42 protein-coding genes, 1 tRNA gene and 1 pseudogene are annotated in these 50155 nt (G+C 58.5%); 20 read left to right on the top strand and 24 right to left on the bottom strand.

Features of this window, described 5'->3' with window-relative positions; genetic code table 11:
• Positions 1 to 251: 251 nt before the first annotated feature.
• The 8 genes from B1C78_RS09005 to B1C78_RS08970 all read left to right on the top strand — a co-directional run bounded on the left by B1C78_RS09005 (position 252) and on the right by B1C78_RS08970 (position 13746).
• A tRNA-Lys gene (locus B1C78_RS09005) sits at positions 252 to 324 on the top strand.
• Between the two features lie 151 nt (positions 325 to 475).
• Positions 476 to 1861: a tyrosine-type recombinase/integrase gene (locus B1C78_RS09000; protein ID WP_077278827.1), complete on the top strand. Its 1386-nt coding sequence runs from the start codon at positions 476 to 478 to the stop codon at positions 1859 to 1861.
• Positions 1862 to 1886: 25 nt separating this feature from the next.
• Positions 1887 to 5192, top strand: a complete 3306-nt coding sequence (locus tag B1C78_RS08995) for a hypothetical protein (protein WP_139349868.1) — start codon at positions 1887 to 1889, stop codon at positions 5190 to 5192.
• Positions 5193 to 5790: 598 nt separating this feature from the next.
• Positions 5791 to 6039: a hypothetical protein gene (locus tag B1C78_RS17395; RefSeq protein ID WP_139349867.1), complete on the top strand. Its 249-nt coding sequence runs from the start codon at positions 5791 to 5793 to the stop codon at positions 6037 to 6039.
• A gap of 506 nt (positions 6040 to 6545) precedes the next feature.
• Positions 6546 to 7271 (top strand): tyrosine-type recombinase/integrase, encoded by a 726-nt coding sequence (locus tag B1C78_RS08985; protein ID WP_217698022.1) that lies wholly within the window; start codon positions 6546 to 6548, stop codon positions 7269 to 7271.
• A gap of 328 nt (positions 7272 to 7599) precedes the next feature.
• Entirely contained in the window at positions 7600 to 9162 is a 1563-nt protein-coding gene (locus tag B1C78_RS08980) for a class I SAM-dependent DNA methyltransferase (protein WP_077278833.1), read from the top strand.
• Complete coding sequence (locus B1C78_RS08975) at positions 9152 to 10573, top strand: restriction endonuclease subunit S (RefSeq protein ID WP_077278823.1); 1422 nt, start codon at positions 9152 to 9154, stop codon at positions 10571 to 10573. Before B1C78_RS08980 ends, B1C78_RS08975 begins: the two co-directional genes overlap by 11 nt.
• On the top strand, positions 10573 to 13746 hold the full coding sequence (locus tag B1C78_RS08970) for a type I restriction endonuclease subunit R (protein ID WP_077278822.1): 3174 nt from the start codon (positions 10573 to 10575) through the stop codon (positions 13744 to 13746). The genes B1C78_RS08975 and B1C78_RS08970 overlap by 1 nt, the downstream gene beginning before the upstream one ends.
• A gap of 159 nt (positions 13747 to 13905) precedes the next feature.
• Here the strand turns inward: B1C78_RS08970 and B1C78_RS17845 are convergent.
• Positions 13906 to 14199: pseudogene (locus B1C78_RS17845) on the bottom strand (hypothetical protein); the annotation flags it as partial.
• A 539-nt stretch (positions 14200 to 14738) separates the two neighbouring features.
• Positions 14739 to 15026, bottom strand: a complete 288-nt coding sequence (locus tag B1C78_RS08955; protein WP_077278819.1) for a plasmid mobilization protein — start codon at positions 15024 to 15026, stop codon at positions 14739 to 14741.
• A gap of 188 nt (positions 15027 to 15214) precedes the next feature.
• Here B1C78_RS08955 and csrA point away from each other — a divergent pair, with 188 nt between their 5' ends.
• Positions 15215 to 15427, top strand: a complete 213-nt coding sequence (csrA, locus tag B1C78_RS08950; protein ID WP_342745157.1) for a carbon storage regulator CsrA — start codon at positions 15215 to 15217, stop codon at positions 15425 to 15427.
• Positions 15428 to 15442: 15 nt separating this feature from the next.
• On the top strand, positions 15443 to 16225 hold the full coding sequence (locus B1C78_RS08945; RefSeq protein WP_175628269.1) for a DNA/RNA non-specific endonuclease: 783 nt from the start codon (positions 15443 to 15445) through the stop codon (positions 16223 to 16225).
• Positions 16226 to 16445: 220 nt separating this feature from the next.
• Here B1C78_RS08945 and B1C78_RS08940 read toward each other — a convergent pair whose 3' ends face one another.
• The 7 genes from B1C78_RS08940 to B1C78_RS08910 all read right to left on the bottom strand — a co-directional run bounded on the left by B1C78_RS08940 (position 16446) and on the right by B1C78_RS08910 (position 24488).
• Positions 16446 to 16799 carry a hypothetical protein gene (locus B1C78_RS08940; protein WP_077278817.1) on the bottom strand — a complete coding sequence of 118 codons (354 nt, stop codon included), beginning with the start codon at positions 16797 to 16799 and terminating at the stop codon, positions 16446 to 16448.
• 151 nt (positions 16800 to 16950) lie between these two features.
• Positions 16951 to 17367, bottom strand: a complete 417-nt coding sequence (gene parS, locus B1C78_RS08935; RefSeq protein WP_175628268.1) for a type II RES/Xre toxin-antitoxin system antitoxin — start codon at positions 17365 to 17367, stop codon at positions 16951 to 16953.
• A 345-nt stretch (positions 17368 to 17712) separates the two neighbouring features.
• Positions 17713 to 18486, bottom strand: a complete 774-nt coding sequence (qatD, locus tag B1C78_RS08930; protein ID WP_077278815.1) for a Qat anti-phage system TatD family nuclease QatD — start codon at positions 18484 to 18486, stop codon at positions 17713 to 17715.
• On the bottom strand, positions 18483 to 19850 hold the full coding sequence (gene qatC, locus B1C78_RS08925; protein WP_217698021.1) for a Qat anti-phage system QueC-like protein QatC: 1368 nt from the start codon (positions 19848 to 19850) through the stop codon (positions 18483 to 18485). Before qatC ends, qatD begins: the two co-directional genes overlap by 4 nt.
• On the bottom strand, positions 19847 to 20728 hold the full coding sequence (gene qatB, locus B1C78_RS17990) for a Qat anti-phage system associated protein QatB (protein ID WP_342745156.1): 882 nt from the start codon (positions 20726 to 20728) through the stop codon (positions 19847 to 19849). Before qatB ends, qatC begins: the two co-directional genes overlap by 4 nt.
• Positions 20728 to 22668, bottom strand: a complete 1941-nt coding sequence (qatA, locus tag B1C78_RS08915) for a Qat anti-phage system ATPase QatA (RefSeq protein ID WP_175628267.1) — start codon at positions 22666 to 22668, stop codon at positions 20728 to 20730. Before qatA ends, qatB begins: the two co-directional genes overlap by 1 nt.
• A 383-nt stretch (positions 22669 to 23051) precedes the next feature.
• Entirely contained in the window at positions 23052 to 24488 is a 1437-nt protein-coding gene (locus B1C78_RS08910; RefSeq protein WP_077278812.1) for a toll/interleukin-1 receptor domain-containing protein, read from the bottom strand.
• A 128-nt stretch (positions 24489 to 24616) separates the two neighbouring features.
• Here B1C78_RS08910 and B1C78_RS08905 point away from each other — a divergent pair, with 128 nt between their 5' ends.
• A complete protein-coding gene (locus B1C78_RS08905) occupies positions 24617 to 25165 on the top strand; it encodes a transposase (protein WP_077278811.1) in 549 nt (182 codons plus the stop codon).
• A gap of 207 nt (positions 25166 to 25372) precedes the next feature.
• Here the strand turns inward: B1C78_RS08905 and B1C78_RS08900 are convergent, their stop codons facing one another.
• The 4 genes from B1C78_RS08900 to B1C78_RS17385 form a co-directional block, all read right to left on the bottom strand.
• Entirely contained in the window at positions 25373 to 25843 is a 471-nt protein-coding gene (locus B1C78_RS08900) for a hypothetical protein (protein ID WP_139349864.1), read from the bottom strand.
• 565 nt (positions 25844 to 26408) lie between these two features.
• A complete protein-coding gene (locus B1C78_RS08895; RefSeq protein ID WP_139349863.1) occupies positions 26409 to 26930 on the bottom strand; it encodes a hypothetical protein in 522 nt (173 codons plus the stop codon).
• 631 nt (positions 26931 to 27561) lie between these two features.
• Complete coding sequence (locus tag B1C78_RS08890; RefSeq protein ID WP_077278808.1) at positions 27562 to 28431, bottom strand: S1 family peptidase; 870 nt, start codon at positions 28429 to 28431, stop codon at positions 27562 to 27564.
• Between the two features lie 863 nt (positions 28432 to 29294).
• On the bottom strand, positions 29295 to 30011 hold the full coding sequence (locus B1C78_RS17385) for a hypothetical protein (RefSeq protein ID WP_139349862.1): 717 nt from the start codon (positions 30009 to 30011) through the stop codon (positions 29295 to 29297).
• Between the two features lie 275 nt (positions 30012 to 30286).
• Between B1C78_RS17385 and B1C78_RS17840 the strand changes: the two genes are divergently transcribed.
• The 3 genes from B1C78_RS17840 to B1C78_RS18055 all read left to right on the top strand — a co-directional run bounded on the left by B1C78_RS17840 (position 30287) and on the right by B1C78_RS18055 (position 32819).
• Positions 30287 to 30469 (top strand): site-specific integrase, encoded by a 183-nt coding sequence (locus tag B1C78_RS17840; protein ID WP_245795381.1) that lies wholly within the window; start codon positions 30287 to 30289, stop codon positions 30467 to 30469.
• A gap of 3 nt (positions 30470 to 30472) precedes the next feature.
• The gene (locus tag B1C78_RS17940) at positions 30473 to 30937 is read left to right on the top strand and encodes a tyrosine-type recombinase/integrase (protein WP_425443968.1); all 465 of its coding nucleotides are present in this window, start codon (positions 30473 to 30475) and stop codon (positions 30935 to 30937) included.
• Positions 30938 to 32495: 1558 nt separating this feature from the next.
• A complete protein-coding gene (locus B1C78_RS18055; RefSeq protein ID WP_077278807.1) occupies positions 32496 to 32819 on the top strand; it encodes a helix-turn-helix domain-containing protein in 324 nt (107 codons plus the stop codon).
• Positions 32820 to 33406: 587 nt separating this feature from the next.
• On the opposite strand, the gene B1C78_RS08870 is transcribed toward B1C78_RS18055, so the two are convergent.
• The 5 genes from B1C78_RS08870 to B1C78_RS08850 all read right to left on the bottom strand — a co-directional run bounded on the left by B1C78_RS08870 (position 33407) and on the right by B1C78_RS08850 (position 38399).
• The gene (locus tag B1C78_RS08870; RefSeq protein WP_077278806.1) at positions 33407 to 35005 is read right to left on the bottom strand and encodes a hypothetical protein; all 1599 of its coding nucleotides are present in this window, start codon (positions 35003 to 35005) and stop codon (positions 33407 to 33409) included.
• 69 nt (positions 35006 to 35074) lie between these two features.
• The gene (locus B1C78_RS08865) at positions 35075 to 35749 is read right to left on the bottom strand and encodes a hypothetical protein (RefSeq protein ID WP_077278805.1); all 675 of its coding nucleotides are present in this window, start codon (positions 35747 to 35749) and stop codon (positions 35075 to 35077) included.
• Between the two features lie 2 nt (positions 35750 to 35751).
• Positions 35752 to 36573: a hypothetical protein gene (locus B1C78_RS08860; protein WP_077278804.1), complete on the bottom strand. Its 822-nt coding sequence runs from the start codon at positions 36571 to 36573 to the stop codon at positions 35752 to 35754.
• A complete protein-coding gene (locus B1C78_RS08855) occupies positions 36570 to 37073 on the bottom strand; it encodes a hypothetical protein (protein WP_077278803.1) in 504 nt (167 codons plus the stop codon). Before B1C78_RS08855 ends, B1C78_RS08860 begins: the two co-directional genes overlap by 4 nt.
• A gap of 276 nt (positions 37074 to 37349) precedes the next feature.
• Positions 37350 to 38399 (bottom strand): Fic family protein, encoded by a 1050-nt coding sequence (locus tag B1C78_RS08850; RefSeq protein WP_077278802.1) that lies wholly within the window; start codon positions 38397 to 38399, stop codon positions 37350 to 37352.
• Between the two features lie 280 nt (positions 38400 to 38679).
• On the opposite strand from B1C78_RS08850, the gene B1C78_RS08845 reads away from it, so the two are divergent.
• The 3 genes from B1C78_RS08845 to B1C78_RS08835 all read left to right on the top strand — a co-directional run bounded on the left by B1C78_RS08845 (position 38680) and on the right by B1C78_RS08835 (position 42367).
• On the top strand, positions 38680 to 39012 hold the full coding sequence (locus B1C78_RS08845) for a helix-turn-helix transcriptional regulator (RefSeq protein ID WP_077278829.1): 333 nt from the start codon (positions 38680 to 38682) through the stop codon (positions 39010 to 39012).
• Entirely contained in the window at positions 39002 to 40306 is a 1305-nt protein-coding gene (locus B1C78_RS08840) for a type II toxin-antitoxin system HipA family toxin (RefSeq protein WP_077278801.1), read from the top strand. Before B1C78_RS08845 ends, B1C78_RS08840 begins: the two co-directional genes overlap by 11 nt.
• Before the next feature lie 192 nt (positions 40307 to 40498).
• The gene (locus B1C78_RS08835) at positions 40499 to 42367 is read left to right on the top strand and encodes a DEAD/DEAH box helicase (RefSeq protein ID WP_077278800.1); all 1869 of its coding nucleotides are present in this window, start codon (positions 40499 to 40501) and stop codon (positions 42365 to 42367) included.
• A gap of 261 nt (positions 42368 to 42628) precedes the next feature.
• Here B1C78_RS08835 and B1C78_RS17615 read toward each other — a convergent pair whose 3' ends face one another.
• The 3 genes from B1C78_RS17615 to B1C78_RS08825 all read right to left on the bottom strand — a co-directional run bounded on the left by B1C78_RS17615 (position 42629) and on the right by B1C78_RS08825 (position 44494).
• On the bottom strand, positions 42629 to 42769 hold the full coding sequence (locus B1C78_RS17615; protein ID WP_175628266.1) for a hypothetical protein: 141 nt from the start codon (positions 42767 to 42769) through the stop codon (positions 42629 to 42631).
• An 18-nt stretch (positions 42770 to 42787) separates the two neighbouring features.
• Positions 42788 to 43129 (bottom strand): MarR family winged helix-turn-helix transcriptional regulator, encoded by a 342-nt coding sequence (locus B1C78_RS08830; protein ID WP_077278799.1) that lies wholly within the window; start codon positions 43127 to 43129, stop codon positions 42788 to 42790.
• A 405-nt stretch (positions 43130 to 43534) separates the two neighbouring features.
• Positions 43535 to 44494 (bottom strand): helix-turn-helix domain-containing protein, encoded by a 960-nt coding sequence (locus tag B1C78_RS08825; RefSeq protein WP_175628265.1) that lies wholly within the window; start codon positions 44492 to 44494, stop codon positions 43535 to 43537.
• Positions 44495 to 44855: 361 nt separating this feature from the next.
• Between B1C78_RS08825 and B1C78_RS17985 the strand changes: the two genes are divergently transcribed.
• Positions 44856 to 45389 carry a nucleotidyltransferase family protein gene (locus B1C78_RS17985; RefSeq protein WP_217698019.1) on the top strand — a complete coding sequence of 178 codons (534 nt, stop codon included), beginning with the start codon at positions 44856 to 44858 and terminating at the stop codon, positions 45387 to 45389.
• Positions 45382 to 45735, top strand: coding sequence for a HepT-like ribonuclease domain-containing protein (locus B1C78_RS08815; RefSeq protein WP_077278797.1), 354 nt, complete (start codon positions 45382 to 45384; stop codon positions 45733 to 45735). The genes B1C78_RS17985 and B1C78_RS08815 overlap by 8 nt, the downstream gene beginning before the upstream one ends.
• Before the next feature lie 320 nt (positions 45736 to 46055).
• Here B1C78_RS08815 and B1C78_RS08810 read toward each other — a convergent pair whose 3' ends face one another.
• Complete coding sequence (locus B1C78_RS08810; RefSeq protein ID WP_077278796.1) at positions 46056 to 46682, bottom strand: Rieske 2Fe-2S domain-containing protein; 627 nt, start codon at positions 46680 to 46682, stop codon at positions 46056 to 46058.
• Positions 46683 to 47063: 381 nt separating this feature from the next.
• On the opposite strand from B1C78_RS08810, the gene B1C78_RS08805 reads away from it, so the two are divergent.
• The gene (locus B1C78_RS08805; RefSeq protein ID WP_077278795.1) at positions 47064 to 47696 is read left to right on the top strand and encodes a tetratricopeptide repeat protein; all 633 of its coding nucleotides are present in this window, start codon (positions 47064 to 47066) and stop codon (positions 47694 to 47696) included.
• Positions 47697 to 48029: 333 nt separating this feature from the next.
• Here B1C78_RS08805 and soxB read toward each other — a convergent pair whose 3' ends face one another.
• A complete protein-coding gene (soxB, locus tag B1C78_RS08800; RefSeq protein WP_077278794.1) occupies positions 48030 to 49823 on the bottom strand; it encodes a thiosulfohydrolase SoxB in 1794 nt (597 codons plus the stop codon).
• Between the two features lie 236 nt (positions 49824 to 50059).
• Positions 50060 to 50155 (bottom strand): thiosulfate oxidation carrier complex protein SoxZ (locus B1C78_RS08795; protein ID WP_175628263.1); only part of this gene is annotated, 96 nt, incomplete at its 5' end.

Below are 50155 nucleotides of genomic sequence, written 5' to 3'. Positions count from 1 at the left end.
GCCTGCCAGCAGCTCAGCCCGGATGAACAACGTATTGAGAGATCACATCTAGCCCGTGCCCCCGCGGGCTTGTCATTTGAGGGCAGGATAGTAAGATAACCGCCTTTCGGCGCAGCCCCGCCCCTGCCGGACGTTCTCCCGGGTCGTTAGCTCAGTTGGTAGAGCAGGAGACTTTTAATCTCTTGGTCGTAGGTTCTTATCTGTAGTCGTATGTGTGTGCGCATGAAGTGGCGGTAAAATAGGTTTGCTATGGGCCGTTAGCTCAGTTGGTAGAGCAGGAGACTTTTAATCTCTTGGTCGTAGGTTCGAGTCCTACACGGCCCACATTTCTAAATAAAACAAGTAGTTGCCTGATAATTGCCCCGGATGGATGCGCTTTTTCTTCGGTGCACACGCTACTCCCGTGGGTTGCGTGTCCTGATTCCCGTTCTATACTCCTGCCCTTGTGCGCGTGGTGCGTGTGAGGAAAGGGGTAATGGCGCTGAAGCATTGCGTACTTGCCCAAGAGTCTGGGGCAAATGGCAAGATCCAATGGGTCCTAACGGGGCCTCAAGGTCAGGTTTCGGCGTTTGGTTATTGGCAGGATGGGCTAAGAGACCGGTTGTGTTACGAGTCCAGACGCGCCTACTCCACCGCAGTTGCACAGTTCATTGACTATTTGTATGAAGCCCGGGCCTTCGAAGAGGTCACCACTACCTCAAAACGGGCTCGTGAGCTACTCGAGGGCTATAAGTCCCTTCTTGAACGAGGGCGACACGTCCGATCCCAATGGCTGCGGGAGATAGGAGAGAGCCTGCCTCACAAACTTCCAGTGCTTCCTAGGTCCGCGAACCTCAAGCTCACCGCAATCACCAACTTTCTCGAGGAATGTGAGGATCTTTACGAGGAGGTACTCGAGGCGCTGACAAATCAAGGTGTTTCGGTACACCGGAATCCTTACGACGCCCTCCTTGGGAGCCTGTCCAGGCTGCCGGTACGACATCCCCGTGAGATTGCGTGTATCCGCCAGAACAGCATGCTCGGCGGAGTCATTCGCAATGCAGCCCAAATGCTAAAGAAACGGCGTCGCTGGTTGGTTAAACAACGCGTGGAGCCTTGGGATGATGGTCACCATGAATTCCCCCTTGATCGGTTGGGCTTGGTTATCGAGGCTGCCCAATCCTACCGTGACAAAGCGCTGTATACACTTCTCGCCTGCGGAGGACTCCGTACGCACGAAGCACTCCAGCTCAGGATTTCAGCGCTTAACTTCGACATTCAACAAGTCGATCTGCACGACTTCATTTACGGGGTGACTCCTACGCGCGGTGAGCTTCGCCGCAAGGGTCGATCCGCACGCTATGTCTACTTCTGGCCAGGTTACGAACGCCTCTTTTTTCACTATGTCGTGCGCTATCTCGAGACAGAGCGACGGCACTTGGTGCAGGACCCACATAGCTACCTCTTCGTTAAGCTAAAAGCAGACGCAGCTCGTGGGCAGCCTCTGTTTACCGCAACGGATAAGGCTCGTGATCACTCGTTTAAGCGGGCGCAACGGCGAGCTGGGATCCCGTTGGTAAACGGTCGCGGCTATGGTCTTCACGCGCTGCGCCATTCCTATGGGGTCTATATGGTGAATCACTGCCCACGCGAAGACGGAGGAGTTGGTTTGGACTTGGCCGTAGTCCAGCGCTTAATGGGACACGCACAATTGTCGACGACGATGCACTATGCACGGCATGAGAAGCATAAGATCGACGCGGTCCTGAATGCGGGGCGCCGCCTCTACGGGCGCGCTGGGCTCGATCCGCGGACGTTTCGAGAGGCCCTCGCCGAAGGCCACATCCGCGAAGCCAAACGTCTGCTGAGTGACGCTTCTTAGATGGCGTAGGCCAGAAAGAATCGAGATGATCAATCTCAGTCGAAACATTCTCATCCTGACAGAAGAGGAGAGCCAACTCCGGGCGGCGATCCGTAATGCCGTCCTCGATGCGAAGAATCTACATGAGCAGCTGCATGGCCGCTATGTGAACTCTCCTCAGCAGAATAGGAGTTCCCAGTGCGGCTTCCTTCGGATGTTCGAACGATGTCTTAAGGACAGTGTTGGTCCCGAACATCCGTCCCGCGCACTACAAGGACTTATGGATGCGCTGCTGATGAATCCGCAGCAGCGGTCAGCAGCATCCATAACAAGTGCCCTAGGAGTCGACCCGCGCCTTGGTGTTCCGCCCACTCAGTACTCAGGTCTCTTTCGGGGATTTGCCGCAGTACTGCTTTATCTGTGGCGGCATGGGCATGTGATATTGAACCCTTATATCGCGCCGAACCTGAAAGTCGAGGAACTACATCGGTACGAACCAGAGACAGTGCGGGATTTTAGGCAGGTGGTGGAAGCGGGCAATTATTTAGACTCTGAACGTGAGAACGTGAATCAACATACCAAGCGACTGTTCTGGGCCACAGACTGGACAAAGTGGGACCGGTTCAACCTTACCGAACTGGCAGCAGTTCATGCCCATTGGCGCAAGTCCAAGCTCCTAGCGAGGAATGGGAAGAACGACTACCCGATTCCGCCGATACCTTTTCGCATCCTGCTGCATGAACTCACCGCCGGTCTCGCGGCGAAGGTCTCAATCGCAAAGGAGGATGTAGAAAACTACCCACAAACGCTGAACATGGTGCTCGCACTATCCAGAGCGCCAACGGATTCTGCTAGCCCCCGCTTTCCGGACGAATTCGCGGAAATGTACATTCCTGCTAGCAAGAGTCGGCGTGAAGACGTCCTGTTCGCTCATTTGGTCCATGCACGGGAAGCGGACCAAACGCAAGCCAGATGGCCTGGTGCCGTGTCAGTCCGCCCCGGCTGGGAAGACCTCCCAGTACGTGAATGCGGTCTGGTATGGACTGGCCTGTTCGACGGCTTTCTTGAAGACTGGCAAACGCACTACGAAAGCGACGGCAAGTATAGGAACCTGCGTGCGTTCAGCGATTATCTTTTTCTTTACCTCAATTGGTGGTGCCATAGGTATGAGGCGAGAGATCATGAGTTTCCCCAACGGCCGGGGCAAGTTCAACGCTACATACACATAAAAAAGGGGGCCATCCCGAAGACGGGTGAGCACCCTCTGACGTTCCAAGAGTTTCTCTTGAAGCGCTTTCCATCCGCGCCGATAGCCAGAGCGGGCGCAATGCACGCGGCGATGGACTTGTTCGACTGGGTAATCGAGGAGCACAAGGGCACCGCGTTGCAGGCAGATTTGTTTGAAGAAGGATTCCAGAATCCCATTCGCGCTAAGGATTTTCATTACAAAGGCGCTAATAGGCGCCGTCATGCGCGGATCAGGCTGGGGAAGCGACACGCGGAGCTGCTCTGTGACTACCTGCTTGGGATTGAGGCTTTCTTCACCAAGCTGGAGTGTGATTTCTTGGGAGGCGACTCGCATTCCTTGCCTCTCCGACCGATTCCAACAACGCTCGAAGCCGAGGCATACGGCTATATACCGGTCGTGTTCCGCCACGGCAGGGTGCTCCCGATCGAAGATGTGCCGGCAGCCTACAACCTTCATACGGCTGACTTCGTCGTTAACTTCCAGATCGATGCCCGGTGGCCAAATCTCAGCAGTCTAAGACTCTTGTGTCTTATGATGGAGACGGGTCTGCGAGGGGCCCACATACGCTGGCTCGGACGAGAGTCGCTCTCATATCAGGATGAGAAGCGCCCAACCCTATGTAAACGCATCTATGTGAACACCGATAAAGCGGGGTCGGGGTTCCCCTTGCCTGTCTCGGATGAGGCTTACTCCATCTTGGGACGCCAGCTCGCGGTCGTCACCCGCATTCTTGCTGGGGGCACCCCTGAACCCGTTCTCTATATGGGGCGGAAGCATAGCCGTTTCGACCCTGTTGATACGCTGTTTTATGCGTCCTCTTCGACCCGGCGAAACTTTGGGGTCTTGCCAGATAGCAGCTACAGGAAACTCTTCCGTGTGATACTTGCCTTGTTCGGCGAATGGCTCAGAGAACAGACGGGGGAGGAGGTAGAGCTCGTTACGCCCAGGGACGGTGAGGATATGAGCGAGATCCTCGCGGGTTCGCGTAGGTACGCGACAGAACAGACCGAATCGATATATACACCGCACTCCATACGCTCGACTGTGATCAGCGAGCGTATGAGTGTATTGCCCATCCGGCTGGTCGGTCTTCTGGCAGGGCACCGCAACGAAGAGACTACTGCCTACTATCACCAAGTCGATGAAGAAGAGCTGCATCGGCTTCTAAACCAATTGCCGATGGAGCCTGTGGCGCGTTTTGGGTTCAGCCGAGATGACCCCGCGTATATTCAGTCGGCGCTCCCGAATTCTGCGCTCCGCCGTGCCCTTGACAAAGACCGCAAAGACGCAGAGATGGTCTTCGGCTTCACGACGGTTACTTTTGGTGACGACGAAAGTAGACCGAAGAACGACGGTCTCACGGCCCTGCGGATAGCGAGCGATGCATCCATTGCGTATTTCGACACGCACTTGTGCCCGCTTGCTGGTCATTGTCCCAAGGACGTGGTAGACGAGTTGAAAGAGCCGCATCGCTGCGGCCTCTGCCGTTACGCAGTGAAATCGGTAGATCAGCTTCCTGCCATCAGGGCGAAGATTCGGTCCCTGGAATCCCGGGCCCGCGCGGCTAGCAAGCGTGCGGAGCAGATCTTCCGTGGCGGTTCGCATGATGAAGCGCAGCGTTTTTTCGATGCGGCCGATATGGACGCGACCGAGGCCCTCGGCTGGCACCTTGCGGAAACGGTACTCGAGCAAAAGCTCCTTAAGCTGCGCAGCGGATCGATTCGGGTCAGCGAGTATCACGTGGATCAGCCCGAAATGCTGAAGCGTCACCTAGTCAGGGCCACGCTTCCAAAGTCGGAGTCTGCTCGGATTCTTCAGCGCATCAGCGAATGCAACGCGTATCCATCGATGCAGGATGAAGAGGTGCGTCAAATTGCCGCGCGGCTGAAGCGGATTATGCTTGGCGCAGAGGAGCCGGTTTTCGAGGGAGAAGCGGATCCGGTCGCCGAGCTGTGCTCCCACCTGGCAACGCGTATGGACGCTCAGGGGATCTCGACTACGGAGCTTATCCGGCAGCTCGATCAGCATAGGGAATCGCTTACGGCGCGATCCTTCGCGGGGCCGGATGCCTTCAAGCAGCTCGTGCGCAAAGACGAGGAATGACAGCAAATGCCCGGTAAGGCGGCCAATCCGAATTACGATAGGGTTCGTAACCAGACAGTACAGGCGGTCGAAGAGACGCTCCGAAAGATTCAGTCGAGTGGCCGTAGCTACAACACGCTCGCGGAGCTTCTGAGGAGTGTGTCGGTATTCTCCGGCGTATCCCGATCGACGTTACGCCCCTATCGTAATGCGGAAGCATATCACCGCGTCGTCAAGTTTTTCGGATCACAGGCAATCGATCCAACACAGGTGCCGGACGACGTCGCGGACGAGTTCATACTCCGTACCAAGCTCGCGTTGCTTAGAGCGGAAAACGCTGAGTTGAAGCGTAATCTCCGAGGGAGGGAGCGCGAGTCGAAGGCGCTGGCACCCATCGGAGCAGGGGAGTCAATGATCATGGAGCTTTACCATGTTCTTGTACAGATCATGCTGCGATCTCACGGTTCCGTTCGAGTAAACGAGAGAAGAGCCTGGATTGAGGATAGATTCCCGGAGCGTGGCCGCGATCCGATCGTCGCTTCTGGGGAGGCCATTGGGCGATTCGCGAGATGGCTGCGTAGCCACCCAACGTGGGGTTCTCGCCAGGACTTATTCAGTAATGACTGAACAGAAGGGCGCGGATGAGATCAAGGCGGTATTCAAGATCGAAGAAAACAAACGTGAACCTGTGCCTGTGAACGCGGACGGCGCGCCAAACATGTCGGCAGTGTTGCGAGCGTGCGGTTTAAGAAAAGAAAGGTTGCGACTAACCCCCAGCTTGTGCAGAGGCACCGAGGCCAGTGAAGGGAAAGGAGGCCTTCGTCACTTGAAAATGATGGAAGCTAGTGTGCCCCACCTTAAATACTGAGTAGGCCGGGGGGGGCAAAGCGCATTTTTCCCACGGGCCATTTTCTCAGAGCCCGCCCCTTGAGTGAGCTTGCCCACCAAAGCTTCGGCGCGTTTGTGCTCGAAGCGGGATCGCTGTGCGCTCAGAACACGCAGCCATCACCCAATACCGGATCCCTAGTGGCGCGCCATGGCCGCTATGGTGGGGGTGGCGCGAGCCCTGAGCGTCTCCTTGCCAAGGCCAAGCGTATCCCGCCGTGCCGATCGCAAGGGCTGGTGAGGGGTTATTGCGCCTTCGGGGTCCACGGGATCTGTCGGTGAGGCCTTTCTCCCGGGAGCCTGCGCTGGCGCACGTGCGCACCATCATCGAGGTCGGGGGTATTTTCTCGAGACTTGCACCCTTTACGGGTATTGTGGTGCAAGCTCTTGGGGACCGTTTTTCGGGCTATAATCCGCCTAAACGGCGCGATCCCGGGGTGGAAAAATCCGTCGCGGGGTGTACCAAGGTGACTTAGGGAAATGGTGCATATGCCGCTGCCCGACGCCCAATTTCCCCGCCCCAGGCCACAACGGCTCTTTCACCCGCGCGAGGAGCCCCTGGCCGCCTTCCCGATCCAGTCGGTGCGCATCGACTGGGCACGGCTGATCGCCAAACGCCCCACCGTGCTCGAGACCATCGATGCCATGCCGGTCTACCTGTTAAAGCCCGAGGTCCTGGGCCTGCTCGATGCCGAGAAACACCCCACCTACCGCCTGATCCTCGATCTGATGTGGACCACCGGGGCACGCATCTCGGAGGTGCTCGCGCTCACGCCCGCAAGCTTTATCCACGACGGCTACGATTTCGGGGTGATCCTAAAGACGTTGAAGCAGCGCCCGGGGCGCCCCAGCAGGGCCGCGCTGCAACGCTCGCCCCGGCGCTACGTGCCGATCGTCGATCGCCTGCTCCAGGACCGCGTCCAGAGTTATCTGTACGCGGGGCGGTTCAGAAAGTGCCAGCGGCTCTTCCCGATGACCCGCCAGACGGTCAATCGGCATATCGGGGCCCTGGTCGAGCGGGTCGGGGGGGCGCCGTTTTCGATCAGCAGCCACACCTTTCGCCACTCCTTTGCCATCCACCTGCTGCTGCACGGGCGGCCGCTCAAGTACGTCAGCCAGCTGCTCGGGCACAAGTCCATCGACAGCACCGAGATCTATACCAATGTGCTCACCATCGACGGCGGGCATTTCCTGGAAGGGGTGGATTTCCACTAGATAAAGTGCGCGACGGGTCGGCGGGGGGCCTTGCGCCTCGGGTCGGGCATGCGGCGATGGCAGAGGGGAGCGACGCGGCGGTTTTGCGGATCGTCGCACCCGCGCCCATGGGGTGAGTACGTGGGGCTGCAATCGGGTGCGACGCTTCGGTATAGTGAGGGCGCGTTGAGGACACATGTGTCCTATCTCAACGGACTGATTATTAGAATAATTTTGCTGAAACGGCAGGTGTGGAGGCTCGGGGGCCTTCCTCGGGCGGGCCTCCAGGCTTGCAAAGGGGGGCGCCCAGGGGGCGGGTTTGCCCTGCCGTGACGCCGGGGACAATCTGATGGCCAGGAAAGAGAAATCCAATAACGGCGCCAATCTCGGCTACGAGGCCGAACTGTTCAAGGCCGCGGACAAGCTTCGCGGCAACATGGAGCCCTCCGACTACAAGCACGTCGCCCTGGGCCTGATCTTCCTCAAATACATCTCCGATTCCTTCGAGGCCAGGCACGCCGCGCTACTGGCCGAAGATGCCGCGGCCGCCGAGGACAAGGACGAGTACCTGGCGGACAACGTTTTCTGGGTGCCCAAAGAGGCCCGCTGGTCGCATCTTAAGGCCAACGCCAAGCGCCCCGAGATCGGCACCCTGATCGACGACGCCATGCGCGCCATCGAGAAGGACAATGAATCCCTCAAGGGCGTGTTGCCCAAGGACTACGCCCGCCCGGCGCTGAACAAGGTGATGTTGGGCGAGCTGATCGACCTGATCTCCGGTATTGCCCTGGGCGAGGAGGGTGACAAATCCAGGGACGTGCTCGGGCGTGTCTACGAATACTTCCTCGGCCAGTTTGCAGGCAGCGAGGGCAAGCGCGGCGGTGAGTTCTACACCCCGCGCTCGGTGGTGCGGGTGCTGGTGGAGATGCTCGAGCCCTACCAGGGCCGTGTCTATGACCCCTGCTGCGGCTCCGGCGGGATGTTCGTGCAGTCGGAAAAATTCGTGCTGGAGCACGGTGGGCGCATCGGCGATATCGCCATCTACGGCCAGGAGAGCAACTACACCACCTGGCGCCTGGCCAAGATGAACCTGGCCGTGCGCGGTATCGACGCCGACATCCGCTGGAACAACGAAGGCAGCTTCCACAAAGACGAACTGCGCGATCTGCGCTTTGACTACATCCTCGCCAACCCCCCCTTCAACATCTCCGACTGGGGCGGCGACCGCCTGCGCGAAGATCCACGCTGGCAGTTCGGCGCACCTCCGGTGGGCAACGCCAACTACGCCTGGCTACAGCACATCTACTGGCACCTCGCCCCCTTCGGAAACGCCGGCGTGGTGCTGGCCAACGGCTCCATGAGCTCCAACCAGAGCGGCGAGGGCGAGATTCGCAAGGCGATGATCGAGGCCGACGCCGTGGACTGCATGGTGGCCCTGCCGGGACAGTTGTTCTATTCCACCCAGATCCCGGCTTGTCTGTGGTTTCTGGCCCGCGACAAGTCCAACGGCAAGCGCGGCAAGGAGACCCTGCGCGACCGGCGAGGGGAGGTGCTATTCATCGATGCCCGCAACCTGGGTACCTTGGTGGACCGTACCCGTCGTGAGTTTAGCAATGAGGATATCCAGAAGATCGCGGATACCTACCACGCCTGGCGGGGTGAGAAGGGGGCAGGGAAGTACACGGATACCCCGGGTTTTTGCAAGGCGGCCACGTTGGATGAGATCCGCAAGCATGGCCATGTGCTCACTCCCGGTCGCTATGTCGGCGCGGCAGTCGCCGATGACGACGGAGAACCCTTCGAGGAGAAGATGCGGCGACTCAGCGCTCAGTGGCGCGGGCATCAGAAGGAGGCGGTACGACTGGATGCGGCGATTGAGGCTAACCTGAGGGAGCTTGGGTATGGGGAGTGAGTTCCGCGAGACGCCTTACGGGGCATTTGCCGCTGATTTTGTAGTGGATCAACTCGCCAACCTTTGTGATTCGGTTGCGGGAATCCAGACCGGCCCATTCGGAAGCCAGTTGCATCAAAAGGACTACGTTCCGAAAGGTACACCGATTATCACTGTCGAACATCTTGGCGAGAATCGGATCCTGCATAGCGAACTGCCTATGGTTTCCGACGCTGACCGAGACCGGCTATCGCGCTACCTACTTCGGGAGGGGGACATTGTCTTCAGTCGTGTGGGCTCTGTTGATCGCCGCGCCTTGGTGCGAGGTGAAGAGAATGGCTGGATGTTCTCTGGCCGATGCTTACGAGTACGCCCAGACCCTGCAAAGATCGATTCTTCCTACCTCTCCTACTTCTTCGGGCTTCCCGCATTCAGAGACCATATCCGCGCGATAGCGGTCGGCGCGACGATGCCTTCGCTTAATACTTCGCTCCTTAGTAGCGTGATTGTCCCGCACCCCCCGGACATAGATGAACAACGCGCCATCGCCCACATCCTCGGCACGCTGGACGACAAGATCGAACTCAACCGCCGCCGCAATCAGACCCTGGAGGCCATGGTCCGCGCCCTGTTTAAGGACTGGTTCGTCGACATCGGCCCCGTCCGCGCCAAGATGGAAGGCCGCAAACCCTACCTGCCCGCCGACCTCTGGCAGCTCTTCCCCGAACGGCTCGACGAGGCGGGGAAGCCGGAAGGATGGGAGTTCCTGTCATTTGGAAGATTGATCGAAGGAACCATCGGCGGTGATTGGGGAAAAGAACAACCCGAAGATGGCCATGACCAGGCAATTTGCATTATCAGAGGAACTGATATTCCGGACTTGGCTTCGGGGTCCACTGGCAAAGTACCTACACGCTTCACAACAAAGAAGAAACTTATATCTCGAATGCTTCAGGATGGGGATATAGTTGTCGAAGTATCTGGTGGAAGCTCAACACAACCGACCGGCAGATCGTTACGAGTATCGAACTCGATGCTCGACCGATTTCCGCACCCGGTCGTATGCGCCAGCTTCTGTCGCAGGTTTCGGCCCAAAAGCGCCAGCCTTGGTATTCTAGCTGCGTGCCATATGACCAACTTGTATCGCGAAGGTGGCACTTGGGAGTACCAGAATCAGAGCACCGGAATCTCCAATTTTCAGACGGCCCATTTTTTGGAAGCTGAGAGCGTGTTGGTTCCCGGCGAAGATGTATTGAATGCCTTCGTAGCATTTGTCGAACCCATAATGGGAAAGGTGGCAAATAATGAGAATATTGACTTAGCCAAAGTCCGAGACACCCTGCTACCCAAATTGATCTCCGGCGAGCTACGCATTAGGGATGCCGAGAAACTCCTTAAGCGCGCAGACATGAACGTCAAGGAAGTTGTCTGATGGCCTTCCTTTCTGAGGCCCAACTTGAAGCTGCGCTGCTGGATCAGCTCGCCGAACTGGGCTACGCCTGCACCTCCGACGAGATCATCGGGCCTGATGGAAAGCAGCCAGAACGCGAGGCCTACGATGAGGTGGTGTTGAAGGCGCGGCTGGAAGCCGCCCTGGCTCGACTGAACCCAACGCTTCCACCCGATGCCCTTGCAGATGTAGCGCGCCGACTGACCCAATCCGAACTGCCCAACCTATTGGAAGAGAACCGCCGAGTTCACGTGCTGCTGACCGATGGGGCGGATGTCGAGTATTACGCCGAGGACGGGGTGCTCACCGCCGGCAAGGTCCAATTGGTCGACTTCGATCAGCCAGAGCGCAATGACTGGCTGGCAGTGCAACAGTTCACTGTGGTGGCCGGACATTACAAGCGCCGCCCGGACGTGGTGGTGTTCGTCAACGGTCTGCCTCTGGCGGTCATCGAGTTGAAAGCGCCTGGTGGAGAGACCGCAACACTGACCGGCGCCTTCAACCAGCTTCAGACTTACAAGCAACAGATTCCGGCTCTGTTTCGCAGCAATGCGCTCTTGTTGACTTCTGATGGGCTGTCTGCACGTGTGGGCTCCCTTTCCGCCGATCTTGAGCGCTTCATGCCTTGGCGAACCACGGACGGCAAGCGTATCGAGCCAAAGGGCACGCCGGAGTTGGGTACGTTGGTCGAGGGGGTATTTGAGAAGGGGCGCTTTCTGGAACTTCTGCGTCACTTCACGGTGTTCAGCGAGCGGCCTGACGGGCTCATCAAGATCATCGCCGGCTATCACCAGTTCCACGCGGTGAGAAAAGCGGTCATCTCCACGCTTCGGGCCAGCGTCCAGGGGGCAGCCGAGCTACCCGCCGAATATGACTTGGGCAGCCAGCCTTTGGGGGACCGCAAGGCGGGCGTGATCTGGCATACCCAGGGTTCAGGCAAGAGCCTGTTGATGGCCTTCTATGCGGGCATGCTGGTCTTCGAGCCCCGCATGGAGAATCCGACCCTTGTGGTGCTCACTGACCGCAATGATTTGGACGATCAGTTGTTTACTACCTTTTCGGCTTGCCGCGACCTGATCCGCCAGACGCCGGTGCAGGCCGAGGGCCGCGAGCACCTGCGGGAGCTGCTCAACCGAGCTTCTGGCGGTGTGATCTTCACGACCTTGCAGAAGTTCGGAGAGGTCGACGAACCACTGACCACCCGCGCCAATGTGGTGGTGATCGCGGATGAGGCCCACCGCAGCCAATACGGCTTTCGTGCCAAGGTGGATGCCAAGACGGGTGAAGTCTCCTACGGTTTCGCCAAGTATCTACGTGACGCACTACCCAACGCCTCCTTTATCGGATTTACTGGCACCCCCATCGAGGCCACGGACGTCAACACCCCGGCGGTTTTCGGTCATTACATCGACATCTACGACATCAGCCGGGCGGTGGAAGACGGCGCCACCGTGCCCATCTACTACGAATCCCGACTGGCTCGGATCGAACTGGATGAGGACGAGAAGCCGAACATCGACGCAGAAATCGAAGCCCTGCTGGAAGATGAGGACGAGCCCAGCGCCGAGCGCGCCAAGCAGAAATGGTCGACGGTCGAGGCCTTGGTAGGCAGCAAGAAGCGCTTGGCCTTGGTTGCCGCCGACCTAGTTCAGCATTTCGAGGATCGTGTGGCAGCGTTGGATGGCAAGGCTATGGTTGTGTGCATGAGCCGACGTATCTGCGTGGCCTTGTACGTTGAGATCATCAGACTGCGCCCAGACTGGCATAGCGACGATGACAATGCGGGTAGCGTCAAGATCGTGATGACAGGGTCAGCCAGCGACCCGGCAGAGTGGCAGCCGCACATCGGCAACAAAGCGCGACGCGATCTCCTGGCGAAGCGTGCCAAAGATCCTGGGGACCCGCTCAGGCTCGTGATCGTGCGGGACATGTGGTTGACCGGCTTCGATGCACCCTCCATGCACACCATGTATATCGATAAGCCAATGCGGGGTCATGGACTCATGCAGGCGATCGCTCGCGTGAACCGTGTATTCCGAGACAAACCGGCCGGTCTGGTAGTCGATTACATCGGTATCGCCCAGAATCTCAAGTCTGCACTGGCACAGTATTCCAAGCCCGACCAGGACAAGACCGGGATCGATGAAGCCGAGGCAGTGGCCGTTCTTCTGGAGAAGTACGATATCGTGCGCGCCATGTTCCACGGGTATGACTATCTGTCAGCACTGGGCGGAACGCCACAACATCGTCTTGCCACGATGGCAGGTGCTATTGAGTGGATTCTGACCAAGCAGCAGGAGTGGGCGGCCGCAGAGGCCACACCAGAGGGCAAGAAACGGGCACACCGTCGCTTTGCAGATGCGGTGCTCGCGTTGTCTCGTGCGTTTGCGCTGGCCTCCAGCTCCGATGAGGCCCGCGCCATTCGTGACGAAGTTGGATTCTTCCAGGCTGTGCGCGCCGCGCTCGTGAAATCGTCTGCCGCCGCTGGGGCATCGCGCCAGGATCGGGAACTGGCCGTGCAACAGATCATCAGCCGGGCCGTGGTTTCCACCGAGATCGTGGACATCCTGGGAGCTGCCGGGATTCAGACGCCGGATATCTCCATCCTGTCCGATGAGTTCCTGGTCGAAGTGCAGGAGATGGAGAAGAAGAATCTGGCCTTGGAGGCCCTGCGCAAGCTGCTCAATGACAGTATCCGCTCACGGAGCCGCAGTAACGTGGTGGAGACCCGCGCTTTCACGGACCGCCTGGAAGATGCTATAGCACGCTACCATGCCAACGCCGTTACTACCGCAGAAGTTATCCAGGAACTGATCCAACTTGCCCAGGACATCAAGGCCGCGCGGCATAGAGGCGAAGAGCAGGGGCTGTCGGAAGAGGAAGTCGCCTTCTACGATGCCCTGGCGGAGAACCAATCCGCAGTCGAAGTCATGGGCGACGAACAACTGCGTGTCATCGCCCACGAGCTTCTGATGAGCTTACGGGAGAATGTATCAGTGGATTGGGCACATCGTGAGTCCGCTCGCGCACGCCTGCGTGTGCTGGTTAAGCGGATCTTGCGCAAATACGGGTATCCACCTGATCTTCAGGAGGCGGCTGTTCAGACGGTTTTGCAGCAGGCGGAGGTCCTGTCGGCAGATTGGGCGGTAGGCTAAGGCCAGGTTCTCAAATGGGCAGGAAGAAGAAGCGTAGCAAGCGTATAAAGGGGCTCTTCCTTACGAGCACCAAGCACTCGGCTCGTTGGTCGGCAGCGCCTTCTAAGGTAAAGAAGAAAGACGATGGGGAAGATTTCCGTGACAACTATCTAGATTCACTCAGTCACAAGCCAGAACGATGATCTCTACCACCGATTCCTCACCTGGGGTTCTCGTGGCACTCTGAACCGCCCCGGGTTTTCCGGAGACCAGTTTGTTTGTGTCATGCCCCATGGCCGACTCTTCCTGTTGGCGATAATACGCCGCTTCCAACCCTGCCGACGGGATGTTGCCGATAGGCTCCAGCAGCCGGCGGTGGTTGAACCATTCCAGCCATTCAAGGGTGGCGTACTCGACCGCATCAATGTTGCGCCAAGGTCCTCGCCGGCTGATCATCTCGGTCTTGCCAACTCCTGCTTTAGCATCTAGCTTCCGGCTATGAGAAAACTGCGTATTCCCGTACCCAGCGGCCTCGCGGCCTTCGTCGACCAACAGGTCCGACGGCGTGGCTATGACACACACAATGAGTATGTTTGTGCGCTCATCGGGCGCGACCAGGACCGGCAGAGGTTGCGCGACCAGCTGCTTGCCGGCGCAGCGTCGGCGCCGGCGAAACCCGCTGGGAGAGCGTATTTCTCTAGCCTACGCGAACACGTTCGCCAAGCCACGAAGGCAAAACGCGAGCCCTGAGGCTTGAGATGAAAGTCCGACCTCTTGCCCCGGGTGCGCTGAAGCTACTCGAGTGTCGAGGGCCGGGAGTCGTGTTACGTGTCCGATGGGCCGGATCGACTGCCTCCGGGTTCATCGGTGAACACGAGAAGACCCAAATGTGACTCGGCTGTCCTCGCGCCACACGCCCGCCAAGCGATACGTCTGACTAGAGTCCGCCTGAGCCTTGCCTGTCCGGAGCATTCATGCCAACAGCACTTAACAGCCAGTGGGCCAAGCGTATATCAGCCTCTGTGATGCCTAGCGCGTGCCTCCATCCGACTTATACGCTGATTCGAAAGAGCAACATGTTCCAGGGTATCGTCTATGGCTCGCTCCGCCCGTTCGGTTCCCTCCATGACGGCATCAATCAGCGCTAGCAGGGCCAATTCATCGTCCTTGATCTGAGCCTCGAAGGCAGCGCGGCGCATGAATGCGCTGATAGACAAGCCGGCCTGCTCCGCGCCCTTGGTGATCCGGGCGTGCTCGGTCTTGGTCACATGAACTACGATCCGCTTGTTCCTAGTGCGCATTTTTCCTCCCGGAATCGACCGGTGGGGAGCCACCCTAACGATTATCCCCCCTTGCGGCCCTCAAGCGAAGCCCGCCCAAGGATGAGGAACGCGAACCTGGGTAATTGGGCCAGCGATATTGACTCCAGCACGCCATACGTTACGATGTCTTGTCCCGCCATGGGACGCAAACCTTTTCTCTTACGGACATGGAGGTTCGGTCTATGCTTATCCTGACACGCAGACCAGGTGAGTCACTCCTGATCGGTGATGATATCGAAATCACGCTGATAAATGTTGAAGGGCGCCAGGTGAAGGTCGGGGTCAAAGCCCCGGATCACATAACGATTCTTCGGGGTGAGTTGCTTGAGCGTCAAGACGACGCCACCGAGAGCGAGAAAGACATATGGCCGCGGGCATGATGTATGTCTAGGATCATGTCGACGATTCTCTTGCTTTTCTGTGGCCTGTCCGGTGCGCTCGCCCTCGAAATTCACAGTCCTGCCCACTGCCTCTATGGGTGCCCCGCGGGGTCTCCCTCAGGGAATGACCTGATAATCCGCCCCACGCATATTCTCAGTTCCAATGATCTGACGAAGTTCTCTGATTGGGTCGCCTATCGGGTTACGCCTGACTCAATCGGGCGGAGCCAGGCCAGAAACTGGCGAAAGGATCCTATCCTCGCGGACCATGAAACACTGGCGCCGGAAGATTACCGCGATGCGAACCGCGTACTAGGGACTGATCGTGGCCACCAAGCCCCACTGGCGAGTTTCTCAGGAACAAGCTATTGGCCCGATACGAACCTGCTATCCAACATAACCCCGCAGTCGGCCGCATTGAACCAGGGCGCATGGGCAAGGTTGGAAGCGGCGGTGCGGGCTCTTTCCCATGAATCAGGGGCTGTCTACGTCATGACCGGGCCGCTTTATGAACGGGCCATGCCTTCGCTGCCGACTACGGACAAGGCTCACATGATCCCAAGCGCTTACTGGAAGATTGTCGCGATTGCTGGTGATGGTCAACTTCTCGCGGCTGGCTTTGTAATGGATCAGGGCACACCCCGAAACGCCACTCATTGCACCAAGTCGGCTCAATTGTCAGACATTGAATCGCGCACGAGCCTTCGATTCTTTCATGGTCTTGATGCCGCCCCTGATGTGATCGTCAGGTTCAATCATGGCGATCTCATGGAACGCTTGGGCTGTCCGCTCGACTAATTGGCAAGAACCGCGTGCTCGCGGGACTGCTCAAGGCTTACGGGATCCGAGGGCATGGAGGCGGGCCGCAGGTCCTCCGCAACTGGCGACCACTGTATAAGACTTAGGGCCGCGAGCCTTCACTACGCGTCATCCGTTGGCATCTCATACGGCTGTCCATCGAGCGGAGATATCGCATCGCAGCATGCGGTACTCCTAGCGAAGCTGGAGATCCTGAACCCTACCAGCCCGGGTAGTACCGCAGTAAATCCCCAATGACCTCTTTGCGCTCGCCGTCCAATGCCGCTGCTATGTCACAGATATTCACCATTTTCCGGTCGAGGCTCTCTAGGAGCATATGCCTCACTTCCGAATTGTAGAAAGAGTACATGCTGTCCAGGAAAACACTCTCCCCACTACCTAGAGCATCGATAACGGCCTCGATAGCCTCTCTGTTGGGACGACGCTGGTTCTTGTCGGTCGCTGCGTCTACGTCAGGGACTAAAACGTTAAAATACTCCGGGCCAGCGAGGCGCACACCGTGCTTCCACGCCTCCAGAAACATCCTTTCGTGTTGTTCGTAAATTGTCTCCACTCTTCTACCATGCGATGCGTCGTTGAGACAGCGGCAAGAACCCATGCGGCACCATGCCTCAGAGCGGTACGTCACCGCTTTGGGCAGGGAGACCCTAGCGCTCTGCCAAAGCCTTCCCATGCCAGTGTCAACGGCAACCAATCCAATCCTTTTAGCTATAAACGCCGAATTCTATCCGACCAAGTACGGTCCTTACTCGCTCGACACCGACTTCTGTGTCGAGCAGTTCATAAGGCTTCGCGCCTAGCGCTCTATTGTACGAGACGAGCCAGTCGTGGGCGATGTCTCCGCTACCAAATACCTCCTCCGCAAGCACGATAACTCTCGCGATACGATAGGCCCGATCAGAGTACAGAAGTCCAAGAGAGGCACCTGAATGCCGCCGTCTGGCATATGCCCTCGGCGACATCCTGATGACCCCGAGGACATCATTCACAGAGAGACCCAGACACCTTCCAAGGTGCTGGACCGCCATGACATTAAGGCCCTTCTTGATATGTTCGGTTATTGACTCGATGGTGGCACCAGTATCAGACCGCCTGTTCGTTAGAATGCCATAGGCCCTCATTGCCGGGCTCTCGCGCAATTCTTTCCGATCCCGACACTTATCCACACGAGAAGCGCGCATACGGTTGCTAGTGGGCCTCGACGACTGAGTGCCGGTCATAGGGTGAATCTCCAGGATCGCCCTTACGCGAGCGAAGCAGCACGTAACCATTGTACGGCCGCACGGGGCGTATCGTCTCACTGGTCAATTGTAGTTCCCCTCTTGGGGCGCGTCCGGTGGCACCGGACCGGGCTCTAAGCCCTGCGCGCCCGGAGTCAGGTGTTCCCGTCTCCGCCATTCGGTGATGATCCCTCTCGCGGCTTTATCGTGGATGCCGTATTGCGATCCGGACTCCGCAGTAGCTTGTCAGAAACGGATATCGGCCTTTTCCAATACGTATCGGGCGTTTCGGGAGATCGCATCATTTATCTGCTGGCGACTTGCACTACGCAGTTCCGCTATGCGCTCTGGTAAAGACAATACATCACACGGGACGCTGTGCCGGTTGGCTAGCTTCGTGAACGGACCGTCCGTTTCGGTTAACAGTCTGTCGATTGGCAAGGTTTTGACAATATCCGTTCCCTGTTTGGATTGGAACATCTGGCTGTTGATGGAGAAATAGCATCCCGCCGACGCCGCTTGCATGGCAACAGACTTCGGTCCGGAAAACCAGTGTAAGATGCATATAACATGGTCAGGAGTCGTGAGTTCTTGTATTATCTCCACGACTTCCGTGGTCGCACGGCGGCTATGGATGCTGACAACACGACCACCATGGGCCTGGGCCTTCCGCAACACCCGTGAAAAGACATCCTTCTGATTCTCCCAACTGTCCCGATACTGAGGACTTCCATCGAGTCCGATTTCGCCAATCAAGGATGACTCTGCGACATATTGTTCGAGCAAATCGATTTCTTCATGGCGCTCGCCAACGAGCTCCGGGTGAAGTCCTACTGCTGCATGGACGAAGTTACTTGAAGCCGTCCATTTCCGGTTCTGCGGCCACGCCTTCGGTGTCGTAGTCACGGCCAGGGTCAGTATCCTGTCACGCTCACAAGCAGCAATCATCGCCGGCGGATCCGGATAGAGGTCAATGTGACAGTGGAAATCATAGCCTTGAGGCGCGGACTTGGAGGTCATAGCGGTCTGACTTTCACGTTTTCGACGAGCTTTCCGACCTCGGCAATGCCTCGGCGGAAAACATCGGCATATGCGGCAATTTCGCCGTCTGTGTAATCGGAGAGCGGTCCTGGCTTGTGAACCAGTAACCTGGCAAGGTCAGGTTTCCGTTTCAAGCGTGACGCCGTCATCTGAAACGATCGAACGTCTTCGCCCTCTGCTCTTGAGGCGTCCAATGTGCGGGACATCAGGTCGGGGATGATTACATAGTCCGTTCGATCATGGCCAAACGCGGCTTTGATCGATGCGCGGCGAATGAGGCATGGGACGCAATAGCCGCAATGTCCGTGAGGCAGTTTCTTGTGTCGTGATTTCATGTATGACGAGCAGGAGATCGTTTCATGCCCGTGTTTTTCGAGGAAGATCTTGTTCTTGCACTGGCTAAGCATCTCCCCCTTGGTCTTGAAGCGATATGGGTTCTCCATGGTGAATGGAAATCCCAATGTGTCGAAGAGTTCCTGCCATCTGGCCATGTAGAAGGGGTGTGTGGTCCTCGTGCTCCAGGCGCCAAGGCGGAGCACGTCGAGCGGAACGTTTAGTGAGATGAGCCCGTTCTCCGGCACATAGATCGTACTTTTTCCGCTCAGGCAACTTGCTGTAAGCGCGGCCAGACTGAAGAACAGAAACGAGCGTGCGCGAAGCGAGTTCTCTGGAGCGGACCCGCTGACCAAGTCCGCTGGAAAGCCGACGCGCGCACGGACATGGCGAGAGTACAGGTCCCCGTACTCCTTTCCAAGGACAGTTGCACAGGGTAGCTGTGAGCGCGTACTGGCGTCCCAATAGTGGCTGACGAATATCGGATTCTCACCTCCTTCGAGAAGGTCAACCGCGCCTGTGAAGCTGTCGAGTCCGCCGGAAAAAAGGCACACGCTGGAAAAGGGTGATCCGACCGCAATCGGCGGGGTCTCGATAAGAGTCTTATAGACTTTGTGGCGACTTCGGAAGAACAACCGCCACCTGTCACCGGTGAGAAAATGCAGCATCCTTTCAGTCAGCGGAGCAATCGCGTTCCAACGGTCTGGAGCCCTTACCGGTACGTAGATATCGATCTCCCTGGTCCAGCTATCCTGCGATTCGCTCCCTCGATTTATCCTCGTATCAGCAGCGGTGACCGTGCCGGCAAGGATGGCGAGGTCGGCGGCATCCTCCGTGGGATAAAGCCCGCGTCTGGCGAGCTGGTCGATTATCTGTCCCAGACCATAGCCGAGCCGCTTTTCGCCATCTATGAAGCGTATCTCTGTGGTGGCGGATCGTGGTTCATGGATCGTGACCTTGCTTGTGTCGGCAGGGCCAAGTCTTGCCAGAATGCTATGTCGTCTGATCATTCCATATCTCCCCAGGCTTCCAGCAAACTCCATGCATCCGTATAAGTGCCGTCAACGATGTCGTTGATTTCCTTGTCTCGAAGGTTGGGCAGACTGCTCAGGTCCGATGAAAAGGAATCCCTGACGGAACGGCGAATGTAGTCCCTGAGCTGACGTTCGAAACTTTCGGTCTCGGAGACGCTGGCGGAGACATGAAATCCGTTGATCCCGATGTCCTGGAACAGGCGGGCCTCTATCGCGTGAGATACATAGGCCATGAATATCGCGCTGACCTGCGCCGTCGTGAGTGAATCCAGGTCATCTATTCCGAACTGATCCAGTTCCGCTACGGTCTCCAGCCATGCATCGCGACCGATCGCTTCGTCTATGGACCCGCCATCGTGACAGATCGTGTCCGTCAGGCCGACGAGAAGATCCTCTGCGGACCGCCCGACAAGGTTATTGAGATCAAGACGGCGTAGCGTGGTTTCTACGCCGTCACGCAGGAGACCCCGGAACACTCCAAGCGCTCCGCTTGCCGTCGTGCGTGCGGAGCCCATGCGTTGCGTGGCGCTTCGCGCGCCCCGTGTCCCGCTGCGGACATAGTCCCTGATGCCTCGTCTCAGGGCACCGGTATCGCTGCCCCCAGATCGCGCAAAGCGCGTGAAGTTTGTCCTTGCCGATTGAAATCGACTTGGCTCTGGCGGTAGCTGGATGGGAGGACGTGGTTCTGGTTTGCTGTCCGGTCCGGCATTCGAACCATCAGTGTCATCTCCGTCTACCTGATCTTGTGATACGTCATCGTTTCCCGATACAGGATTGGTGGTTGGCTCGTCGAGCCAAGTCGGTACCAGTGGCGTTCCGGAACCGGGTCCACGCGATGATCCTGACGTGCCCATTATCTCCCTCCCTTGTTCCAGCCGGGCAGAGCCTTCTCGGCCGCCCGTTTCAGCGGTTTATTAGCATCCTGGCCGCTCCAATGTGTCAGCACCGACCCAAACTGTTGTTTGGCTTCTGGCCGGGTCAATATCTCGTTCCATCCCTTCACGATCCATACTCCCAACGATGACGGATCGATGCTGCCAATCAGGGAAACTAACTCGGACTGGAAGGGAAGGTGGTGCTTGGCGATGATGCTCAGACCTCTAAAACCGGCAGGCTCGGTCTGGTAGTTGCCTTGGCGGAGCACCCGTTCCCGCAACATGTCGAAGACTTGTCGTGCTTCGGCGGGTTGCAGTGCCTTGATTTCGGTCTCGACACTACGAATGGCAAGGTCGCCGGTTCCGGACAACTTGTCGACGAGGCCGTCAAGCCCGCCAATGTCCGATGCTACAGAAAGAATCTTTTTGTCACGGGCAACGAATGCGTATGGCCGCAAATCAACGTTACCCAGAGCCGGCTCAATACTGGCCCATGACTTCAGCCAGTCCCGCTCAAACCATTTGTCAATAATTTCTCTCGTTCGTTCTTCAGTCGTCTCCTCCGCCTCTGCCTCGGGCTTCTTCGCGGACTTCTTCTTTTCTCCCTCGCCTCGCATCCGTTCTTCGAACAGATGAAGCTCGGTGACTTTGCCTTCTTCTGCGATCATCGCCATCCTGACGATATCTTCATAGAAGTCCGGCTGGAATCGTTCGGCGAGCATCAGTTTCGCCAAGGCGGTCTGACCGACTCGATCTGCAAATCCACGAGCACGCGCAATGGCCTGACGAACCAGGAGGGCGTTGAGGAACCTCTTGATCTGGCGTGGATTCCCTTTTGTTCCCTCGGCCAGGATAGGACCAATCTGCTGCGCCAACACAAACGTTCCGATCAGTTCATCCTTGCGAGTGGAGTCCACGTCGGCAACTTCCGCCTGATTAATCCCATTACCGAGCCATGGCTGATTCAGATCATCCTTCGCCTTCTGCAAGAGCTGCCGGAACCCGCCATGGTCGTCTCCGACAAGACTTTCAACGAGAAGTAGGGTCACGTAGGCACGTGTCTCATGCGTTCCCAGGGCCGGTATCCGAAACGGCACTTGGATGAGCTTCTCAAGGTAGTTGCGCGCATAAGGCATCGGCCCGGATGCGACGGGAAGATCCGGGAAATGTTGCCGTACCGCGTACTCGATCATGGCTTCGTCCGCCCCAATGACGAACGCGGTCTTGGGCACGAACAGGAATAGTCGTATAGCCTCAAGCGTGTCTATGGCAGTCGCCGGGAGGCAGCGGTCCAGGTCGTCGATCAACACAACCAGTTGCTCGATCTTCGCTTCCTCCAGAAGCTTGCTGAAGTCTTCGCGGAACTGGTGGACCTGATCCGGAACGCTGCTGACCTCGGCGTCCTTTAGATATGACGCCGCATCAGCAAGTTGTGCTTCGATCACGTCCGGAGACAGATCCTTTGCTTGTTCAACCGTTGACCGAAGGGTCTGGAGCACAGAATTAAGCAAATCAGGTGAGGGGATGCCAGTTGCCGCGGCGAATGCCAAGGAGCTTCCGCGTTTGGCGAGCTTGAGCCAATCAACCCTCTTGAGCAGGTCGGATGCCATATCCTTGACCTTGCCGCATGAGGAGCGCTGCCGTGCAAGTTCACTGATGATCGCCTCGATCAGGACGGTCTTGGCATCATCAAATCCCTGGAAGGCCCAGCCGTTGAACCAAAGGCAGGCGACGTCCTTTTCTCGGGACAGACCCTCCTCAATCATCTTCAGCACACTAGACTTTCCGGCCCCCCAGTCGCCGTGAATGCCGATCGAGATTGCTCGCTGGCGGTTACCGTTGAGCAACTCGACAGCAGTTCCAGCGATTGCTTCGTAGTTCAGGAAATCAACGGCGGTTTCGTGGTCTGGAATCAGCATGGCGTGCCTTTGCATAGTCCTTATCTAGTGTTGCTCCGAGAATAGCGCCGGCATTCATTGTGACACCAGCTTGGCCGGAAAGGCGAGGCGTAGCGGTGCACGCGTGCTCTCCGGCACGACGACACCTAGTTCAATCAGGGCGGCAACGACGCCGCCGTAAGAACGGTCACTCGCCCTAAGCAATTCCGGAACATCCCCACGCGAACTTTAATCCGCCAGGACTTACGATTTTCCTTTCCAGTATTCCGATTGTCGTTTGTTATGAGTTTCTGCATTTAGCCTTCTCCCCATGTATAACGCTTCGCATCACCGTCCGGAAAAAGCAGAGCGAAGTATGAGAGGCGCGTTTCGATGGCCGAGTGCATGCGAGTGTTATACCGTTGTTATGGTTTAGTTGCTATCTGATCGAAGCCAAGAAGGTCATGCGGGTTGATCGAGCGACCTTCCCACCTAGGCAATCGACGCCTGCCGCCTTTATAACTAGAGAGCAAATCGACAAGATCTTCTTTTTTGTCTATAGCTAGAAGGCACTTAACCTTTTCAAAATATTTCCCGGACACAGCCCTTGCGAAGATCTCGAAGCTGGAAGGGAACCTAAACAGGTAAAGTAGGGTTTCGGGCCACCAAGTGGAATAGCCGTCTTCGTCTTCAATTTCTGCTCGCATAAACAAAATAAAATCCCCCTGCATTAAGTACCTGAACTCTAGCCCAGAGTTTTTGCTTCTTTCTTCCAGCATATCCGCCCTTAATGAGAGCCGGCGCAACTTAAGCCGTTGGTTACGCGCCTCAAGAGAACGAATATATTCTCTAAAAACCGGAAAGCGCACCATAACATCGTTACCATAATAGCTATTTCCAACGACGTAGTATTGGTTATGCATTAGATAGTTTGCTTGCTCGATACGTTCGTATCGGACAAGAATCGAAAAGGCATAAAGAAATAGTTCGTGAACAATGAATTTGAAGTTATCGAAATCCCAATCGTTATAATGGGTAACTTCTGGCGGTCTACTCATATACGGTATTAAACCTTCGAGAAACCTATGAAGCTTTACAATGTTCTCTTCGGTCGGTGCGTATTGAGCTAACGCCATAAAAAGTTGCACTGCTTCATTTCGATAGGGCAGAAACTCTTCAATACTTTTTACGATTAGCTCGTCATGTGCGTTGTCGGTTCTTTCAATACGGAAGCGCTCGAGATTTCGTGAAAATGTCTCAAAATATTCATCCATTGCTCCAGATGCATGTCTTTTATTGTTTTTGATTGCATCCATAGCTCTTTTAAAGCTTGGAGTGGTGCCAAGTGAAATGGAATTGGCATCAGTCAAGAACGTAGGAGGTTTTCCTATCTCTGGCTTTAGGTACAGTGGTTTGTCAAAAACCCATCGCAACAGCTTTTCGAAGTTCTCCGCGTATGAGTCGGGCTCGCTCAAGTCAATGTAAATACGTGACTTGTAATAGGTGGGGAGGTAGGGCTTCCCGTGCGTGTCTTTCTCACAAACAACCAGGACAAACTTGTCTTGTTTTTGATTCTCGTAAACTTCTTTAGAGATGATCTGCGTCTCTGTCCCAACACCACCTGATCTTCCATCGGCTTTTTCCGAGTAGGTTTTGTCGCTAATAATCGCCACTTTGCCTATGGCGGGATCACTAACCATCTGCTCCATAAACGCGTAGGCATCATGGCCTTCTTTCAAATCCCATTTATCCAGAATTACGTCAATTCCGGACTCTCGAAGATTAGTTGCGAGCTCGATAACCCATTGCTCATGTTCTGAGCTTGACCAGCTATATGAGATGAAGAGTTTAGGGGCGGCCACTATGAGATTCCTATATGGGTATAACATTCATTTGGGTGACGGTGGTCGTAATGGCAATACCAGGCCGTTGAAAAACTCCCGCCAAAGTTGATCATACGCGGAATCGTTCGATAGGGAGCACAAGCACGATGCGAGGTGATCGCCGACAGCAGGAATCGATGTTCAGCTACGTCTCGCCCGAGGCGCGCAGCTACCGCAAGGGCAACGCGCATCCGGCGATACTGTGCTACCAGAGTCATCTTCTGATGGAGAACCGCAACGGCCTGATCGTCGATCATGAACTGACCCAGGCCAGCGGCACCGCGGAGCGCGATGCCGCGGCGGCGATGGTCTCGCGCCTGGCGGGCCGGCATCGAGTCGGGGTCGGCGCCGACAAGGGCTATGACACGGCAGAGCTCGTTGCACACCTGCGCTGTCTGGAGGCCATCCCGCATGTGGCGCAGAACACCCGCAACCGGCGCTCGGCGATCTATAGGCGCACCACGCGCCACCCTGGGTACACGGTCAGTCAGCGCGTCCGCAAGCGCATCGAGGAGATCTTCGGGTGGGGCACGATGGTCGGCCCCCTGAGACAAGTCAAGCTTCGTGGAGTGAAGAAGGTCATCCATCTGTGTCTGCTCACCTATGCCGCACACAACCTGGTGCGGATGCGCAATCTGGCGGGGGCTGTGCCATGAGTACGCAGGGTCGGTGTGCCTGGAATGCGCCAAAGCAGCATTTCGAAGCCTTGAAGCACCGAAATCCATGCATCGAACGAGCGCTTTTCGGGCTCCATAGCAGCCGACCCGCCTGAATCTGGGTTCGAAGGATGATGGGCAGGACGAATCCATGACATTTTCAACGGCCTGTTAGCTCAGTGGCGCACGGCGCGTCCCATACATGCGCTACTTGTCCAAAGAATCAAACTGACTTGCGATGATCGCGTGGCCCGCCTGCTCTGTGAACACTTCAAAACCCTTCCGCGCCCTAATCGCATCTTCCCGGCCGTACTGATTGGTTTCCAATTCGTCGAGTCTGTCGGGGTGCTCACGGCGCCGAATATCCCAGATCCAATCGATTTCCCGCTTCGTCTCCGGCTGGATGTGTTGACCAGCGACAAGAAGGGAGCTTCTCTTCTTAAACGGCTTTGGTTTGCCCTCTGCGACCAAGCCCAGCTCTCTGCACGTGGCGTCCGACAAATAATCGGCAGCGTGCCCATGAATGCAGATGTACTCCTTGACAACCTGTGAAAGCAGCATTCCATTCAAGTCTGTGCGGATCGCTAGCCAGCGCAACAGGTCCGCCATTTGTAGCGAATAGCAGATGTTCCGGATCTTGGTCTCGTCAAGAAGGCCATACGAGAGGGAAACTCGCACCCGGGTCTCTTTTGTGGTTCGAATGTATCCCCGTGGGAATCTGAATCGCGCTTCCGTGACGTTCTGTCTGCCCGCTATCGTCTGGATCTCTGCCAGTAACTCGCTAACGGATGCGCTGATGCGCTCTAGTCTGCCTCTGTCTGTTTGGTCTACCACGGACTCATCCGTACAGCATGTTGGCAATGAGCCGCGCTTGACGGTGACCAACCGGAGCGGTAGCGAAGGGCGGAAGCAGTCACGAGTCGGACTCCATTGCTCTTGTTATTCGTGAATTGTCCTCCAGTGCGTAATCCGTACACGCTTTAATTTGAATACATATCGCCTGTGCAGCATATGTGACCATATGAGCCAATGCACCAATAAGGTAAATAATCAAAGCAGGAACGACATATTCCCTGGTCAAGTCGAAATACTGCAACGCCACAATCAAGACTATTGCTGGAACGGAATATATGAGCGCCCCCATCCAAGCACTACCAGACAAGAACCTGTCATACTCAGTACTCCATGGCATGGCGCACCTCCTTCATTGAATCTCCAATCATTTCGAAAACACAACAGTAGCTTATGACTCTGCACTCGCCGCAATGGCCGCGACCTCCCGGATGTAACGTACTTCCTTCGGCAGGAAATCCGCAAACTCCCATTTCCCGGTTTCGACATTGCGAACTCGAGAATAAGTTGCTAACTCGACAGGACCAGCGGCGTGCGCCACCAACTTTTCCAAACAGTCGCTTGAACCGCCACAGTTCAACCCGAACATCGACTGAACATCCTGACTGAAGCCCAACGAGATCTCGCCTCTTGGGCTGGCAAAGTGACTCATGAAAGGCATAGTACCGACATTCCGCTTTGATACAGAAATAACTGGTGCATCGACATTCGCACACCAACGAACTTCAGTGACGTAACCCTGAAATGGATTTGCAACAATCTCCTGCAACACGTCCCGGATGGTTTTAGTAGACGGCCTCATTCCTTGGATACGCGCTAAAGCACCGACCAAGAAAGGGAGCGTGATACCTGTCGCACCCATCCCCTTGACTTTCCACTGCTCGATCAGGAGGAACCACACTGGTTTACTCATGGAACGATTCCTCAGTCAGAGAAACATAACGCCTGCAATCTACTACGCGAGGTATGCGCGTTGGTTGCATGGCGCGGTTATGACGTGACATTTCATTCACTGAAGGTACAACGAAGCTCCACAGAGCGGATCACGACACCAGAACCGAGCGCATCGTAGCCACCGTAGCCGCCAGCGGTAGTAGCGACGATTTTGTTTAATCCACGATGTACAGCGTATAGCCATCCGTTTGTGCCAATTCCGGTTGAGCCATACGTAGCCGCCAGGAGAACCCCATCGTGCGACGCGACTATCTGAACATTTTTACCATCAACAGCTAGTTGACCACCGCCTCCATACTTGAAGTGCCATTCACCTCCGGCCGTGCCCTCGTGACTCCACCCCCCCGGGGTATGAGCTCCCTCGAAATCCGTCGATTCAATAAAGGTTCGAGCTGAGGCTTCCTCGCACGTAGCTGAAAATGGCTGTACGTGCTGCGTCAATCGCCCGTCAGCAAAGCACGGAAAAACAGCACCTAATAACAACGGAAGAGCTTTAGGCAAATAACTCATCGACTCCTCTCAGTCGCGCAGCATAACGTCAGGTTATCCTATCCCCTCTCAAGGGCTCGGCCTCAGCCATAGCCGAATTTCTACACGTCCCGGCGGTCCGGGAAGAATTGCGCGTCTAGTTCCAAAGTTGCATCGGCATGCAGCGCGATGGCAAGGCTAAGCGACGAGCTGACCACAGGCACCTGTTTAAGGGCGGACGGAATCTCCACCACCTTTAGCTCTCCCTCTACGTTCCATTCGACCACGCCCCACACGACCCCAACGAACTGAACCTTAGTGCCAGGCGTATATGCGCCATCCCCCTGCCGAAACATCGGAGCCTCATAGGTGAAGACCGGCGAGCCGCTAGATCCCGGAAAAGCCGCGACATCGACGAGAAACTCACGCTTGTTTTGGTAGTGGGCGAGCGGATGAGTTGCGGTAATACCTAGCCGAGCAATGGGCATGTTGTTGTGGCTGTCCCACAGCCCTCTTGGATACCCGACTACAAGCACCTGCTCCACGTCGCGAATGATCGGCCTAGCCTCAGGTTCTGGTAGCCAACTGGAGTCGATGAACATTGAGCGGAGCTGGGCGCCCGTCTGAAGAACCTGGCCAACAGGGATCGTGACGTCAATTGCACAGAGGTCGATGTTTGGATTAGGATGCAGGTATGTGTTTCCGTTCAGTGGCAGCATGAACTTCTGGTCCTTGTGTCCCCTTGGCTGGTGCTGTTCATCAAGTGCGCGGACGGATAGTGCAGACGAAAGAACAAAGTGAACAACATCGGCGCCGCGAACAACATGCTTGTTCGTGACAATAAGGATCTTGGCGATATCCTTCTGCGGGTGGACGACCTTGTAGAAGAATCCAGTTCCCACCGAAGTGGGGTCACCGGACGCTGGCCCAGCAAGCAATCGGACCGTCGATCGGACCAGCGCGTGTTCAATCGGCAGTTGTCTTGCGGACATATCCACAACCCCTACTTCTTGCTTCTATTGATTGTGCCTGCGGCATATGGCCGTCGCAGTAGGGACGCCGGTTAGCCGGCGCCCCCTGCACAGATCCCGGCGTGCAGTTTTCCCGCACCGGGCTCCTCAATCATGCTCACATTCGTAGAAGCAGCAATACTGCTCATAGATAGCCCCTGCGAGGAGGTTGGCTCGTCGAGCTCCGGCCCTACATTGTCCGGCGCGAGTTGTCTTTGCAAGTTACGCATGACCGTCATCCCCGTCCCCATGTGATCGGCCCTACCGTCTCCGAGTACTATGAGATGATCCGACTCCCCATCGGCCTTCATCCCGTTTGTAGCGGTCCGCATGTGCTTTACCCTTCCCTTGGAGCCCACGGAGCCTCCCGCGTTCATCACGCATCTCTTGTTACGTGCCGCAGATTGAGAACTCCGCCGGCTCGCTACAGGCTAACCAATGCGCTTGCTTCGTATGGGCTTCACGCAAGTTACAACGCTGGCCAACCGGGACTGTTCATTTCGAAGCGATTCCATCTAAGGAGCTAGGTCTCCAAACCGCCTGCAACATACCCTATGTTCGCTTCACCTCTCTTGTTCACGCACGCCCCAATCTTCACGACCAAGGCACCGTTCCGCCAGAGGCGCAACACTCGGTAATGGTGGGTGGTTAACCCTTACCATGTCGGGACTCTCACCCGACCAGATGCGCCACGCTTTGCGGGGCGCGCTAACGTCTCGCATCAGCGGCGCGCCGTGGTGAGCGAAGCGAGCAGCGATGCGTCCGATTACATGCGATTGTTAGAGCCCGCTGCGAGCAAGCCCGCAATCTGCCTTAATAGCTGTTTGCAATAAAAGGCGGATCACTCATTGCACCTCGAATGTGCAGAAATACTTGTACTCCACCCGCCCTAAGAAGTCCTTTTTGCTTTCCTCTGATGACCCTACCAAGAGAATCGTTCTGTCGGGATATTCCGACTCAACCGCACTCCGTAAGATTCGACATTGCTGTAGTTGATTGTGGCCACCACCGAGCCAGCCGGTGCTCAGACTTACTGTGATCGGCTCGACGGGCGCGACAATTGGCTTCGAATCTACTGTGGCCTGCGGACACTGATTGGAATCTGACGAAGCCGAAAGAAATTGCCGTAATTCCGCTTGGCGGTTTGAGTCGGATACCAAGCCAATATCTAATGCAACTTGAAGCTTACTAACACCATCACATGGCGCTTCTGATTTTAGTACTTCAAGCATCGCCAAGGATTCGACTCGCCTCGATTCGAGCTCCTTGCTAAGCGATTCTCTATTCTCCTCGACTTTTCTCTGATTATCCGCATTGACCCACGCAACTACGCCGTTGCCTATTGCTGCTAGTGTGGCCGCGACGATCGCTAACACGAGTGGATTCTTCAATTGAGACCGATTTGCTTCGCGTTCTCGTAGCTCAAGTTCGCGAAGGCGCAGTTGATATTCGCGATCTTCCTTCTCTTGGATCGCCTCGTATTTCGTCCTCTCGAACTCTAGAGAGGCATGCGCATTTGCTTCGGCTTCGGCTGAATCTTGGGGTTCGGTCTTGTCGTTCATCTATGCCTCAATCGGATGAAGCAGTACTGGCTCAGTTTCGCCCAGTGCCGGGAGGTCCGTGAAACCGGGGAAAAACCCTGAGCCGATAAACTCGACTGGTCCGCGCTCTAAGAGTGATTTCGGCGACGGCGGTCGTAATGGCGATAGTACCGCTGCGTCGTACTGTAATAAACAGTGCTGCGTCTTAGCATAACCGCGCATTCCAGCTTCTTCGGGCAGGACGCCCGTGATCTCGATAAGCAGATGTCACATGCCTAGCACCTCTCACTTCCGAGATCCGCAGGCGCGGTTATGCCTACCGCACCGAGCAGAACTACGAGCAGTGGATCTGCCGTTTTCTGCTGTTCTGTTCGAACGGCCTGCCGGAGGAGACTGCGGCGGCGCAGGTGCGGGCGTTTCTCGAGCACCTCGCAGTGAAAAAGCGGGTCAGCGCCGGCACGCGGAATCAGACGCTCTGAGCCCTGGTCTTTCTTTATGAGCAGGTTCTTGGAAAGAGGCTGGGCGAGCCGGAGGGTTTCGTGCGGGCCCAGCGCCGGCGTACCGTGTCGATGGTGTGCGGCGCCATCCGCCGCCGCCATCTCCACGAAAGCGCCTTGCAGAGGGCGATAAGGCGGGCGGCGGCGGCCGCCTGCTATATCCAAAAGCGCGTCGGCTGCCACACCCTGCGCCACAGCTTCGCCACCTATCTGCTTGAGCGCGGGCAGGACATCCGCACGGTCCCGGGGTTCCTGGGGCATGCCGGCGTCTCCACGACGATGATCTATACCCATGTGCTGAATCGCGGCGGGATGGGGGTGCTGAGCCCGTTCGATACGGGCCGAGGGGTGATCACCGGCCTGTGCGGTTGCCGTCATGGCGGGCCTTTCCCTTGGGCGTCAGTCGAAGATATCCCCATTCCCGCTGCCGCGCAAAGGGCTGCGCAGTGACAGACCTCCCAGGGCAGGACAGGCGACATTCACACTCAATCCTGGTGCGCCATTAAAAAGAGCCCGGAAAGCAAGAGCTTGCATCTATATGGCGGAGAGGGAGCTCCTCAGAAAGTTCTTTTAATTGAGTGCGAACTCAAATCGCGAGAACCAGTAGAAAGACGCGAACGAGGCGTCCTTCAGCTGTGTATCAAGTTTATCCCCTCGCATGGTGGCACCCGGTTGGTCCATTGAGGTAGGAACGGGGGAGCACCTATGACGGCAAATTGCAGTGATGTTCGCTCGGAGACTGGGAGAAGAATCGTTCGCCTAACCTCATCACGAAATTGGCATAGAAGCTTGTGCATTCTGATTGTGGAACCTTGGGATCACGGCGAAAATGCTTCACAATCCAACCTTCTGCAATTGCTCGTTCTGCGCGCCGCTGACAGTTCCCAAGGACGGCATTCGCGGCCTGCCGCCTCGAGACACTGTGACGCACTTGATATGAGGCGGCGTCGCGGACGCCACCCCATATGAAGTTAAAAATCTCATAGACGGAGTGACGTTCAAGTAGGCTGCGAAACACATGGATGGTCTTTTCGCCGAATCGGGGTTCGTAGTGATGGTCTCTCAGCCGCATAGCCAAGTATGGCAAGACTTCGTCGAGGGCGAGTTCATACCAAAGGGGCAACGCTTCGTGTTTCCAATGATCAGGCCACGCGGAACGCCGTCCTAGGCGGGCCTCCATATTGCGAAGTACGGTGATGCTTTCTTCTGCATCGCGGCCGAGCTGAAGTTGAAGGCGTACCTCGGCCCAGTCAGAGTCCAGCCGCCCTTCCGCATCAGTGGTTATCTGGCCTGGTGCATTGGCAAACGATAGATCTACCAACTCACGCTCATATAGTTCACGGACAATACTTAGTCCTGACTCTTGAGTACATCGAAGTGCGTGGGAGTGTTCGCGAAGAGCTTGTATTTCGTCTGAATCTTCCAACAAGCCCACACGAGCCAGAGCGACAAGGTGCACAGCATCTCGAAATGATATGTCATCAACCTTGATAGGCTCATGGCGCGGGCGGCGCCGCAACCGCTCAATGATGAGACGGTTGATCCGATCAGCCTCTCGCTGTTTCTCTAGTTGCTTCAGGTGGCAGCCATTGCATCCGCATCTTTCGTGAGCCTGGTGGCCACAGGCGGGACAGAATGGTGGAGCAACACCATGGCCGCTTTGATATGCAGTCCGTGTTGGTGCGTTTTGAAGCAGGGGGCGCCCACAGTATGGACAGGGCAGTTCCTCCAATACGAACGGGGGAAAAAGCGAGGGTATCCGGTTCGGCGCTACACGGAGGTCGTACGCCGCGATCAGGTCCGCGACCTTCTCTCCCGCGTAGTAGCGGAGAATCAGCTCGTTCAGTTGGTCCTCGGTTAGGTGGCTAGTCGTCATCGTCTGAAGCCAAGCGAGTGCCGCCCGAGCATGGGTGCGGCCCGATGGATACTAAGGAATCCTTAGTATCCAAGCAAGCCGATAACTCAGACTCTCTGAGTCCACAGTCAACCGATTGATCGGAGATTTGCTGTGGGCTTAGAACGTCACTCTAAGGGGCCAGTAGGCAAGAGACTGCGAGACGCTCGGCTTGCGAAGGGGTTGTCCCAAAAGGAACTTGGGGTTAGCGCAGGCATCGACATGTCTAGCGCGAGCGCAAGAATCAATCAATATGAGCGGCACACGCACGTACCAGACTATGGAACGGCTCAGCGACTAGCGTCGGTACTCGACGTGCCGGTAATGTACCTCTATGCGGACGATGATGAACTGGCTGAGTTGGTACTTGCCTATTCGCGCGCATCCCTCAGGGCTCGCGCGAAGGCTAGATCGGCATTGGCAAAGACGAGTGATTGACCCCAAGGGTGACGGATCAAGATGCACAAACGCACCCTGACTGCGCCAAGTATTATGGACCCGCCGCCCGTTCGAGCGACTCGTTCTGCGCGACGATCCTTACTAGTCCTAAATTCTTGGTTCTTCGGGGCACCTACTGACAGACTCAGCTTCCAGTGACGGGGCGCAGCGCGCCGAGCGAAGGGTCCCGTGCGGCCCCACGTACCCGTAATTGCCGACCAGGGTAGAACCATGTTCTCAGCATCGAGCCTCAGACAGGTTCCTCTTCATCATTCATCTTTGCCATACGCACAACATGTGCATATGGCAATATGGCTAAATTATTCGCTATATTCATTAGGTTAACTGGATTTCGCAGTGTAACGCGGGTACTTCGTGTAAAGATAAAGGTTCGAGTCCTACACGACCCACCATTTAATCAAGCGCTTACGAAGCCCGGCACATGCCGGGTTTTTCGTGGGGTACACAATGGTCACAGTTGCTTCGTGTGCTGTGGCAGCGGCCGCGGTCCCTTTCCCGAGGCATGCCTTCCCCCTCAACGGGAAAACGGTGGTCTGTCCCCCGTTTCCGCGGTCCGCCCGAACGGCTCAGAAATCAAACCCGGCGCACCACCGCGACCCGGCGTCAGGCCCGTCCACGCAGACCTGCCGATAGAGGTCTTCGGTCAGTCCCCGGGACATGCAGCGGCGATCAAAGCTCTCCAGACGCGCACTCAGTCGCTCCTCTTCCCGGTTCGCAGCACGAACCCGGCGACTGAAGTCGGTCACCGACATGTCCAGGCGCCGTGCACGGTCTGCATATTCACCACGCAACTGCTCGTACTGCTGCTGCTGGGTGAAACAGCCGCCCCCCTGCATGGCGCCCATGTTCCGGCACGACGACGCCCGCAGCTGCGCGCTTTGCGCACGGGACGCCAGGAGGTTCAATGCGCTGCGCTCGGTCTCGATCCGGGCGCGCTCGTGTTCGAGCCCCGCTTCGGTCTCCCTGAGCGCACCGGCCGCCCGCTCCGTGGCCCGCGCCTCGCGCGCGCAGAAACGTGCATCGTCCGCCGAGAAGGCATTGGCAGGGACTCGGGGTCGCGGCGGCGTCGCGCGCGGCGGGCGGACTGCGGCAAGCAGCTCGGTAAACCGCTCTATCACCTGAACTCTCGCCTGCCCGAGGGCCTCGCGTGCCCCCTGCATGGCAAACTGAAACTCGAACTCCTCCCCCAAGGTGGTTCTGGCATACAGCGTGAGCGTGCGACCGCTCATGATCCGCTCCGCCGAGTCCCGATCGAGCGTCAGGCGGAAACGCTGCGCATTCCTGGCGCAGTTGCCGGTTCGCGCCGTACAGGCCTCGAAGGCGGGGATCGCCTGCCCGTCTATCAGCACATCCATCTGATGGGCGTAATAGAGCGGATGGGACTCCTCGCCCCGATGCTTGTAGAGGTAGAACCTGGGGTGAAACTCCAGGAACACCGGCGCACTCCCACCGTCGCGCGCGGGAATCAACAGGAGCCGGTGATCATGAAGGCGCTGTTGGGCGGCGGTCCTCTCGTCATCGCGGATCACCTCCCAGCGGGCGCCCGGGTTATTCACGAGATCCTGCGTCCGGGCCCGGTCGCGCCGATACTTTCCAATGACCGCCGAGTCACCGGCGAACCGCATGATCTCCACGACCCGGTAATGATCATCCGCCTCCCATGGGTCGGAGCGGTATTGCCGCAGGTCACTCATGCTCCCGCCCTCCGGAACACCCTCATGATTGAGGCGCACGCCGGGCCAGGCGCTGACGGGAGGAATCAGGAACATATACACGCGATCCGCGTTCGGCCAGACCGCGAGCTGGCACCGATGCTCGCTGACCCTCACGGTCAGGTTCAGATTCCACGCCGACAGGGAGGCGCTGTCGATCCTGTGCAGTTCGTCCCCCGGGGCCGTCGCCTGGGGATCCCCGTAGGGTGCAAAACGATCATCGGCGAGCACGTGGCGTCGCGACTGCGCAGGCGTGTGGTCACGACACACTTCAACAAAGCGCTCGCTGACCGTGCGGGCCACGGCAATGGCCTCGGAGATCGCCAATTGCGACGCCGTTGCCGGAGCCATCGCCGCGATGGCGGGCAACAGACAGCCAAGCAACCTTGCCGAGACGCGCAACAGGGGTCTCACACGCTTGTGCTCGGCGAATAACGGCATGGTGATCGGCATCTTTACAGCACTCCGGTGTTCGTTTTCGTGGTAGTGACAGCGGCGGGATTCTCCGCCGCGCGCGAGAGATCAGGGACGCCACAAGGGTTCCAGCACCCGCTCATAGGGCTGGGTCAGGGCGTGCGGATGACCGCAACGCCGGGCGGCCCGCTCCAGCGTAAGCGACACGGTCTCGTGGAGCACGCCGAGGCGGTTGTCGTCAGCCCGGACGTAGTCAACAAACCACGGGGCCGCCACCAATGCCTCCAGGCGCGTGGCCAGGGTGTAGGCGTAATGCTCCTCCGGGTACAGCTCACAGGTCTTGAGCTCCTCCGGCAGGGGCGCCCATTCCCGAAAAAGGATGATCGGCACACCACCCGCCTGGGTCTGGCCCGGGAACACGTATCCGACCACCGCAAACCCGTCCGCATAATCTCCATGCCTGGCCCGCAGGCGGATGGCGGTGCGATACGTCCCGCCCACCATGGGGGGCTTCACGCGGGTACGGATCTGCTCCACCCGCCCGAAGGTGAAGCGGCCACCGGGTTCTGTCATCACCAGATCCGGCAGCGGCGCACCCGAGGCCATGCCTCCAACCACCCCCACCTGCGCGCGGGAGACCGGGACGCCGGACTCGTCCACGACGCCGCCCTCGATCGCGGGCATGACCACCACCGTCTCCCTGACCGGCACGCACCCGCTCAGCCACAGGAGACACAACAGCGCCAGGGCGAACCGCAAGCCATGGGTGCCCGACGCCGCCATGGTCAGTATCGCCCCTCGATCGCCTGGAACCCGCCCTGCCCGTCCCGCTCGGTGTGAATCACATAGTCCACACGGCCGTCCGAGATGGTGTATGCAACCGGCCAGCTGCTGCGCCTCTCCAGCACTGCAGCGCCGGCGCCGAGGTCGACGATCTGCAGGGCCTCCCCGTGGGCCCCGGCTCGCCACCGGATGACCGCCATGGTGCCGGGCCCCGGCTGCCGGTGAAAGGTCTCCACGCTCTCGAAACCTGATGACACCGCGCCCCGGGACTCCGCAAACGCCGGTGTCCCGTCCCTGAATACACACAGGTGATCCATGCCCCGGCGGGTGTTGACCAGGACCTCGATGGATTCACCGGCCACCATGCCACGCGAGATATGAATCAGGCGCTGATCGATCCCTTCGTCGAACCACGAAGGTGCGACGGTGCGCGTCCCATCCGCTGGTGCCTGCCATGGGTGCGCCACGTGCCCGAGGGTCCATGCCCGGTCGCAACGACAGCCATGCTGGCGTACCGCGTGATCGAATGCGGAGCGCGCTTGCGCCTCGATCCCCGGGATGGGTTCCTCCAGCATCAACTGGAGCCTCGCCGTCTGTTGGCAGGCATTGGCCATATCTCCGCGGTCCGCGGACAGACGGATCAGCGCCAGCACGGCGTGCAGTCGATCCGCCGCGGTGCCGGGCGCGGCAAGGCAGTGGCCCAGGATCCGTTCGGCGGCATGCGGATCTCCGGCCGCGTCGGCACGCGCCACCACGTCCTGGCAAGGCTGGGTCACCGGTGCGGTCAGGGCCACCCACAGGACCCCGGTCAGCCACGGATTCAATGCCTATCCCCATACCCAAGTGCGTCGCGCTGCTCCCTGATCAGCACTTCCACCTTGCGGCGCAACCGAAACCGGGCCCACCAGCCCAGGCCGGCCTCCCGCGCCGCCCGCTCCAGCCGCAGACGCGCCCGGTCCGCCAGGACCCGCCAGCGCACGCGTCCGCCATCCATGGGGGCGGCGAAGGCCGCACCCACGAGGGTTCTAAGGTATTCCTCCCCGAATAACGGCGCCACGGGCCCGGGGGCCGATGGGGATGGCCCCCGTGAAGTCACGGCTTTCGGGGGCGCAGGGGCGTTCTCGACGGCCCGGCTCAGCCGCTCCCGCAGCGCCTGCTCAGAGTCTGCGCCTGACGGACCGCCGGCGTGACGCCCCCGGGCCAACAGCGACGAGAGCCTGCGCTGGGCGCAGTGAAGCGCGGCCTCCCGGTTTCCGCCCTGTGGCGGGAAGGCAGCCAGCGCTTCGGCGGCGAGTCCATCGATATCGATATGCGTACCAGGCATCTTTCACCGGAATATGAATCGACAGCCCCTGGAGGCGCGGCGTCACTCGTAACAGAACCATGCCGGACCGCGTGTGCGGTTCAACATATCAAGAGAGGTCATGGGGGAGGGGTGACTTCCGGGACAGGCGGTCCGTTTTGCCCGATCGAGAATTCAGGTGCGGGAGATTCGTCGCGAATTGTCAGCTCCCCCTGTGCAGGTCCACGCAATACTGGAGGTTTCCGGGGGTGGATCTGGCGGTACTCGACCGGTGTTATGTCGTTCAGTTGCAGTCGTTCAGCGCAGGTCGTACCAGACTCCTCGGCCACTGCCATGCTGCTCAAGCGTGCCGCGTTCGACCAATGCCCGGAAATGCTGCTTGAGCGTGTTGCGGCTGGCCCCAGTCAGTTTGATGATCTCACCCATGGTGACGCGACCGTGCTCGCGGGCGAACTCGACGATCTGTAGCTGAAGTTCGGGCATGGCTGCCAGCACAATCTTTTCGCGCTCGACCTTCTTCTCGAGGCGTCGGACCTGCTCGGCCAAGGAGCGCAGGAAGTACGTCAACCACGGCTGCCAGTTCGGCGATTCCGTGCGGATCGTTCCCTGTGTCTGCCGCAGCGCCAGGTAGTAGGCTTCCTTGCTCTGTTCGATCACACTTTCCAGCGAGCTGTACGGCACATAGGCATAACCAGCCTGCAGAAGCAGGAGCGTGGTCAGCACGCGGGAGAGTCGACCGTTTCCGTCCTGGAAGGGGTGGATCTCCAGAAACACGACGACGCACAGGGCGATGCTCAGCAGCGGGTGCAATCGGGCCGCGTCGCGCTCTTGGTTCACCCAGGCCACCAGCTCCGTCATCAGGCGGGGCGTGTCGAAGGGTGACGTGGTCTGAAATACGACGCCGATCTGTGCGCCGGTTTCGTCGAAGGCGGTGACGCTGTTCGAGTGGGTCTTGTAGTGGCCTCGATGCCAGGTGTCCTTCTCGCTGTAGCGCAGAAGGATCTGATGTAACTGCTTGATGTGATTCTCGGTGAACGGGATGTCCTGCCAAGAAGAGAACACCAAATCCATCAACTCGGCGTAGCCGGCCACTTCCTGCTCGTCGCGGGTGGCGAGGGACTTGATCTCCAGGTTCGCCAGCAGTTGCTCCACCTCCCGGTCGGACAGCTTGCTACCCTCGATGCGGGTAGAGGAGCCGATGCTCTCGATGGTGGCTACGCGGCGCAGGGCCGACAGTCGGTCGGGCGCGAGTGTGCCCAGGGCACGCCAAGCGCCTTTGAACTCGTCGATCCTGGCGATGAGACTCAGGATCTCGGGAGTGATCTGGATGGTGTCGGTTCGCAGCATGAACCAATGTTACACCCAATTACACCCATTTTCGATCTACATCCATTAAAACGCCTATTTACACCCAATCTAGCGCTGCTCCACGGATAACGGGGGTAACCGGTCGAACCACGCGATCCCTCAATCCAAGATATGACCATAATAATATCCATAAAAGGCTTTCTTGCCTGTCGGTGCAGTCATTATTAATTGACTGTCGTCGGTAGATTGCCTATAAAAATAGCCACATGGTAACCAAATGGCCAACTTGGTGGCCATCCACATTAGATGGCCGACCGGAATGACTGCAGCCAGAACCTATTCCAAGTACAGCCGCGAGGCGCTGTCCCTGCTGGGCAAGCAGATCCGTATGGGGCGTAAGCAGCGCCGATGGAGCGAGCACGCGCTGGCGGAGCGGGCAGGTATCGCCCGTGCCACCTTGCAGAAGATTGAAAAGGGCGACCCGGGTTGCGCCATCGGGCTGGTGTTCGAGGTGGCCGCGCTGGTGGGGGTGCCGCTGTTCGAGGCGGATATGGCGGGGCTGCCCCGCCAGCACGAGCGGCTGGACGACAAGCTGGCTTTGCTGCCCAAGGCGGTGCGTCCGGCAGCCACGGCGGTCGATGATGACTTCTGATCACCGTGAGGCCTACGTCTGGGTCTGGCTGCCCGGCGCCACCGAGCCCGTGGTGGCGGGCAGGCTGGCCGCCAGCGACGGACAGCTGATCTTCAACTATGGCAAGAGCTATCTGGCCCGCGCAGATGCCATGGCCCTGTACGCGCCGGAGCTGCCGTTACAGCCCGGCGCCTTGCCGCTGCTGCCGGGCTTGAGCATGCCCAGCTGCCTGCGCGACGCAGCCCCGGACGCTTGGGGACGGCGGGTGGTGATCAACCGCTTGCTGGGTGTGAAGGGGCTCAAGGCGGACAGCGCTCAACTCCACGAGTTGACCTACCTGCTGGAGTCTGGCTCAGATCGGATCGGCGCGCTGGATTTCCAGCACTCACCCACCGAATACGTCCCTCGTGGCGCGCCCGGCGCGACGCTGGCCGAGCTGCTGGCCTCGGCTGAGCGGGTGGAAAAGGGCATTCCACTGACGCCGGAGCTGGATCAGGCCCTGTTCCACGGAAGCTCCATCGGCGGCGCCCGCCCCAAGGCGCAGGTCGAAAGCGACCAGCACAAATACATCGCCAAGTTTTCCTCCACTACCGATCTCTACAGCGTGGTCAAGGCGGAGTTTGTCGCCATGTGCCTGGCTGAGAAGGCGGGCCTGAACGTGGCGCCGGTCTCCCTGGCCTGGGTGGCAGGCAAGGAGGTGCTGCTCATCGAGCGCTTCGACCGCGTGTTCACAGGGGCTGGCTGGCAGCGCCGGGCGATAGTGTCTGCCCTGACCCTGTTCGGCCTGGACGAGATGATGGCGCGCTATGCCAGCTACGAGGATCTGGCGGAGATCGTGCGCCACCGCTTCACCCGCCCTGCAGCCACGTTGCGCGAACTGTTCGGCCGCCTGGTGTTCAATATTCTCTGCGGCAATACCGACGATCACGCCCGCAACCATGCCGCCTTTTGGGACGGCCAGATGCTGACCCTGACACCTGCCTATGACATCTGCCCCCAGGCACGTACAGGCAACGAGGCCACCCAGGCCATGTTGATTCACGGCCAGGAACGCCATAGTCGCCTCTCGGCCTGCCTGGAAGGCGCCCATCATTTCCTGCTCTCGCGTCAGGAGGCGTTGGCCCTGATCGAGACGCAGTTGCTCGCCCTGGGCAAATACTGGGACGAAGTGTGCGAGGCCGCGCAACTCACGGCTACCGACCGCTCCTTGCTGTGGGGGCGCCAGTTTCTCAATCCCTATGCCTTCGATGATCTGGATGGAGACGCCGCTCATCTGGCCGGGCTCGCGGCACAGATGCGCGCCAATGGACAATGAGGCTTCCGGGCCGGCGGCCATGGGTAAGCTTCTGCATGTGTGCCATAAATGCTTGCGAGCACATGTGTCTGAGAAGTGCAGGTCGTGTCAACGCCTGCAGGGGATCTGAGAAACCTGGTCGATGGGAGGCGCCATCTGCCTACGGCCAGGGGTGCGCAAGAAAATAATCATGAGCGTGTGTGGTGAGCATCCATGGCAACATTGATTCCATCACTCAACAGTTGCCTGAGCCGGATGCAGTCCGGAGAGAAGCGCTTTGCGCGCCGGCTGGAAAGCCATCTGGAAGATGATTATCTCTGCTGGTACGAAATGCCCGTGGGGCGGCGGCAGCGGTATTCGGATTTCATCATCCTGCACCCCGCGCGCGGCTTGCTTCTGCTCGAGGTCAAGGATTGGAAGCTGGAGACTATCCAGCACCTCGACAGAGCCAGCGTCTCGCTGCTGACGCCCAACGGCCTCAAGACAGTCAGCAATCCACTGGAACAGGTGCGTCAGTGCGCCTACCAGTTGGTGGACCGGCTCCAGGGCGATCCGCAGCTGGTGGACCCCTCTGGCCGTTACCAGGGGAGGCTCTGCTTCCCTTACGGCTATGGCGTGGTGCTCACCAGGATCACCCGTGAACAGTTCAACAGCAGCGGCATGTCCGAGGTGATGCCCGGGCACCAGGTGATCTGCCGTGACGAGATGGTGGAATCCACCGATCCGGAGGCTTTCCAGAAGCACCTCTGGGATATGTTCAATGTGACTTTCAACCGCCAGATGACACTGCCGCAGATCGACCGGGTGCGCTGGCATGTCTTTCCGGAAATACGGATCGGGAACGGGCAGGCCGGGTTGTTCGAGGAAGCCCCTGACGGCGAGTCGAACGACAGTGATGCAAAGTCACCGGATGAGATGATTCCGGACATCATCAAGGTGATGGACATGCAGCAGGAACAGCTGGCGCGGAGTCTCGGCCAGGGGCACCGGGTCATCCACGGTGTGGCCGGCTCGGGCAAGACGCTGATCCTGGGGTATCGCTGCCTGTATCTTGCCCGCCTCCTGCACAAACCCATACTCGTGATCTGCTTCAACATCACGCTGGCCGCGCGCCTGCGCGGCATGATGGAAGAGCAGGGCATCCATGACCGGGTGCATGTGTATCACTTTCACGACTGGTGCGGCGAGCAGCTCAAGCGCTATCACGTGCCGCGCCCCACACCGGGCAAACACTACCTGGATGAGCTGGTGCCCAGGGTGATCGAGGCCGTCGAAAAGGGCGAGATTCCAAGGGCTCAGTACGGTGCCCTGATGATCGATGAAGGCCATGATTTCGAGGCGGACTGGCTCCGGCTGATTGTCCAGATGGTTGATCCTGATGAGGGCTCCCTGCTGCTGCTCTACGACGACGCGCAGTCCATTTATAAGAGGAACAGGGCACTGGATTTCAACCTCTCCAGCGTGGGCATCCAGGCGCGCGGCCGCACGACGATCCTGAGGCTCAATTATCGCAACACCCATGAGATCCTGGATTTCGCCTACCGTTTCGCCAAGCACTACCTGAACACGACAGAGTCCGACGAGGACCACGTCCCGCTGGTGGAGCCCGAGGCTGGGGGCCGCCACGGTCCACCCCCTTACCTGAAGCTCTGTTCATCGCTGGATGAGGAGATCCGCTATATCACCCACACCCTTTCGAGGCTCAACCGGGAGGGGATCCCATGGCGCGACATGGCAATCACCTGCCATTCCAAAGCGCTGGCCAGACGGGTCACCGCGGGCTTGAGCGAGTCGGATGTGCCGGTGGACAGCCTGGTGGAATCCGTGGAGAAGAAGGCTTTTGACCCGGCGAAGGACACGGTGAAGGTGATGACCATGCACAGCAGCAAGGGTCTGGAGTTCCCCGTTGTGGTGATTCCGGGTGTCGGCGGGTTGCCAGGCCAGTACGATGATCCGGAGTCGGACGCCAGGCTGCTGTACGTGGCGATGACCCGTTCCACAGACAAGCTCCTGCTCACGGCCAGCGAGGAGTCAGACTTCGTGACACTCCTTTCTCAGGATCGGTCCGGTTCGGACGAATGAAGCACGGGGACGGACCACAAAGTCTCACTCAGGAACAGGCCCCGATCTTGAATTTTTCATGCCTGGAAAAATCAGGGGCCCATTCTTTTCGTAGGCAAGGGTTGCGTTCGGGGTGTTTCGGTGCCTGGGACTGTCCCGTTACAGTTGCCAGGTGTTCTACGACGCAGCCGTCGCCGGGCGGCCTCCCGGTACGGGCCTATCGACACGAGGTTATAGAGAAACGGGTATACGGTCGCCGGATAGCTCACGCTTGGCGTCCCTCTAGTCCATACCCTTGATCAGGGTAACCTTGACCTCAGCCTCCAGTAGGATGGCGTCCTCCCGCGTCGACGCGGTGATCCACTCTCGCTTGGCGCTCACCTTCACGTCCAACTGCCACGTACTACTTGGTCTGATGGCCATGGTTGGTCCTTCTCGGAGTCACATTAGGTCCGCAAGCTCGTCCCTGAGCGCATGCCCCTTGTTGGTAAGCTTCACGGTCTTGGTGCGACGGTCGGCCATGTCCTCGGTCGCCTCGACCAAGTCCATTCCCGCCTTGCCGAAACGGTTCCACTTGGAGAGGGCTTGAATGACCCGTGATGCTGAAGCTTTGGAACACCCCAGCTTTTGGCCGACCTCCCCAACCGTGATGCCCTCGCTCAGGCACACGATCAGGAAGGCCTCGAGCACCTGCGAGGGTGCGTCCGAGTCGAGGGCTCGGAAGCGGCGCAGCACATTGCGGGTACCTGTCAGTTTCTCGATACTCGTGCGTTTCATATCCATTCCCCAGTTATCGTTATTGAGACGTCCGTGCAAGGTGTCGGGAGGAAAGTGGGAGGTCACCCTATGGGACATTCTTCGTGTGGAGCATTTCCCGAAGTGCGAGTGTATTCATTGGTGAGACGTTTTCCTAGTGGGACTAATGCCAATCGGTTACCTTGCAGGTGTATCGAGGGCGGTATACCGATTTCACTTATAGATGAGCCATAACACTGAGGCATTTCGGCGCCAGCAATTGTCCTCCGACACTTGCCGGGTGTCCTCCCAAGGCGCTGTCACTGCATAGTCTCCCGGTATGGGTGTATCAACAGGGGGTTAGAGTAATGTGTGCACTGTCTCCGGGAAGCCACATAGCCGGAATGCCGCTGCATCCGCCTTCCGTGTGATCAACTTGGCAGGAGATCATAGCTAGGCCGTGTCCAATTCCTCTTCCGCGTACTCTATCCAACCTTGCTTGTATATGTGCTTGGGAATCGAGATGTAATGGATCTCAGGTTTTCTGATCATCACGGTTCGGTGATAGTCCTCGATCGGAAGGTAGATCACGTCGTCCATATCATCTGGGTCGATTTCGATGGCTGATAATGCCTCAAAGACAACGCGGCTTTCTCCCACGCACTCGAACCGCAACTTGCCCGAAGATAACTGCCAAAGGATCTGCGTAGCACGGTCGAATAACTCCCGCGTTGTCTGCGCCGCTTCCTTCTTCACGTCGTCGCGGTCTTCCGCAGCAACCTCTCTTGAAGCAACGAGCTGGTCCAAATCCTCATCGGTAAGGCGGACTTGGCGCAGAACTGCATCGATTCTTTCCTCATCTACTTCTCCATCCAGACTGTCAGGGAAATCCATATGCTCGACGATCTGCCAGAAATCATCGTCTGGCAGCACACCCAGATGGCCTGTGTACTCCTCTGGTCCATAGGTGTCGTACGCTTCGCTGGAGAAGTAGACGTCCGAGACGGCTTCGCGGCGAATGTAGACGAGTCGATTGTCCAATGATTCGGCGATTATGAACGCACTTCCACCTTGGATCTGGCGATACAGACTTGATCGCTCCGCTTCAGAGATCGGCAGGAGCAGCGGCCCTCCCGCGGCAAAATGGACCGCAACCTCCCCAAAGTATTTCCGGTCATCGCCCACAGTGTCGTCAGTACCGAACAGGTCAAAGGCGCGTTTCTTTCCCAAGATCTCCTCAGCCGATGTTTTCAGTACCCGAGCTAGTTTCTTCAACTTGGACTTTGGAATAGGTGCAGATCCGGCTTCCCAGCGTTGATAGTTGGGTTGACTCATGCCCATCGCTTTGGCCACTTGAGCCTGTGTCATTCCCGCCTCCAGTCGTTTCTTCTTCAGCGTCGATCGAGTTCTCATCTTGTCCTCCCGGTCTGGACAATATACGTATATTCTATACATATATGTATATTGTCCAGATGCAGGCGATGGCGTCCACCGGTACACGGAATGAGAATGACGAGTTGGACCACGCTATCCCAATGATTATTTGGAAAAAGAGCGCAGATTCTTCAACCATTAGGGCCTTGGCAGCCTAATTCGAACCCCGAAGAAATGGCCGTTCCAGGCGGGGAGGCCGTGCTCAGTGGCGTACGTGGTGTTGGGGGCTGGGCCTAATATGACTCAGGATCCCCGTCCGTGGGGACGTGGCGCGATTATTGAATTGCGCCACTTTGCCCGCTATGCTCGGTCACATCGCATTGTTCTCCCCGGATGTCCGATGCCCCGAACTGTCTCCCAGTCTGAACTCGATGCCATTCGCCGATCCGTCGGCGGTTTTCCCGCAGGCGCGTCGTTGGAGGAGATCGCCGGGGTGCTCGAGACCGATATGCCCAGGCGCACCCTTCAGCGGCGATTGGCCCTGCTCGTTGATCAGGGTCGGCTGGTGAGCCAGGGGCGGGGTCGCGGATGTCGCTACTACAGTCCTGAACACGTTGAACGTGGTCAGCAGGCTCGCCTGGTTCTGAACCGGGACGCGGCCTTGAGGGTGTTGTCCCGCCTCAAGCCGGAACTGGCAGCGAAGTACGGCGTGACGCGTCTGGCCCTGTTTGGCTCGACCGTGCGCGGTGAGGCCGGGCCCGACAGTGATGTGGATGTCGTGGTCGATTTCGATGGGCCTGCGACCTCTGAGCGCTATTTTGGCGTGCAGTTCCGACTGGAGGATGAGTTGGGTCGTCCGGTGGATCTGGTATCGGGCAAGGCCCTCCGGCCCGAGTTGCGCCCGTACATCGAGCGTGAGGCGATCAGTGTCTGAGCGCGAGTGGCGCTTCTATATCGATGACATGATCCGGTTTGCGGGCAATGTCCTGTCGTACACCGAGGGGATGGATCAGGACGACTTTATGTCCACGCCGCTCAACTATGACGCCACGTTGCGCAATCTGGAGCTGATCGGGGAGGCCGCGACGCATGTTCCGGATGACGTTCGCGCAAAGTATGCCGATATTCCGTGGCGGATGATCATCGCCACGCGCAACCGGCTGATTCACGCTTATCTGGGAATCGATGATGACACCGTCTGGAGTATCATTCGTGACGACATTCCGGCGCTGATGAAATCCCTCAAGCGACTCCGCAACGACATCGGTGGCACTTCATAGACATCTTGCGACACGCTCTTCTGGTAACGGAGAACAGGGTACCTGTTCACTTATTGACGCGCTTTACGCTCTGGGTATTTCGGCGTTAATGACTATGCCGCAACAGTCGCCAGGTGTTCTACGACGAACCGTTGCCGAGCGGCCTCCCGGCATCGGTCTAGCGACAGGCGGTTATTGAGAAACGCGGATACGGTCCGCGGAAGGTCTTGGAAAAAGACACAACCCGCCAAGGCGGGTTGTGTCTTTTTTCCGGCTTCAGATTTGTCGATACGGTTGTCCGCATCGCAGCGTGCCGGGCTCCAGCCCGACATGCTTCACTGTTACCAGTAGGCCATCAACCGATCCTGTTCCACTTTGTGTTCGAAACGGCGCAGCGGGCGGTCGCCGATCTCGACGCACTCGCCGCTCTCGATATCAAAGGCCCAGTGGTGCTTGGGGCAGGTGAGGCGGTTGCCTTCGAGTGCCAGGTGCGGGATGTTGGTGACCTGGTGGGGGCAGCGGCTGTCGTAGACGCGGATGTCGTGGCCGGTTCGGTAGACGAACAGGTTGCGGCCGTCGCAGTCGAGATACGTGACCTCTTTCTCGGGAATGTCCTCCATGGGTGCCAGGTCGTGCCAGCCGGGCTCGGCGTTCAGGTTTTCCGGCCGGAACTCGGGCAGGTCCATGTCCAGCAGGATCTCCGCCGCCCACACGATCTTGGCGAGGCCCAGCACGGGAAAGGCCATCAGCAGCGCATCGATGATCTCGTTGGGCTTGGCGCCGTTGCGCAGTGCGCGGGTGAGGTATTGGCGGAAGCCGGGTTCGGTCTGCACCGCCACCTTGGTGATCACCGAGATCAGGTCGCGGGTGCGGGTATCCAGGTTCTCACCGGCTTTCTTGAGAAAGGTGAAGTAGCCGGTCATGGCCTCGGGGCGGGCCTGGACCAGGTACTTGAGGGCATCACTCATTGGAAGCTCCTGAACGTGTGTTGGACTTTGGCCGGGGCTGCGGAACCCTGCCGGCACGCCGCCCGTGCGGCGGGTCGTAAGCCGCCAGCTTGACATACATGACCGCAGCCTGCCGGATGCGAGCGTAAGGATACCGTACTTTGGCGTCGGCTCACCCACACCCTTGCCGTCCATGCGGTCATAAGCCTGGATTATTTTTGCAATACACAGGTTGGATGGAAAGACCTCCCGCCACGCGGGATCGCGATATTCGGACTAGACTCCTGACAGAGGCGGAATGTGCGCCTCTCCCTGCGTCGCGGCCGTCAGGCGGTCGGCCAGGCGTGCTCGCGGCATGCCCACAAACCTTGCGCGGCGGCAAGGCCGCCGGGAGTTCGCGCAATGGGCAATCAAGTCCGCAATACCGGGGTTTCCTTGCCCCGCATCCTTCTTGGCGCGCTGTTGGTCGCGCCCCTTCTCCTGATGGTTCCGGCCTCCGCGGACTACGGTCCCGGCCAAGACGCTCGGCTCGACGCATTGCAGCAGGCGGCGGACCAGGGCTCGGTGCATGACCAGGCGCTGCTGGGGAACCTGTACCTTCACGGCACGGGTGTGCCACGGGACTATGAGAAGGCGCTGCTATGGAGCGGCAGGGCCGCGCGCCGGGGCGGCGTGTTGGCACAGCATGACCTCGGCCACATGTACTATCACGGCCTCGGTGTTCCCCGCGACTATCAGCGCGCGGCCCACTGGCATCGCCTGGCGGCGGAACAGGGTTTCGGCCCTTCGCAGCTTGGCATGAGCGTCCTGTACGCCACGGGGAAGGGCGTGTCGAAGGACTATGTCCTTGCGCACAAGTGGTCCGACCTTGCGGCCGCCCACATGACACGCGCCAACGGGGCGGTTGAACGGGCGTCGGAACGGCGCGACGCGGCCATACGGTATCGCGACGCTGTTGCGGTGCACATGACGTCCGAGCAGATCGCGGAAGCCCGGCGACTGGCCGAAGAGTGGCAGCCGAGGGTCGTGCAATGAACGCTGGGGTGGACTGAGCACGGGTCCACAGCCCGGACATTGCACCAAGGCGGCCGGCGGCGATGTACATACTGCTACCGTGGCTTTATGACCAGATGCGCCAATTTATGGCACGCGTTCAGATAGTCACACAAAGCCGCCGGCCGCCTTGNNCAAGGCGGCCGGCGGCTTTGTGTGACTATCTGAACGCGTGCCATAAATTGGCGCATCTGGTCATAAAGCCACGGTAGCAGTATGTACATCGCCGCCGGCCGCACGGCCCGATTGTGCGAAAAAAAGCCCCGCCGGGCATCCCGGCGGGGCTTGAAGGGCTCGATCATCCCCCGATACGGATCAGACCTTTTCCATGCCCGGGTTGTCGCCGATGCCCTTGATCCGGGGCACGTTGACCTCGCCGGCGGAGATGGTCTTGTGGTCGCGCAGGTGATCCGCCAGCACATCCCAGATCTTGCGGCCGGTGTCGCCCGCGGGTTCCTCCGCCACGCTGGCCCATCCGGCCACCACGTAGTCCTTGGACGGGTCGATGGGCTTGCCGTCCAGCTCCAGGTCGGAGATGCGCTCGCCGATGGTCTTGCTCAGGTCGATGGAGTACTTCAGGCCGCCCACGCGCACCATGTCGCCGCCCTGCTGGTAGAAGGGGTCTTCGTTGAACAGGTTGTCGGCCACATCCTCGAGGACGATCTTGATCATTTCGCCGCTCATGGCATTGCGGGTCACGGCCGGGTAGGTCAGACCGGTCTGGTCCATGACGTGCTCGAAGGTGATCTTCTGGCCCGGCAGTACCGTGGTACCCCAGCGGAAGCCGGGTGAGAAGGCGATCTCCGCGTCGATCTGCTCCAGCAGGGCGTCGCAGATCACCTGGTCGAAGGTGCCGTTGAAGTTGCCGCGCCGATACAGCAGTTCCTCGGCCTCGGCAATCTCCTCGGAGAGCTTCTCCTGCATGTTGAAGGTCTCGCCGTCGAAGGTCACCGTCTGGTTGCGCATGTTGGTGATGTGGTCCGCCATCTCCCGGTCCGGCTCGATGAGGTTGGCGAACACGGGCAGCAGCTTGTACCGGTAGCCCTGCACCTGGCCGTTGCGCACGTCCAGATCCAACACGCCCAGGAACTTGGTGTTGGAACCGGCGTTGGTCACCAGGCAGGTGTGGCCGTTGGGGCTCTTGATCTCCAGCGGCTGGGGCACGGCGTCGTGGGTGTGGCCGCCCATGATGGCGTCGATGCCGTCGACGATGCTGGCCAGCTTGATGTCCACGTCCATGCCGTTGTGCGACAGCACCACCACCACCTCGGCGCCTTCGGCGCGGGCCTCGTTGACCACGTCCTGCATCTGGCGATGGCGAATGCCGAAGGACCACTCGGGGACGAAATGACGCGGGTTGGCGATGGGGGTGTAGGGGAAGGACTGCCCGATCACCGCCACGTTCACGCCGTTCTGGTTCTTGATGACGTAGGGCCGGAAGACGCGCTCTTCCCAGTCCGTGTCCACCACGTTCTGGGCGACGAAGTCGATGTGGCCCGCGAAGTCGTTCTCGATGACTTCCTTCACACGGTCGGCGCCGAAGGTGTATTCCCAGTGGCCGGTCATGATGTCCACGCCGACCATCTTCTGGATGTCCACCATGTCCTGGGCATTGGTCCACAGGCCGGTACCGGAACCGCCGCCCCAGGTGTCGCCGCCGTCCAGCAGCAGGGCGCCGGGGCGTTGGGCGCGGACGTTCTTGACCAGGGTTGCAAAGTGCGCGAAGCCGCCCACCTTGCCGTACTTCTCCGCCAGTTCCACGAAATCCAGGTAGGTGTAGGCGTGGGACCAGAGGCTCGGGTGCTCGATGTTGTAGTACTCGAGGAAGCGCTTGCCGACGACGTGCGGCGGGCGGCCGTGCATGTCGGCGATGCCCAGGTTGATGTTCGGCTCGCGGAAGTATATGGGCAGCAGCTGGCCGTGGCAGTCGGTGTAGTGCATCAGCGTGACGTTGCCGTACGGCTGGAGCTCGTAAGGGTTGCTGGGGCCGTTGGCGGCCCGGCCGTTGCCGTTGCCCTGCTCGGCCCCGTTGCCGCAGCCCGTGAGGCTGAAGCCGGCAGCACTGGCAGCGGCCAGCACCTGTAGGAATTCTCGGCGGGAAAGATTCATTGTTGAAAGTCCTCCAAACTCGCTGCGATCGGGCGCAAGGGTCTTGTTGTATGAACGGCGTGCCCCTGGAGAGGGCAGGTTGTCGGCAACGTCCCGTGTGGGTGCACTCGGACAACGACGCCTGGCCGTGCGGTCTTATTCCGGGCCTGTCGGCCCATCATCCCTTTGCCGCTTGCCAGCCTCTTGATAGTTAAAAGGCCGGGCTCCCTTGGGAGCCCGGCCTGATGCTGTGTTGCTCAGCCGATCTGTACTTCGGTCGAGTCGGACTCGCCCTTGTTGTCCACCCAGGACAGCGTGAGCGTGTCGCCGGCCGACGCGCCGGTGAACTCGAA

The organism is Thioalkalivibrio denitrificans, assembly GCF_002000365.1.
Lineage (GTDB): Bacteria > Pseudomonadota > Gammaproteobacteria > Ectothiorhodospirales > Ectothiorhodospiraceae > Thioalkalivibrio_A > Thioalkalivibrio_A denitrificans.
The sequence above is the reverse complement of the archived record's forward strand: the minus strand, read 5'-3'. Positions and strand labels throughout refer to the sequence as shown.

Excerpts from the sequence above, each read along its gene's own strand:
- qatA (WP_175628267.1), bottom strand. The coding sequence starts at position 22,668 with ATGCTGATTCCAGACCACGAAACCGCCGTTGATTTCCTGAACTACGAA.
- qatD (WP_077278815.1), bottom strand. The coding sequence starts at position 18,486 with ATGACCTCCAAGTCCGCGCCTCAAGGCTATGATTTCCACTGTCACATT.
- B1C78_RS08835 (WP_077278800.1), top strand. The coding sequence starts at position 40,499 with ATGGCAACATTGATTCCATCACTCAACAGTTGCCTGAGCCGGATGCAG.
- B1C78_RS08975 (WP_077278823.1), top strand. The coding sequence starts at position 9,152 with ATGGGGAGTGAGTTCCGCGAGACGCCTTACGGGGCATTTGCCGCTGAT.
- qatB (WP_342745156.1), bottom strand. The coding sequence starts at position 20,728 with ATGGGCACGTCAGGATCATCGCGTGGACCCGGTTCCGGAACGCCACTG.
- B1C78_RS08980 (WP_077278833.1), top strand. The coding sequence starts at position 7,600 with ATGGCCAGGAAAGAGAAATCCAATAACGGCGCCAATCTCGGCTACGAG.
- B1C78_RS08955 (WP_077278819.1), bottom strand. The coding sequence starts at position 15,026 with ATGCGCACTAGGAACAAGCGGATCGTAGTTCATGTGACCAAGACCGAG.
- B1C78_RS17985 (WP_217698019.1), top strand. The coding sequence starts at position 44,856 with ATGCCCCGAACTGTCTCCCAGTCTGAACTCGATGCCATTCGCCGATCC.
- B1C78_RS08850 (WP_077278802.1), bottom strand. The coding sequence starts at position 38,399 with ATGCTGCGAACCGACACCATCCAGATCACTCCCGAGATCCTGAGTCTC.
- B1C78_RS09000 (WP_077278827.1), top strand. The coding sequence starts at position 476 with ATGGCGCTGAAGCATTGCGTACTTGCCCAAGAGTCTGGGGCAAATGGC.
- B1C78_RS08865 (WP_077278805.1), bottom strand. The coding sequence starts at position 35,749 with ATGGCGGCGTCGGGCACCCATGGCTTGCGGTTCGCCCTGGCGCTGTTG.
- B1C78_RS17615 (WP_175628266.1), bottom strand. The coding sequence starts at position 42,769 with ATGGCCATCAGACCAAGTAGTACGTGGCAGTTGGACGTGAAGGTGAGC.
- B1C78_RS08855 (WP_077278803.1), bottom strand. The coding sequence starts at position 37,073 with ATGCCTGGTACGCATATCGATATCGATGGACTCGCCGCCGAAGCGCTG.
- B1C78_RS08970 (WP_077278822.1), top strand. The coding sequence starts at position 10,573 with ATGGCCTTCCTTTCTGAGGCCCAACTTGAAGCTGCGCTGCTGGATCAG.
- B1C78_RS08840 (WP_077278801.1), top strand. The coding sequence starts at position 39,002 with ATGACTTCTGATCACCGTGAGGCCTACGTCTGGGTCTGGCTGCCCGGC.
- B1C78_RS08985 (WP_217698022.1), top strand. The coding sequence starts at position 6,546 with ATGCCGCTGCCCGACGCCCAATTTCCCCGCCCCAGGCCACAACGGCTC.
- B1C78_RS08945 (WP_175628269.1), top strand. The coding sequence starts at position 15,443 with ATGTCGACGATTCTCTTGCTTTTCTGTGGCCTGTCCGGTGCGCTCGCC.
- B1C78_RS08870 (WP_077278806.1), bottom strand. The coding sequence starts at position 35,005 with ATGCCGATCACCATGCCGTTATTCGCCGAGCACAAGCGTGTGAGACCC.
- B1C78_RS08805 (WP_077278795.1), top strand. The coding sequence starts at position 47,064 with ATGGGCAATCAAGTCCGCAATACCGGGGTTTCCTTGCCCCGCATCCTT.
- B1C78_RS08890 (WP_077278808.1), bottom strand. The coding sequence starts at position 28,431 with ATGTCCGCAAGACAACTGCCGATTGAACACGCGCTGGTCCGATCGACG.
- qatC (WP_217698021.1), bottom strand. The coding sequence starts at position 19,850 with ATGATCAGACGACATAGCATTCTGGCAAGACTTGGCCCTGCCGACACA.
- B1C78_RS08895 (WP_139349863.1), bottom strand. The coding sequence starts at position 26,930 with ATGAGTAAACCAGTGTGGTTCCTCCTGATCGAGCAGTGGAAAGTCAAG.
- B1C78_RS17385 (WP_139349862.1), bottom strand. The coding sequence starts at position 30,011 with ATGAACGACAAGACCGAACCCCAAGATTCAGCCGAAGCCGAAGCAAAT.
- B1C78_RS17395 (WP_139349867.1), top strand. The coding sequence starts at position 5,791 with ATGACTGAACAGAAGGGCGCGGATGAGATCAAGGCGGTATTCAAGATC.
- B1C78_RS08845 (WP_077278829.1), top strand. The coding sequence starts at position 38,680 with ATGACTGCAGCCAGAACCTATTCCAAGTACAGCCGCGAGGCGCTGTCC.
- csrA (WP_342745157.1), top strand. The coding sequence starts at position 15,215 with ATGGAGGTTCGGTCTATGCTTATCCTGACACGCAGACCAGGTGAGTCA.
- B1C78_RS08995 (WP_139349868.1), top strand. The coding sequence starts at position 1,887 with ATGATCAATCTCAGTCGAAACATTCTCATCCTGACAGAAGAGGAGAGC.
- B1C78_RS08905 (WP_077278811.1), top strand. The coding sequence starts at position 24,617 with ATGCGAGGTGATCGCCGACAGCAGGAATCGATGTTCAGCTACGTCTCG.
- B1C78_RS08810 (WP_077278796.1), bottom strand. The coding sequence starts at position 46,682 with ATGAGTGATGCCCTCAAGTACCTGGTCCAGGCCCGCCCCGAGGCCATG.
- soxB (WP_077278794.1), bottom strand. The coding sequence starts at position 49,823 with ATGAATCTTTCCCGCCGAGAATTCCTACAGGTGCTGGCCGCTGCCAGT.
- parS (WP_175628268.1), bottom strand. The coding sequence starts at position 17,367 with ATGAGGGCCTATGGCATTCTAACGAACAGGCGGTCTGATACTGGTGCC.
- B1C78_RS08830 (WP_077278799.1), bottom strand. The coding sequence starts at position 43,129 with ATGGATATGAAACGCACGAGTATCGAGAAACTGACAGGTACCCGCAAT.
- B1C78_RS08825 (WP_175628265.1), bottom strand. The coding sequence starts at position 44,494 with ATGAGAACTCGATCGACGCTGAAGAAGAAACGACTGGAGGCGGGAATG.